The sequence below is a fragment of the Pseudomonas danubii genome (assembly GCF_042980055.1).
Lineage (GTDB): Bacteria > Pseudomonadota > Gammaproteobacteria > Pseudomonadales > Pseudomonadaceae > Aquipseudomonas > Aquipseudomonas danubii.
In genome coordinates this window covers 377082-434752 of the sequence record NZ_CP116502.1, presented here as the reverse complement: position 1 = coordinate 434752, position 57671 = coordinate 377082, and the positions used below count along the sequence as shown (strand labels likewise).

Sequence of the window (57671 nt, the reverse complement as noted above, 5' to 3'; positions counted from 1 at the left end):
TCCGGCGGTCCGTTGATCAAACTTATCGATCTTTATCTCCGATAATTCAGCCTAAGCGTGCAGTGGAGGCTGCTGTTACAATGCCGCCTCTGCGAATCTCCAGTCCTCATACAGATCAGGAGCACAACAGTGCCCGTCGTTTTTGTTGCCGCCTCCAAGCTGCCTACACCTTTTGCGCAATTCACCATGCATGGTTTTCTCGATGAAGCCACCGGTCGCGAGCACGTCGTGCTCAGCCTGGGGGACATCGCCGATGGCGCGCCGGTTCTCGGTCGCCTGCACTCCGAATGCCTGACCGGCGACGCCCTGTTCAGCCAGCGTTGCGATTGCGGCTCGCAGCTGGAAGCCGCCCTGCGGGCCATCGCCCGGGAAGGGCGTGGCGTATTGCTGTACCTGCGTCAGGAAGGTCGCGGTATTGGCCTGCTGAACAAGATCCGTGCCTATGAGCTGCAAGATGGTGGCGCCGATACCGTGGAAGCCAACGAGCGCCTGGGGTTCGCCGCGGATCAGCGTGACTACGGCATGTGCCTGCCGATGCTCGAGCATCTGGGGGTCAAGTCCCTACGCCTGATGACCAACAACCCGCGCAAGGTCAAGGCACTGACCGAGATGGGCATCCAGGTTGCCGAGCGGGTGCCGCTGCACACCGGGCACAACCCCCACAACAAGCTGTACCTGGCGACCAAGGCCAGCAAGCTCGACCACATGATGGGCAACGAGCACCAGGGCGAGGTCGACCGCGCGTGACTCGGGGTCAAGTCAAACGGCGTCTGACCGTAAGCTGGTGGCAATACCTGGCTCTGGCCTTGCTGCCGCTGTTTGTGATCAACCTGGTGTTTGGTCAGGGCGAGGCGTTGATGCCCGTGCTGGCGATGCCATTCTTTATCGCCGGTACGGCTTCGATGTTCGTCAGCCTGCGTTTTTTCAACGGCTACAAGCATGCCTTGATCGCCGCCGGCAAAGCCCTCGATACCCCTGAGGAGCCTGCCGCCTGGATCACCCTGGCGGCCCGTCGTCGCGCCGCCTTCCTGGCGGCATCCTTGCCCGCCTGGATCGGTGCCCTGGCAGTGTTTGTCGGCCTGGAAGCGGTGCCGCTGATGCTCCTGGCGCTGTCCACCGCGGTGCTGTTCTACCTCTACCGTATTCCTCGTCAGCTGGGCTGATGTGGCGCTGGCTGGCGGTCCTGTGCCTGCTGGCCAGCGTTCCGACGCTGGCTGCGCCGCGAGTGGTCAGCCTGGCGCCGTCGCTCACGGAAATCGTCGTGGAGCTGGGCGCTGCCGAGTTGCTGGTGGGAGTGCTGGACGCCGGTGAGCGGCCAGCGTCGCTCAAACACCTGCCTTCGGTGGGGCGTTACGGCCAGCTGGATATCGAGCGCCTACTGAGCCTCAAACCTGACCTGCTGTTGCTTTGGCCGGGCAGTGTTGGCCCGGCCCAGCGCGACCAACTGGCGCGCCTGGGCATTCCCACCTATGTTGCCGAACCCCATGATTTCCTGCAGTTGCTGGCGCAGATCGCCGAGATCGGCGAGCGCCTGGGCCGCCCGGCCGCCGGGCGAAAACTGGCAGACGAGTTGAATGGTCAGTTGGCCAGCTTGCGTGCACGCTATCATCGCGAGCCCGCCGTGCCGGTGTTCTATCAGGTCTGGGATCAGCCGTTATACACCGTGGGCGGTGGGCAGATCATCAGTGAAGCCTTGAGCGTCTGCGGGGCGCGCAATGTATTTGCCGACCAGCACCTGCCGGCGCCCCAGGTCAGTATCGAATCGGTATTGCAGCGTAATCCGCAGGCGATCCTGGCCACCGCCCAGGGGCAGCTGGATGCCTGGAAGGCCTGGCCGCAGATCGCGGCGGTGCGGCAGGGGCGGTTGTTGCTGGTGAGGGACAAGGGCCTGGAACGGCCCAGTGGGCAGATGATCGCGGCCACTGCCAAGCTCTGCGCCTTGATTGCGCCCGAGCGCTGAGCCCCTTCGACGGATCTTACAGCTCGGGCGTCCAGGTCACGCCGAGCATCCAGGTGCGGCCTTCTTCGCGGTAGCCGTAATCGTTACCGTTGTATTCATAAAGCTCGCGGGTATAGGACTTGTCGAAAACATTGTCGAGTTTCAGGTCCAGCTTTAGCTCCCGATTGAGTGCCCAACTGCTGCGCAGGCCAAACAGGCCGTAGCCGCCCACAGGTACCTGCTTTTTCACGTTCAGGTCTTCATAACTCTTGCTTACCAGTTGCCAGCTGGCACCGAACGCCAATGGGTCGAATTGTCGGTCCAGGTCCAGGCTCAAGGTGCGCCGGGCACGGCGCGGCAGTTGATGGCCATCCTTGCGGTTGCGTGGATCGATGATTGCGGTGCCGATGCTGGTCTGCCAGCCGAGCAGCTCCTGTTTCAGGGCCGCCTCGAAACCATTGATCCTTGCTGCGCCAACGTTTTCCGGGCGCTGCGCAACACGGTCATAAATAATCGCCTCTTTGATATCGGTCCGGTAGATCGAAGCTTCCAGACGGCTGCTTTGCGTCAGCTGGCTACGCCATTGCAGTTCATAGCTCTTGGAGTGCTCCGGCTTGAGATCTTGATTGCTGAAACCGGGGTAATACAGATCGCTGAAATTGGGCGCCCGGAAGCCTTCGCTATAGGACAGCAGCAGGTCATTGTCCGGGTTCAGCGGCAGGGTGAAGGTGCCGCTCCAAGTGTTCTGGCTGCCATATTGCTGGTTCTGATCGCGGCGCAAACCCAGTTCGGTGGAGAAGCTTTCACCGTGAAAACGATGCTGGATGAAGGCTGCCCGGTTCCAGCGGCTGTCTTCGGCAAATGATGCTGGGCTGGTATTGAGCCGGTCTTCGTACCAGTCTGCGCCGAGGATCAGGCTGTTGTCCTCGTCCAGGCGCATATCGTTCTGCCAGTTCAGCGAGTCCCGGTAGGTATTGAACACGCTACGTTCGTCGCTGAGCTTGTCGCGTTTGAGGTCGCGGTTTTCGCTATGTCCGAGCTCCAGCCGCGATTTCCAGTAGTCATTGAGGTTCGCGTCGAGATAGCCGCTGACGCTGCTGACACTGAAGTCGGTGTAAGGGTCCTGGGCGAAGACGTTGTAGCTTGAATCGTAGCGTCCGAAAGGGTTGTCGTAGCGAGCGCGGCCACGGTTATCCAGCAGGTTGAAGCCCACCTCTAAATCATCGTTCAGTGCGTGGCTGAGGGTGAAGCTCAACGACTGGTTGCGGTAGCCATCATGGTCGGTATCGCTGGGGAACGACTCATGGGTCCAGTCGATCCCCGCCGTTTCATCCAGGCTGGCGCCAAGGCTGAAGCGCGTCTGCTGATCGCTACCGGATAGTCCCAGGCTGCGTTCCCAAGTCTGGTTGCTGCCCACCCCCAGATGCATGCGTGCTTGCAGGCCTTGCTGGGCGCCACGCCGGGTGAAAATCTGGATCACCCCGCCAATGGCGTCGCTGCCGTAGATCACCGAGCGCGAGCCGCGCAGCACTTCCACTCGCTCGATCTGCTCGATGCTGATGAATTGCAGGTTGCTGTCGCCGGAGGATGAACTGCTGATGCGCTGGCCATCCACCAGCACCAGGCTCTGGGCCGAGTTGGTGCCGCGAATGAAGATGCCTGGCAGGCTGCCGCGGCCGCCGCTGCGGGCGACCTGCACACCAGGCACCCGTTGCAGCAGATCGGTCAGGCTGCTGGGTTGCAGGCGGTCGATGTCTTCCCGGGTGAACACGGTGTTGGCCGCGCTGCTGTCGTTGCGAGCTTCCACCTGACGGTTGGCGCTGATCAGCATCTCGGGCAGTTTCAGCGCCTGATCGCGCTCGGAGGTGTCGGCCAGCAGATCGGCGCAGGGCAGGAGACATAGCGGCAGGGCCAGGCGAGAGAGTTTCATGGCTATTCCGTTAGCGCGGCTCGGCCTTCGCCGCAGTGTGTGAAGCCGGATAAGGAAGGGAGCAAAAGCGACGCCCGCATGGCGGGCGTGCAGCAGCGGCTACAGGTAGCCGCTGTGGATCAAGCCAGGCCCAGCAGTTCCAGACGCTGGCGTACCGAAGCTTCGATGCCGGCTTCGTCGAGGCCGCATTCGGCAAGCATCTGCGCCGGTTTGGCGTGCTCGACGTAGGCATCCGGCAGCCCTAGGTGCAGGATCGGCTTGAGGATGTTCTCGCGGGCCAGGAATTCGCTGACCGCGCCTCCGGCGCCGCCCATGATGGCGTTTTCCTCGATGGTCACCAGCAGTTCGTGGCTACCGGCGATCTCGCGGACCAGGGCTTCATCCAGGGGTTTGACGAAACGCATGTCGACCACGGTGGCGTCGAGCTTTTCGGCCACTTGCAGGGCTTGGGCCAGTTGCACGCCGAATACCAGCAGGGCCACTTGCTTGCCTAGGCGGCGGATCACGCCCTTGCCGATCTCGATCGGTTCCAGGTCCTTGTCGATCGGCGCGTTGGGGCCAGTACCGCGCGGGTAGCGCACGGCGGCGGGGCCGTTGTACAGGTGCCCGGTGCTGAGCATCTTGCGCAACTCGTTCTCGTCGCTCGGGGTCATCACCAGCATGCCGGGGATGCAGCGCAGGTAGGACAGGTCGAAGCTGCCGGCGTGGGTCGGGCCGTCTTCGCCCACCAGGCCGGCACGGTCGATGGCGAACAGCACATCGAGGTTCTGTACCGCCACGTCGTGGATCAGTTGGTCATAGCCGCGCTGCAGGAAGGTGGAGTAGATCGCCACCACCGGTTTGGCGCCTTCGCAGGCCATGCCGGCTGCCAGGGTCACTGCGTGCTGCTCGGCAATCGCCACGTCGAAGTAGCGCAGCGGGAAACGCTCGCTAAAGGCCACCAGGTCCGAGCCTTCCTTCATCGCCGGGGTGATGCCCACCAGGCGCGGATCGGCGGCGGCCATGTCGCACAGCCACTCGCCAAAGACGCCGGAATACTTCGGACCGCCGGCCTTTTTCGGTGCGGCCGCCGGAGCATCCAGGGGTTCCAGTTTGGTGATGGCGTGGTAGCCGATCGGGTCGACTTCCGCCGGGGCGAAGCCCTTGCCCTTCTTGGTCACCACATGCAGGAACTGCGGGCCCTTGAGGTCACGCATGTTGCGCAGGGTGGCGATCAGGGTCGGCAGGTCGTGGCCATCGATGGGGCCGATGTAGTTCCAGCCCAGTTCTTCGAACAGGGTGCCGGGGACCAGCATGCCCTTGGCGTATTCTTCGGTGCGGCGAGCGATTTCCCAGGCACCGGGCAGGCGCGACAGCACTTTCTTGCTGCCTTCGCGCATGCTGGCGTAGGTGCGGCTGGAGAGGATCTTGGCCAGGTAGTTGGACAGCCCGCCGACATTGCGCGAGATCGACATGTCGTTGTCGTTGAGGATCACCAGCATGTTGGCGTCCACTTCCGGCGCGTGGTTCAGCGCCTCGAAGGCCATACCCGCGGTCAGGGCGCCGTCGCCGATCACCGCGATGGCCTTGCGCTCGCTGTGCTGCAGGCGGGCGGCGATGGCCATGCCCAGGGCGGCGCTGATGGAGGTGCTGGAGTGGCCGACGCCAAAGGTGTCGTACTCGCTCTCGGAGCGCCGCGGGAAGGCCGCGAGGCCATCTTTCTGGCGCAGGCTGGCCATCTGTTCGCGACGACCGGTGAGGATCTTGTGCGGATACGCCTGGTGACCCACGTCCCACACCAGCCGGTCGTCCGGGGTGTCGAACACGTAATGCAACGCAATGGTCAGCTCGATGACCCCGAGGCCGGCACCGAAATGCCCGCCGGTCTGGCCGACCGTGTAGAGCAATTCCAGGCGCAACTCATCGGCCAGGGTTTCCAGCTCGGCTTCACCTAACCGACGCAGGCCGTCCGGCGTCTGGGCACGGTCGAGCAGCGGCGTGGTAGGGCGTTTGCGGGGAATCTCATGAAACGTCGTGGGCATCAGGCGAATCGTTATAGGTATAGAAAGAGGCGGCAGTTTACCTTATGCATCGCAAGCTGCCCACGCGGAGCGCCGAACTTGGCCGATATGCGGTCCTGCTATCGGGAGTTGATCAGCTGCGGCGCTCGACGATATACCGCGCCAGTTCGCGCAAGGGCTCGGCCGCTGCGTCAAACGGACGCAGCGCATGCAGCGCCTGGTCCCGCAATTCCAGGGCGTATTCCTTGGCTGCGGCCAGGCCCAGCAGCGCCGGGTAGGTCGGTTTGTCCCGAGCGATGTCGGCACCCTGGCGCTTGCCCAGGGTTGCGGTATCGCTTTCGACGTCGAGGATGTCGTCCTGCACCTGGAATGCCAGGCCGACTGCCTGAGCGTAGGTCTGCAGGGCCTTGAGCTCGTCTTTCTCGGCCCGGCCGCTGGCCAGGGCCCCGAGAATCACGCTGGCTTCAATCAGCGCGCCGGTCTTGTGCCGGTGCATGTACTCCAGGGCTTTCTGATCGAGCTTGAGCCCCACCGAGCCCAGGTCGATGGCCTGGCCGCCCACCATGCCCGCCGGGCCTGCGGCCTGGGCCAGGGTGGTGACCATGCGCAGGCGGATCTCGGCGCTGGCGTCGCTCAGGCCCGGGTCCAGCAGGGCGCTGAAGGCCAGGCTCTGCAGGCCGTCGCCGGCGAGGATGGCGCAGGCTTCGTCGAACGCCTTGTGGGTGGTGGGCTGGCCGCGACGCAAGTCGTCATCGTCCATGGCCGGCAGGTCGTCGTGGACCAGGGAGTAAGCATGAATCAGTTCTACCGCGCAGGCCGCGCCGTTGGCTTGCTCGGGCCTGCCGCCCAGCGCCTCGCAGGCGGCGTAGGCCAGCAGCGGGCGCACGCGCTTGCCGCCATTCATCACGCTGTAGCGCATGGCTTCATAAAGGCGGGCAAGTTCGGGGCTTGGAGCGGTGAACAGGGTGTGCATTGCAGCGTCGACGCGGGCCTGGCTGGTGGCCTGATAAGCGGCAATCATTCTGGCTGTTCCGCGTCGAAAGGTTGTTCGGCCAGTTCGCCATCGCGCTCCAGCAGGATCTGCACCTTCTGCTCGGCCTGGGCCAGGGCGGCCTGGCAATCACGGGTCAGGCCGATGCCTTGTTCAAAGGCGGTCAACGAGTCTTCCAGCGACAGCTCGCCGTTCTCCAGACGCTCGACCAGGGTTTGCAGGTCGGCGAGGGATTGTTCGAAATCTAAGGCAGCTTTTTTGCGGGCCATGGCGGCTATCCCGGTTGACGTTAAACCGGCGCGACACTAGCAGACACCGGGGTTTCGGGCAAATGAGAAGCGCTTGCTGGCCCGGGTTTCAGTGGCCTTGGCTTGCGCTTTTCACGGGGTTTTTCCTGGGGCTCCAAGACGCTCCGGCAGGTTCGCTGCATAGCGGGTGCTGCGGCCACCACCGGGCAAGCGGATGATGCAGCCTTTGGCCAGCAGGTCGGCCAGGTGGCGGGTTGCGGTGGCCTTGGAGACCTTGGCCAGCGCCTGGTATTGGCTGGCGCTGATGCCATGGGCAAAGCTGTCCTGATCCCCGTCGAACAGGCGATTGAGCACTTTGATCTGTTGCGCAGACAGCGCCTGCTGGCGGTGCTGCTGCCAGAAGCGAGTCTTGTCCAGTACCCGGTCGATGCGTGACATCGCCTGCTGCAGGCTGCTGAGCAGGGTTTGCAGGAACCACTCCAGCCAGGCACTGATATCCGTCCCGCCGCGCTGGCTGTTTTCCAGTATCCGGTAGTAGCCCGCGCGGTCCTTGAGGATGCTGGAGGACATGGCATAGAAGCGAATAGCCTGGTGTTCGGCCTGGGCCAGAGCCAGGTCAGTGATGGCCCGGGCCAAACGGCCGTTGCCGTCATCGAAGGGGTGCAGGGTGACGAACCAGAAATGCGCGACCCCGGCCCGCAGCAGCGGGTCGAGCCCGGGCAGATGACGGCTGGACTCGAACCATTCCAGGAAGCTCTGCAACTGTTGCTCAAGGCCGGCTCTGGGCGGCGCCTCGAAGTGTACGGTGGGACGATCGAGGCGACCTGACACCACTTGCATCGGTGCCTCCCCGCGCAGTTCGCCGACCCGGATCGGCAGGCTCATCAGGTGCTGCTCTTGCGTGGGAAACAGCCACTGATGCCAACGCATCAGTCGTGCAGGGCTCAGGGGTTGGGCAAAGTGCTGGGTGGCATTCAGGGTCAGCTCCGCCAGGCCTTCGCTGCGTGGGCTGGTGCGGCTTTCCAGAGGGAGCTCCAGGCCCAGTCGCCGCGCCAGGGATGAGCGCACCGAGCCGACATTCAGATGTTCACCTTCGATGGCAGATGAAGTGAGGATGTTCTGCAGCAACGCGTCCAGTTCACTTTGGACGCTCAGTTCCTGGTCCACCACGCCCGACATGCCCAACAAACGGCCTTGAGCCTGAGCGCATTCGCGCAACAGCGGCGCAAGACGCTCGGCCTGCCAGTCGAAGCTGTGCCAGGTAGGGTGTTGCCAGATCCAGCGTGGGTGGTCCATGGACGGGCTCTCTGGGGATGAGCCGAATACATGCTCTATTCAGCTCTTACGGTGAGCCGAATAGAGCATGTATTCGGCTCAGCGTCCAATTAAACCCTGCCTGAATCAGGCGGATGCAGCGTCGGTCTTGAGCGTGCTGTGCCCTGGTTCACCGGGCGGCGACGCCTGGATCAGCCACTCCCCGGGCACAGCCTCGATGCGTGGATCAAGGGTCGAGGCCTGCACGCTTGGCGGATGCTCGGGCATGGCCACGTGCTGCAACGGCGCGTCGTCGACCCGGAACTCCCCGCTGACCTTGCTCGGTTGTACCCGCCAGGCCAGCAGCAGGGCGAACAGCGAAAACACCATGTATAAGGCGTTGTGGCCATAGAGGTTCATCAGCGCGCCGCTGAGCAGCGGCCCCAGACAGGCGCCGACGCCGTGGGTGGCCAGGAGCATGGCGCTCAGGGCCACGCGTTGGGGTTGCTCAATGTGGTCGTTGGCCAGGGCGACCGCCAGTGGGTAGAGGCTGAACAGCAGCAGGCCGCTGAGGCAGGCGAACAGCAGCAAGAAGGTAAACGACAGGCCGACCAGCCCCCACAAAGGCACAGTCACCAGGCACAGCAGCAGCGCGCAGGCGCGGATCAGTCGTGCGCGGTCGAGGCGATCCGAAAGCCAGCCGAGCGGCCACTGGCCGCACAGCCCGGCCAGGATCGCCACGGCGACGAAAGTGCCGGCCTGGGCTGTGTCCAGGCCGCTCAAGGTGATGAACACCGGTGCCAGGGCATAGAACGAACCGACCAGCAGTCCGGTGATGAACACCGTGCTCAGGGCTTGCGGCACCCGGCGCCAGAAAAAGCCGATCTGCAGGGGGGCTGCCACCAGCTTGGCCGGGTGCAGGCGTCGGGTCAGGGCGACGGGTATCAGGCAGGCGGCGAAACACAGGGCGACGATCAGCAGAGGCTTGAAGTCCAGCTCGGGACGCCAGATCAGCACGCTCTGACCCAGCATCAGGCCCAGGGAGACCGCCACCATGTAGCCGGCGAACACTGCGCCGCGCTGCTGGTTGCCCGCCTGCTCGTTGAGCCAGCTTTCGATCACCATGTACTGGTTCATCATCACCAGGCCGGTGATGAAGCGCAGCACCAGCCACAACCACAGATCTTCGAACAGCAGGTGCAGGAGCACGATCATGGTCGCGGCACCCGCGCAGGCGACGTAGGAGCGGATATGGCCCACGGCGGCAATCATCCGATGGCCGAACTTGGCGCCGCAGACCATGCCGGCGTAATAGGCGGCGGTCAGGCCACCGATCCACAGTTCGCCGACCCCGTCGCTGGTCAGGCGCAGGCCGATAAAGCTGAAGAACAGCCCGTTGCCGGCAAGCATCAGGAGGGTGGCGCAGTAGAGCGCGGGGAATGTCAGCAGGTTCAGGTTCATGAGTCGTCAGGTCGGGGCGGTCAAGGACCGGTGTCGTGGGCAAGGTGGGTGTGTTCCAGCAGCCATTGGCGAAAGCGGCGTACGGCGGATGGCGGATTGCGGTGGTGCGGTTGCATCAGGTTCAGGCGCCCGCGGCTGGGCATGCGCTGCGGCAGTGCGCGTTGCAGGCGTCCGGCGGCGAGTTCGTCCTGCAGCAGGCTTTCCCAGCCCAGGGCTACCCCCTGGCCCATCACTGCCGACTGCATCAGCAACTGGTAGCTGTTGGTGCGCAGGGCATGTTGCGGGGAGTGATAGGTCGCGCCCACGGCACTGAACCAGTCGGACCAGGTCAGCCAGTCGTGATAGTGGTCTTCGACAATCAGCAGCCGGTGTTCCTGCAGCAGGTGTTGCGGATCACGAATCGGCCCCTTGCGGCTCAGGTAGTCCGGGCTGCAGACGCAGATCACCTGCTCCCCGGCAAAGACCGGGGTCAGCTCCAGGCCCAGGGGCGCCGGCAACTCGTCCAGGTGATAGAACAGTCCCAGGTCGTACTCGCTGACATCCAGGTGCTGGGGGCTTTCACTGCAGAGGATGCGGATGTCCAGCTCCGGATACAGGCTCTGGAACGCTGGCAGCAGGCGCGCCAGCCAGATCGAGCTGATGGTCGGGGTGCTGGCCAGGGTCAGCTGGCGCTCGGCGCCGCGCCGGCGCAGTTCCGCCGACTCGCGGTCCAGCTCGCGCAGCAGGCGCTGGATGGTGCGAAAGTAGCGCTCGCCCGCCGGGGTCAGGCTGATGCCCAGGTTGTGGCGGTGGAACAGCGGCCGGGCGAGGTTTGCCTCCAGACGCTTGATCTGGCGGCTCACCGCGCTCTGGGTCAGGTTCAGCTCCTGGGCGGCCCGGGTAAAGCTCAAATGACGGGCCACGGCCTCGAAAGGCTGCAGGCAGTTGAGAGGGGGCAGATCGACGTTTCGATGCGACATGCGGGTACCAGTCTACAGGGGCGGGCGCTGTGTCCTGCGTCCCGCCGAGTCTCGGAGATTGGGCATCCTGCCACGCTTTACAGCGTGGATCGGGCGATCCGTTTGTGCCACTGGCGTTGATGAATCTGCCGGCCATCGAGTCGCGCAACCTGGGTGGCGCGCAGGTAGAACCATTGCGCGTCGGCGTGCAGGCCCAGGGTGCTGTCCACTTCCACCGACCAGGTGCCGCGACCGGCCCGGTAATGCCATTGGATATCGGCCCGGGTCGACAGCGGGTCCCAGGGCAGGGTGCGGTACTGCTCGGTGCAGCGCTGGTCGACCCACAGGCCGTGATCGAGCAAGCGCATGGCGCCCAGGTCGTCGTCGATACGCACGCAGACTTCGCCGCTGGCCACGTCTTCGCTGAGGCTGCGCTTGGGGGCGGCGGCGCGGATGATTTCCAGGTTGGCCGGCGGGGCGCTTTGCGGGGCTTCGAACGGACACGCCACGGGTTCGCCGATGAACACCGGCAACTGCACGCTCTGCACCTCGGGCAGCAGGGTCAGGGTGGTCAGCTCCCGGGCCGGCCACAGCAACGGGAAGCTGGCGGTGCTCAACGCCAGGCGCAGGCGATAACCGGCCGGCAGGCGATAACCGACATGGTCGAGGTTGAAGCGAACCTGCAGGGGCGCGCCGGGCTCGGGTGGGCTGGCCACGGCGAAGTCGTCGCGCAGCGACAGGTTCAGGGTGCCGTAGGTGATCTGCGCCACCTGACCGTCCGGGGCCACGGCATTGAGCCGGGCGACGATCTGCCCGCAAGGCCGGTCCGAGGTCAGGCGCAGGTCCAGGCGCACATCACCCAGCAAGGCCAGGGGCTCGCTCAAGGGCTGGCTGTCGAAGCACAGTGAATGGGCATCGTCCCGGCGCTGGTCGGTGGGGCCGTCCGGTCCGAACCAGATGGCGCAGTACTCGCCCTGATGCAGGCCGGTGGTCAGGGGCGAGCAGATGCTGCGACTTGCGCTCAGCGCTTGCGCTCCCGCGCTGAGCCCGCTGTCGCTAAGGCTGAAGGTCTGCCACTGGATCTGTGGATCGGGCCAGCCGGCGGTCTGCACCCACACGCCCGGGCGTTCGGCGTAGCTGGCCTTGGGCGGCACGGCGTCCTGCAGGTAGAAGGTGCAGGCGGGCTCGTCCATCACCCCGTTGTCGATGCCCTTGAGCCAGTGGTCCCACCAGCGCTTGGCCTCCTGGAGAAAACCAATGGCCGGGTTGGGCACGGCAAAGTGCGGGTACTTGTGAATCCAGGGGCCGAGCAGGGCTTTCTTCGGGCCATTCAGGTGCTGCATCAGGCGCGGCACGCTGTTCTTGTAGGCATCGCCCCAACCGCCGATGCAGTACACCGCGGCCTTGATCGCCGCGTAGTCCTCGCACACCGAGCCCTGGCGCCAGTAGTCGTCACGGGTCTGATGCTGCAGCCAGGTTTCGGCCAGCATCGGCATGGCGTCCAGGCGTTGCTGCCATTGCGCCTGCCAGTCCGGCACCAGCAGCGGGTCCGGTACGGCGGCGCTGAAGTTGAGCATGGTGGCGGCCCAGCCCTGGTTTTCCATCAACAGGTTGCCACCCTTGTAATGAATGTCGTCGGCGTAGCGGTCGTCGGTGGAGCACAGGGTAATGATGGCTTTCAGCGCTGCGGGTTGATGGGCCGCCACTTGCAGGCCGTTGAAGCCGCCCCAGGAGATGCCCATCATCCCCAGGTTGCCGTCGCACCAGGGTTGGGCGCAGAGCCAGTCGAGCACTTCCAGGGCGTCCTGTTGTTCCTGAGGCAGGTACTCGTCGGCCATCAAGCCCTGGGACTCGCCGTTACCGCGCATGTCCACGCGCACGCAGGCGTAACCCTGGCCCGCCATCCAGGGATGGGTCAGGGCATCGCGCACTGCGGTGCCATCGCGCTTGCGATAGGGCAGGTATTCGAGAATTGCCGGGTAACGCCGGGTGCCGGCATCGGCCGGCAGCCAGATACGCGCGGCCAGTTGGGTGCCGTCACGCAGAGGGATCAGGCAGTGCTCGATCTCGCGGATCGGATGGGGAAAGTCGCGGATGACGTCCATGGGCTACTCCAGTCGAAAAAGGGGCCGGCACCGGGCCGAGCGCGGTGGATCACAGCAGGCTGAAGGGGTACTCGGTGACCAGGCGGATGTGGTCGACATCGCCGTTCGAGGTTCCGTTAATGCGGTAGGTGCCCTGGCGCAGGCTCAGGGACAGGTCCTTGGCGACGCCGCTCTGCACCCGGTAGCTCAGGTCGATGTCCCGCTCCCATTGGCGCTCCTTGTCGGCGTAGTAGCGGTAGGGGCTGTCTTTGGGGATCCGCCGGCCGTCGACATGGCTGCCACGGATGTAGCGGGTGCCGAAGGACAGGCCGGGCAGGCCCAGGTGCTCCAGGTCGAGTCGGTAGCCCAGGCTCCAGGAGCGTTCGCCGGGGCCGTTGAAGTCGGCGATCAGCGAGGCGTTGGCCAGGTAGATCGAGCCGTGGAAGCCGCCGCCGCTCAGGGCCAGATAGTCGAAGGGCTGCTGGCCATGGATGCGTTGGTGGGCCAGGGTCACGGTGTGCGGGCCCTGGTTCAGGGCCAGCGCCGCCGACCAGGCCGTTACGGCGATGTCCCCGGCCAGGGCCTTGCCGTCGTCCAGGGAGCGGTAGAGTCGCAGGTCCAGGTTCAGGCTGCGCCGCTCCTCGGCGTCCAGGGGCTGGTCGAGGTTGAGGTTGACGTAGTGCTGGCGCCACAGGTCCTGGTAGCGCGAGCTGTAGAGCCCCAGCTCGACCTGCGGATGCAACTGGTAGGTGCCGCCCAGATAGCTGGCGTCGCCGCCCTCGACCCTGGCGTAGCCGGCGTGGAAGCCGCCCCGATGACCGGTCTGGTTGAAGTCCCGGGAGGCGGTGAAGTGCCCGCCCTCCAGCAACAGGCCTTCCACCTCGCGGCTGCTGAAGGCCAGGCCGGTGGCGGTGGCCGGCATTAGCCGGTTGTCGGCCAGGGCCAGCACCGGGGTCTGTGGCCGCAGGTCGCCGTACTTGAGCTCGGTATTGGACAGGCGCATTTTCAGCGCCGCCCCGGCAGTGGCCGATTCCCGGCGGCTGCTGCCGTCGCTGTCGCTGACCAGCATCATGGTGCGCGCCCGGCCACCGCCGCTGTCGAGTCGGGTGGCGAAATAGGCATGGGCATCCAGGCCCCAGCCCAGGGTGCCCTGGGTGTAGCCGGAGGCGTAGTCCAGCTGCAGGCCCTGGCCCCACTCGCGGGCATCCAGGTCCAACTGACGATGGTCGTTGTTGCGGTAGTTGTTGCGCACCAGGCCGTTGATTCGGCTGTCTTCGACAAAGCCCCGGGATTGCGCCTGACTGGCGTGGGCCAGCGCGGGGCAGAGCAGCGTCAGGCCCAGGCCGCCAAGGATCAGGAGACGGACGTTCATGGGGTAGGCCCTCGTGGCGAGTGGCTTTCCCCGAGCTCGTCCGCTGGCAGCGGCGGTGTCAGCAAGGACGGGTTTTTCATCCAGATGATCAGTGCGCTGCTGGAGAGCAGGACAATCAGCATGCCCGGCAGGCCGCCCAGGTTGGAGAGCATCTTGACCCCGTCGATGCCGACGTAGGCCACCATCACCCAGGACACGCAGCCGATGATCGCGCCCCAGATCACCTTGAGCAGCGGGTTGCCGTCCAGATCGGAGTCGGCGGTGACCCCGCGACTGCACAGATTGCCGATGACATCGGTGCTGGAGTCGGCAGCAGTAACGAAGGAGATGAAGGCAATGAACAGCAGGAAGGCAATGATCAGGCCGCTCGCCGGCAGCTGCTGGAACACCTGGTACAGCACATGCTCAACCCCTTGCTCGTTGAGCACGCGGTTGAGTACTCCATCACCCTGGGCGTCGAAGTACAGGCTGCTGCCGGAGAAGATGCAGATCCACAGGGCGGTGAACAGCGCCGGGTAGAGCATGGAGATGTGGATGAATTCGCGCACGGTATAGCCACGGCCGATCTTGCCCAGGAACATGGCGCTCACCGGGGCCCAGGCGAACCACACCGACCAGTAGAACACCGTCCAGCTCTGGGGCCAGTTATCGCCACTGGCCGCGCCGGTGAACAGGCTGCGGCCGAAGAAAGTCTGCAGGTAGGTGCCGAAGGACTCGATGCCGAGGCTGAAGATGTACAGGGTCGGCCCGCAGACCAGGACGAACAGCCCCAGGGCCAGCATGATCCAGGTGTTGAAGGTGGAGAACTTGACGATGCCCTTCTGCAAGCCGCTGGCGGCGGAGAACACGAAGGTGGCGACGATCACCGCGATGATCAGTCCCAGGCGCAGCGGCGTGGTGTCACCGCCGATGTACTGGCTCAGGCCACCGGACAGGGTCAGGGCGCCGGTGCCCAGGGAAGAGGCCATGCCCGCCACCAGGGCGAACATCGCCAGGGTGTCGATCAGTCCGGCATGGCGCTTGACCCATGCTGCGCCAAGCAGGGGTTGCAGCATGGCGCCGATGGAGAAGTGGCCGCGCAGGTTGTAGAAAACCAGGGCGAACACCAGTGAGGGCACCAGATAGATGGCGTAGGGCGTCAGGGTCCAGTGCAGGAACATGCTGGACATGGCGAAGTGCTTGGCTTCGCTGCTGCCGGCTTCGATGTTCAGGCTCGAGGGCGGGCCATACAGGTGATAGAGCGGCTCGGCGGTGGTCCAGAACAGCACGCCGACCGCCAGGGTGGTGCACAGGGCCACCATGAACCAGCGCGGCTTGCTCAGCAGGGGCTTGGCGTCTTCGCCACCGATGCGCACCCGCCCCAGGGGCGAAAAGTAGACGATGGCGGTCAGTACCAGGAGGAAGAAGCTGCCGGCACTGAACAGCCAGGAAAAGTTGTCGAGGATGATCCGGTTGAGCTGCCTGCTCACCGCCAGGAAACCCTGCAGATCAAGGTAACTGGCGATCACCGCCGCCAGCAGAATCAGAAAGGTGGGCCAGAAGACCCAGGCTCTTAACGGATACTTCATCAGTGAGGCACTCCCGTTGCTTATCTTTTTTATGGCCAGGCGAGGCCGCAATCACAGGGCGCCGCGGTGCAACGCTGCGGCGTTCTTAGATAAGCGTTGAGTGGTGCGCTGTAGCAATCGACTAATGGGTATGGGGTCATTCCCTGAGGGAATGCGCGATGGCCCCTGGCTGCCATGGGCGATGGCCGGGCCGATTGGTGCAACAGGCATTCCAGAGCGCTTGCCGCAGGGTCGATCGGCAGCCGTCGATGCTTGGCGGTCGGACGCTTGCGAGTGCTGGAGAGAGGGGGCCTCTGGGGCAGATTCGTACTTGAACTAAGGGTTTTTGTTGTCGGCTGATGAGGTGCGCAATTAATGGCGTATGGCCACCTTTCTCGGCGCGGATAATGTCGCCGTAGTGGCACCTGCGGGGCGGACTTCAGCAGGGTGTCGATTGCCTTGCAAAATCCCTTTTCGCCAATTGTGCAACAGGCGCCAAGTCGCTAATCTGCGGCCTTTCCAGCGCCCTTTGTCGCCGGGCACTCTTTCTGAATATTTGCAGCCGCGCCGAGGATCTGGCGCCAGGGTTTTCCCATGCATGGCAGGACGCATTACATGCGCGTTTTATCCTCCCTCCTGCTGACCTTGCTGGTGGCCGGGGCGGTGTTCGCCGAACCTTCCGCCGAACTTCAGGAACCCCTGGCCGGCTGGCGCTATTCCGGACTGCTGGACCGCACCGAGCAGGACCGGGTGGCCTATCCGACGCCCCCCATCGACCGCGGCATTCAACGCAACCGCACCCTGATCGAGGGCCAGCTCAAGGCGATCGGTCACTTGCGCCAGCCCCATAGCCTGTCGGTCAACGGCAATCCGCTGAACCTCTACACCGACGAACAGGGCCGCTTCGCTCGCCCTTATGCGTTTGGCGCCGGCTCCAACAGCGTCGAAGTGCGCAGCTCCGAGGGCAAGTCCCTCAAGCGCGTGCAATTCTACGAAGCCAATCAGAACAAGACGCCCCCACGCATTCGCGTGGTGCTGGGCTGGGATGATCCCAAGGCCGAGCTGGACATGCACATCATCACCCCCGACGGTCAACACGCGTTCTTCGGTCATCCCGGTTTGACCAACGGCGGCGGCCTGGACCCGGACGGCGTCGACGGGCCGGGCCCTGAAATGTTCACCATGACCGCGCCGCTGCGGGGCACCTATCTGATCTACGTCAACTACTGGGGCAACTTCGGCGGTGGCGGGTACAACTTCGACGAAGGCAGCAATCAGAACGAGGTGATCACCTCGCAGATCAACCTGATCCTTAACGAAAACACCGTCGATGAGAAACGCGAGACCTTTATCGTGCCCATGCGGGCCATCGGCGACCTGTTGCTGGTCAAGTCTTTCAACTATTGAACATCCCGCACCACGGATGAATTGGGCTTTGTGAATCATGAGCGAAAACACAGCATCCCCGGCGGCCGGCGTTCCCGGCCCTGTTCAACCCGGTAGCAAACGGCGCTGGCCAGCACTGGTCGCGGGCCTGTGTCTGGTCGCCGCCGCAGTCGCGGGTGTGGGCTGCAAGCCCAAGACCCCGGTGGCCGAACTGGCCGGCGACAAGCTGGGCCTGAGTCGCCCCGACGGACTACTGGAAACCCACTCCCTGACGCAACTGCCCAAGGACCTGCTGGCGGTGCCTTTCCTGAAGGAAACCCTGACCGAAGACTTCGTCTTCTATTACCAGGCCCACGCCGACCGCCTGGGCCTGATCGGCAGCCTGCGGCGGATCATCTACGAGCATGACCTGAAATTGCAGGACAACCTGATCGAGCAACTGTTCGACCAGCCGGCGGATGTGGCGCTGTGGCGCGGTGTCGATGGGCGCCTCAAGGATTTCCTGCTGGTGATGGATCGTGGCGGGCTGGCCAAGCTGCTGGAGCCCCTGGCCAAGGTTGCCCTGGACGACACGCAACTGAGCAAGCTGGCTGAGCTGAAGGTCGGCGGCGATGCGGTGACCCTCTACCAGTTGAACTACAACGCCGGTAAATCCCTGGCGTTCGCTTCCCACGGCGACAAACTGGTGGTGCTGTCCAACCCGGCCAAGCTGTATGACCTGAGCAGCGGTGCCGACGATGAGCACGGCGCCGTCTCCACCGCTGCCCTGGAAGCCCTGCTCAACGGTGACAAACTGTTCCCCGAAGCCTTTGGCCTGGAGGCGCGCAAGCCTGAAGTGCAGCAGCGGTTGGCGGTCAATTCCAGTGTCCTGGCCATGGGTTACCAGCGTTTCATCCCCAACTTCGCCGGCCTGCGCTTCGATATGGACGCCCAGGGCTGGCACAGCTACCTGGCCATGCAAGAGCAGGACAACCAGCCGGCCTTCGACTTCAAGCCGATCTGGCAGGCCATGCCCATGGGCGCCAGTGCCTGCGTGGCGTTGCCCCTGGCAGCGGAGCAGCAGAAACCGCTGCTGGTCAAGCTCGGTGCCGAAGAGGCGGTGGCCAGCAGCCTGACTGAACACATGGCCGGCACCGCCGGCCTGTGCTGGTACGCCGACTCGCGGCTGTACACGCCGCTGCTGGTGGCCAGCCTCAAGGACAAGGACAACACCCAGCTCGATGGGGAACTGGGCAAACTGTTCGGTTCCATGGTCGGGGCTCGGGAAAGCAAGGTGCCGGAGCGCATCTTCCCCGTGGTCGAGCAGCAGAACGGCGAGGTACACCAGTGGCAGCGCCAGGTCAGTTCCAACTTCGGCCAGTACCCGGCCAAGGAAGCCAAGGACCCGCAAGCCATCACCGGCCGCGCCTTCATGCAGGTCAGCCTGGCTCGCCATGGTTCGACCCTGGTGTTCTCCCTGGACGACAAGCTGGTGAGCAAGGCCCTGGATACTTTGGATAAACGCTTCCCGCCCCTGGCCGATGTGGTACCCAAGGATGCACTGATGCCGGTGTACCTGGGCCCGCAATCCCTGGCGCAGTTGATCCAGCAGGAAACCTTCGACAGCTTGCCCCAGGACATGGAACCGGTGTTCAACAACGCCGCGCAAACCTACCTGGTGCCCAAGCTGCGCACCCTTGGCGGTTACGGCAAGTACGCCCTGACCCTGCCCGAAGGCAGTGAGCCCAACGGTCACTGGCAATGGCTGCCCCTGCAATGGCGCGCACTGTGAGTGCATGGCGCAAAAGCCTGGGCAGCCTCGGCCTGCTGGCCCTGTTGCTGAGCAATGCCGTGGGCGCGACCCAGGTTCCGCCACTGGACGTGCAGCAGTCCCAGGTGTTTCGCGCCTGGTTCGTGCGCATCGCCCAGGAGCAACTGAGTCAAGGGCCGAGCCCGCGCTGGTACCAGCAGGACTGCGCCGGCCTGGTGCGCTTTGCCGCCAACGAAGCGCTCAAGGCCCACGACAGCAAATGGCTGCGGGCCAACGGCATGTCCAATCGCTACCTGCCGCCGGAGCTGCAACTGAGCGAAGGCCAGCGTGGCCTGGCCCAGCAGTGGCAGCAGGGCGGCGGCCAGACCGGGCCCTACGTCAACGCCATCAAGCTGATCCAGTTCAACAGCCATCTGGTCAGCCGTGACCTGGGCCAGGCGCGCCCCGGCGACCTGCTGTTCTTCGACCAGGGCGACGACCAGCACCTGATGATCTGGATGGGCCGCAACATCGCCTATCACACCGGCACCACCACCCCCACCGACAACGGCATGCGCTCGGCCAGCGTGCAGCAACTGATGACATGGAAGGACACTCGATGGATACCCGACCCCGCCAACCCCAACTTCATCGGCATCTATCGACTGAACTTCCTCACCCAATGAGCGAATCGCGTATGTGGCGTTTTCTGTTTCGACTGACTGTTGTTCTGACCCTCGCGGCCCCCGCGAGCCTGGTCAATGCCGAAGACTCGGTGCCGTCCAGCGATTACGCGGCGGTCTCCGGCGAAAGTTTCTTCCTCCTGGCCGACAGCAGCTTTGCCAGCGACGAGCAGGCCATGGTGCGCCTTGAGGCCCCGGGCCGGGATTACCGGCGCTTTCGCATGGAGCCCTACGGCGGCGCGGACATCCGGGTGTACCGGATCAACCAGCCGCTGGACTTCCTCAAGCGCCAGAAGAACCTGCACCGGGTGGTCAGTGACGGCCAGTTCAAGGGCGAGGGCCTGTCCAACACCCTGGCCTACCTGTGGGACAACTGGTATCGCAAATCCCGCCGGGTGATGCAGCGCGCCTTCTCCTACGAGTCACGCAAGCAGGTGACCGAGGAGGTGCCGGAATTGAAGGTCGGCAACTCCATGCTGGCGCCCACGCCCTATGACGCCCAGCCGCAATTCGCCCTGATTCCGGGGCTGCCGCTGGTGACCCAGTTCCGTTATCCGCTGTGGCAGGCCAAGCCGATCCAGCCGCCGGCCGGGGTTGACCTGTCCGGTTCCTCCAGCCAGTTCATCAACGTCGCGCCGGGCAACGTCTACATCCCGCTGGGGCAACTCAAACCGGGCCTGTACCTGGTGGAAGCCCTGGTGGGCAAGTACCGCGCGACCACCATGGTCTTTGTCTCCAACACCGTGGCGGTGAGCAAGATTGCCGGTGACGAACTGCTGGTCTGGGCCGCGGGCAAGCATGAAGGCAACTCCGTGCCCAAGGTCAACGTGCTATGGACCGACGGCCTGGGCGTGATGAACAGCGGCGCCACTGACGAACAGGGCCTGGTGCGCCTGAAACACGTCAGCCCCGAGCGCTCCTACGTGATCGGCGAGGACCAGGAAGGCGGGGTATTCGTCTCCGAGAACTTCTATTACGACAGCGAAATCTACGACACCAAACTCTATGCGTTCACCGACCGGCCGCTGTATCGCCCGGGGGATTGGGTATCGCTGAAAATCGTCGGCCGCGAGTTCAAGAACGCCCGGGATTCGGTGCAGCCGGGTGCCGGCACGGTGAATGTCAGCGTGCTGGATGCCGCCGGCACCGCGCTGCAGAACCTGACCCTGAATCTGGATTCCAAGTCTGGCACCCAAGGCCGTTTCCAACTGCCGGAAAATGCCGTGGCCGGTGGTTATGAGTTGCGTTTTGCCTACAAGGACCAGGTCTACAGCAGCGCCTTCCGCGTGGCCGAATACATCAAGCCGCACTTCGAGATTGCCCTGAGCCTGGCCAAGCCGGACTTCAAGACCGGCGAGCCGGTGAAGGGCAACCTGGTGCTGCTCTATCCGGACGGCAAGCCGGTGGCCAATGCGCGCCTGCAACTGAGCCTGCGGGCCCAGCAGCTGTCCATGGTGGACAACGAACTGCAGTACATGGGCCAGTTCCCGGTGGAACTGACCAGTGCCGAGCTGACCACTGACGCCAAGGGCAGTGCCACCCTCGATCTGCCGGCGGCCAGCAAGCCGAGCCGCTACATGCTCACCGTGTTCGCCAGTGACGGCGCGGCCTATCGGGTCAAGACCACCAAGGAAATCCTCATCGAGCGGGGCGCGGCGAGCTTCAGCCTGAGTGCACCGCAGCGTTTCAGCGCTGCTGGCGACAAGGTGCAGTTCAGCTACGTCAACCAGAACACCGGTGAGCAGAGCCAGAAGGTTTCCCCCAGCCGCTACAGTTGGGTGCGCCTGGAAGACCAGTCCACCGGTGAGGGCAAGCTGGGCGAGGCCGACAAGGGCTTTGCCCTGGCCTTCGAGCGTCCCGGCACCTACAACCTGACCCTGAAGGACGAGCACGACCGAGTACTGGGCGGCACCAGCCACTCGGTCACCGGCGAAGGCGTTAAAGCGGTGCCGGGCACCGTGGAAATTGTTCTCGACAAGGCCGAATACAAGACCGGTGACGAAGCCCTGGCGCTGATTACCTTCCCCGAGCCGATCAACGATGCGCTGCTGTCGCTGGAGCGCGACAAGGTCGAAGCCACGGCGCTGCTGTCCAAGGGCGGCGACTGGCTGAAGGTGGAAAAACTCAGCCCTACCCAGTACCGCGCCCGGGTGCCGGTGAAGGACAACTTCGCACCGAACCTGACGTTCTCTGTGCTCTACACCAAGGGCGGCGAGTACAGCTTCCAGAATGCCGGGATCAAGGTGCTGACACCGCAGATCGATGTGGCCATCCACACCGACAAGGACAAGTACCAGCCGGGTGACCTGGTCACCGTGGACCTGTCCACCCAGTTCGCCGGCAAGCCGGTGCCGGCGCACCTGACCGTCAGCGTGGTGGACGAGATGGTCTACGCGTTGCAGCCGGAAGTAGCGCCGAGCATCGACCAGTTCTTCTACCACCCTCGGCGCAACAACGTGCGCACCAGCGCCAGCCTGTCGTTCATCAGCTACGACGTGGCCCTGCCGGGCAGCCCGACGGCCCCGGGCAAGGCCAATCGCAGCGAGCGTGGGGTCAAGGTGCTGGAGCGGCCACGTCGTGAAGACGTCGACACCGCCGCCTGGCAGCCGGAGCTGGTGACCGATGGCAGCGGCAAGGCGCGTTTCACCTTCCGCATGCCGGATTCCCTGACCCGCTGGCGCATTACCGCTCGGGCCATCGCCGATGATGGCCAAGTGGGGCAGAAGAAACAGTTCGTTCGTTCCGACAAGGCTCTGTACCTGAAGTGGAGCGGCCCGACCCGCTTGCGCAGCGGCGACAAGCCGGACCTGGGGGTGTTTGCCTTCAGCCAGTCCGAACAACCGGTCAAGGCCGAGCTGGTGATTCATTACGCCGGGGAATCCCAGCGCCTGCCGCTGACCTTGAACAGCGGCATCAACTATGTGGCGCTGCCGGCCATTGCCCCGGGCAATGGCGAGTGGAGCGCCGAGCTGGTGCAGGGCGGCAAGACTGTGGACGCCCTGGCTGTGCGTCTGGTGAGCAGCGCGGCCGGCTGGCAGACGGTGCAAACCCAGAGCCTGGACGTGGTCAGCACCACGACGCCGTTGGGCCTGCCGGCCGATGCCGCAGAGATTCGCCTGCGTCTGGACGACAGCCCGCAAGCGCTGTTCCGTTCGGCCCTGGATGGGTTGCTGGAATACCCCTATGGCGGCGTCGAGCAGACCGCCAGCCAGTTGCTGCCGTTGAGCGTTGCCTACCCGGCGCTGGCCAGTAACCCGCAGATCCGTGATCGGTTGCGCCTGATCATGCAGAACAGCCGCCTGCGCCTGGTGCATATGGCCGGGCCGCAAGCAGCCTTCACCTGGTGGGGCGAAGACGCCGAACCGGATGCGTTCCTCACCGCCTATGCCTATTACGCTGACTGGAATGCCAGCAAGGTCATGGACCTGAACCTGCCGCCGGAACACTGGCAGCGGGTGCTGGAGGTCTATGCCAAGCAGGCCGGCAGCACACCATTACTGCAACGGGCGCTGATCCTGTCCTTCGCCCGTGAGATGAACCTGCCGATCAATACCCTGGTCAGGGGACTGATGGATGACCTGGCCAAGGTGGGGGCCGGTCCGGCTGCCAGCATGGATGACGACAGCAGCGACAGCCTGGTGATGGTGGACCCGGATTCGGCCCTCGGCCTGGCCAGCGCCCGGGTGCTGACAGCCGCCCTGGCGCGGGACGCCAAGGTCACTCCGCCACCTGCCTTCGTGGCGCAGTTGGAGGCGGCACAGCAGCAGGTCGACATCAGTTCGCTGCCGTTCGCTCAGGCAATCAATCTGTCCTTGAAGCCTTTCGATCAAGCGACGGCGCGCGCATTGCTGCAACGTCTGCTGCCATCGCAACCGACCCTGGACCGTGCTCTGGCCCTGACCTGGCTGCAGCGTAGCGTGGCCCAGTCGGCACCGGCCGAGGCCCTGAATCCGGGGCAGGGCTGGCAACAGCAGCAGGGCGCCAGCGGCGAACGCTACTGGCAGTGGCAAGGGCCGCAGGTGCCGGCCGTGCTGACCCTGGACAAGGTGCCGGAGCGTCCGCTGCAGGCCTCGGTCAGCTACCTGAGCAAGCTGGACATGGGCACGCCGTCGCCGGTGAACATTACCCGTCGCCTGTTGCGCCTGGTGCCCGGGGATGAAGCCTTCACCTTCAAGCTGGAGCCGGTGGGCAACAAGCCGATCGCCAGTGACGGCCTGTATCTGGACGAAGTGATCATTGCCAACGAGGGCAACCGGCCGCTGCTGTACGGCATGCTGGAAGTGCCGTTGCCGCCGGGCGCCGATGTCGAACGCACCACCTGGGGTATCAAGCTGGCCGGTCCTGCGGGCACTGAAGCGGCGTCTCTGGAAAAAGCGCGTTTCGAACCCGGGCAGATGAGTTACGCGGTGCCGCTGGATGCGTTGAACGACAACAGCGAAGTGCGTCTGCGGCATCTGATCCGCTTCTCCCAGAAGGGCCAGTTCAACCTGCCTGCGGCACGTTACTACCAGGTGTATGCGCCAGAGCATCAGGCCCAGGAACGTACGCCGGCACTGGGTCAGGTCACGGTCAAATAACATGACGCGGTGTTGGGCCTGGTTGTGCCTGTGTCTACTCCCTGGGCTGGTGACAGCCCAGGACGAGCCTCTGCGCCTGGCCTGGAAAACCGCCCCGGACAGCGAGCTGGTGAGCCTGAGCAAGACTCAGGTGCTGGCTCGTGAGCCGTTGCCGCAGGACCTGCAAGCTCCCTTGGGCAGCATCTGGAAACTCTTCGTCTACGCCTGGCTGGTGGATACCGGCGCACAAGAACCGGCCTATGCCTGCCAGGGCAAGTCCAAGGACGAGGTCTATTGCTGCACGGCAGGCGGCAGCATTGCCCGGGATCAGGCCCTGGTTCGCTCCTGTGGTCTGTACTTCGAGCCTCAGCGCTTGCAGCTGTCCAGTGCTGACTGGCGCGCCTACTGGCAAGCGCGCAATGCTCCGGGTTGGCTGCAGGACCTGGACCAGTTGCAACCCCAGACCCGGGTTCCGGTGGCGCAGCTGTTGCAGGTGCTGGCGCTGCTGCCGGCACGGGATACGGCGCGGCGTGTGCTGCTGGATGTGGTGCTCAATGCCGGTGACGGTGCCGTAGCGGGCGAGGTGGGCGGGCGCCTGCGGGTCAAGACCTGGAGCTGGCTGGCGGATCAGGACCCGCAGTCGCGCCAGGGCGGCTTTGCCGGTTGGCTGGTGGATGGTACGCCGCTGTGGGTGGGCGGGCGCGGTACTAGCCAGCGGGTGCTGAAGGACTACGCCCAGGCCCTGAACCAAGTGCTGCCGGACAATCCGCCTGTGGATAAAGGCCGTTGTGTGGAAGTCAGCCTGTTTTCCCGCTACCCGCTCAAAAGCGTCAGCCAGAAGGGTCAGCCAGCCAGGCCGGGCGCTCTGCAAGGGGATTATCGGGTGGAATTTGCCAACGGCAACCGGCTGGATATCCACAGCGCCGGCGAGTTGTTCCTGCAGCAAGACCCTGCGGCCCAGCGACTGGTGGCGCGCCTGGACCGTGAAGAATATGTGGCCCGTGTGCTGCAACGCGAAGCCAGCAGTGAACCGGCGGAGGCCGCCAAGGCCCTGGCCGTGGCGATCCGCACCTACCTGCTGCAGAACGCCGGACGCAGCGGCGAATGCCTGAGCATCGACGACAGCAGCAATCGCCAGCGGGTCGCGCCGCGCCCGGCGACCGCCCAGGCCAGGGCCATTGCCGCCTGGACCAGCGATCTGGTGCTGGCCGGCACGCAAGTCACCTACCACTCGGACCTGAGTGCGCCGGACAAACTGTCCTGGCAGCAGGCCGTTGAACAGGCGCGCGCTGGCCAGCGTTACGACGCCATCCTGCTGCATGCCTACCCTCGGGCCAGCCTCAGCCGCTGGGACAACCCGGTGGCGTCTTGCGAACCCTTGCCCGCAGCTCAGGAGTGGCTGTTGAAACAGCGTCGGCGCTGGCGCCAGCCGCTGGAGCAAGAGATCGGCTACAACGAAATCAGCCAGTTCGCCGTGTGCCGCCTGAGCTTCGGTCGGCCCTACGTCGACCGCGAACGACAACGCATCTACGTGCGTGGCGTGCTCTCGCTGCAAGACCGCCTCGACCTGACTCACGAATACCTGCACCTGGCCTTTGAAGCTCATCCCAACGGCCAGGATGAAACCTACATCGAAGGGCTCGCCCGTCATCTTTTATTGGAATAGGCCATGAAACTTCCTGCTCCCCCGGTCCTCCTGTTCCTTTGCGGAATGTTCAGCCTGCCCATGGCCCTGGCCGACAGCGGCATCCAGCTCGACACCCCCAAAGGCGGCTGGCGTACCCGCGCTGTCGATGGCGAGCAATACATTCAGGAGGTCAACTACCCGGCCTCTTCGGTGAACACGCCCCAGGGCCAGGCCAATACCGCGCGTATCAGCGGGCAGATCAAAGGCGCGCCCAAAGCGAGCAAGGAGCCGGGCCAACTGATCGTCAATGGCGTCAGCATGCCGCTCAAGTTCAATGAACAAGGTGGTTTCGACCGGCCGTATTCCTTCCCCAATGGCAGCAACAGCGTTGAAGTGCGCAGCCCGGACGGCCAGCAGCGCAAGCGCGTGCAGTTCCTCAATACCGGCGGTGGCGTGACTCCGCCCAAGTTGCGGGTGCTGCTGTCCTGGGACAGCGACAACACCGACCTCGACCTGCACCTGGTGACCCCAGACGGCGCGCACATCTGGTATGGCGAGCGCGTGGCCCCCAACGGCGCGGCCCTGGATGTGGACGTGACCACCGGCTACGGCCCGGAGATCTTCTCCATGCCGGCGCCGCTCAAGGGCCAGTACCTGGTGTATGTGAACTACTACGGTGGCGGCTATCGCAGTGACGATGAAGACGGCGGCCAGGAAAACGCCGTGCAGCCCCTGACCACGGCCCAGGTCACGGTGATTACCGAGGAAGGCACGCCGGATGAGAAGAGCGAATCATTCATCGTGCCGATGCGCGCCCCCGGAGAGCTGACCCTGGTACGCAGTTTCAGCTATCCATGATCGGGCTCAATCTATCCGCCTGCCCGAGCATTGGTTCATTGCCCTGAGACAATACGATTGCCCGGTGTTTGCCTTGCAATGAATCACCATTCATTGGCAGGGAAATGCGCAACATGGGTAGGTTTCAATCGTGGTTGAAGTGTTGTGTGGTGGTTGGCAGCTGCGCCTGCGGCGTGGTGTTGGCCGCAGGGGCCGACGGGCTGCAGAGGGTCAAGGTTGACCTGGTGGCGCCGCCCCAGGTGCACGCCCATGAACAAGTGGTCAGCGGGCCGCCGAAGGTCGTGCAGTTTCGCATGACTGTGGAAGAGAAAAAGATGCAGGTGGATGACCAGGGCACCACCTTGCAGGCCATGACCTTCAACGGCTCCATGCCCGGCCCGACGCTGGTGGTGCATGAGGGCGACTACGTCGAGCTGACCCTCAGCAACCCGGCCAGCAACAGCATGCCCCACAACATCGATTTTCATGCGGCCACCGGCGCCTTGGGCGGCGCGGCCCTGAATCAGGTACTGCCGGGACAGGAGGTGGTGCTGCGCTTCAAGGCCGATCGCAGCGGCACCTTTGTCTACCATTGTGCGCCGCCGGGCATGGTGCCCTGGCACGTGGTGTCGGGCATGAGCGGGACCTTGATGGTGTTGCCTCGCGAGGGCTTGAAAGACCCCGCCGGCAAACCCTTGCGCTATGACCGGGCCTACACCATCGGTGAGTTTGACCTGTATATCCCCAAGGATAAGGACGGGCACTACAAGGACTACCCGGACCTGGCCTCCAGCTACCAGGACACCCGTGAAGTGATGCGCACGCTGACGCCGAGTCATGTGGTGTTCAACGGTCGGGTTGGTGCTCTGACCGGGGCCAACGCCCTGACTGCCAAGGTCGGCGAAAGCGTGCTGTTCATCCATTCCCAGGCCAACCGCGATAGCCGTCCGCACCTGATCGGCGGTCATGGCGATTGGGTCTGGACTACCGGCAAGTTCGCCAACGCTCCGCAACGTAACCTGGAGACCTGGTTCATTCCTGGCGGTTCGGCGCTGGCGGCGCTCTACACCTTCAAGCAGCCGGGCACCTACGTGTACCTCAACCACAACCTGATCGAGGCCATGGAGCTGGGGGCGCTGGCGCAGGTCAAGGTCGAGGGGCAGTGGGATGACGACCTGATGACTCTGGTAAAAGCCCCCGGGCCCATCACTTCGGGCAAGTGATAGCAGCCGGGGCTCAAGCCCCGGCACCTGGCATCAGAGGTTCAGGGCGAACTTCAGGTAGCCCGGATACGCCTGGCGCCAGTCGTCCTGGAAGGTGTGGCCTTCGGCATGTTCATGGCTCTGGACCTGGTTGCCGGGCTCCAGGGCCTGTTGCGTGGTGGCGGTGAGCTTCTGGTTGCTCTCGTGCTCCTGGGCGCCATGGACAATGACGATGCGCTTGTCCCGGGCCCGGGTTTCGCCGAACGGAATCCGGTAGCCGCCGGGGGACAGCAGCAACGCGCCGCTGTACTGCTGCGGGTATTCGGCGATCAGGTGCGAGGCGTGCTCGGCGCCTTGGGAGAAGCCCATCAGGGCAATGCGCGAGCGGTCGATGCGAGTCTGTTTTTCCAGCTTCTTCAGGGCGGCGTTGACCGCCTCCTGGGTGGTGTCCACCGAATGCTGCTGCCACATGAACTGGTGCTCGTCGCGCTTGAGGGTGCCGTTGATGCCCACCAGCACGGCCTGCTCGCCCACAAGGTCGGTGCGCATATCGACGCCGTCGCTGCCCTCGGTGCCGAATCCCGATAGCCAGACCACCACCGGCCAGCCTGCGGCCGGGGCCTTGCCCTGGGGAACACTGAAGGCCGCAAGGCCGGCATCCTTGGCCTTGGCCGGGTAGTTCTGTTCCGCGGCTCGCAGCAGCTTCTGGTAGGCCGGGGTCTGCTGCAGGGATTGCAGTTCGTCGTCTTCCTTGAGAATCACCAACTGCCAGAAGCCTCGCTCGCGGGCCTGATCGAGGAATTCGGCGGCGCGCTTGTTCTTGTCCATGGCGGCCAGGCTGCCAGCCGCCTGGTAAGAGGCGTAGGCATTCTTCGGGTCGAGGCGGGCGGCGGTCAGGTAGTAGGCGAGAGCGCCAGCGTAATTGTCATGCTGGCTTTTTTCGTTGTCCCCGGCCTCAATGAAATCCGCCGGCGTGGCCTCGTCCAGGTACAGGTTGGCCATACCGGCCAGGCCTTGCCAACGGCCCTTGGCGACGTCCTGTTGCGCATCGGCGTGGGCCCAGGAACCGCTGAGGCTCAGAGCCCCGAACAACGAGAGGAATGACAGGGGCAGGCGTACTGCGGCCGGCAACGACATGACTGAGCGTCCTTTTTCAGTGAAGGAAGTCCCGGGCCGTTGCCCGAAACGGCGCGCAGCTTAGCATGGTGGATCGCCCTGGCGGACGACCCGTGCACTGGCTGGATTCAACGCCCAAACGCCAGAATCAGTCGCTCTGATCGGCGGTGGAAAGTACCTCGTCGATCTTCCAGCAGCCCTTGTCCTTGATCATCCGCACATCGACGATCTGGGTGGTATCCGGGGTGCTGCCCAGCGTCACCTGCTCCTTGGCGCTGGAGCCCTGGATCTGCGGTTCACTGACCTTGATCTGAGTCAGCCACTCGTCCATGTAGTCCTGGGCCTTGAGGAAGTAGTCCTCTTCCAGGCCATCGGGGCTGGCCATCTGTTTCTTGATCTTGGCGATCAGTGAGTCAGAGACGTATTTCTTCATCTCGGGGACGTTGTCGGTCAGAGGGTCCTTGTCTTCGCTGAAGGTTTGCAGGTACCAGCTGTAGAAGGCCTGAGTGGCGGGTTTTGGCGAGCTGGCGCAGTCGGCCAGGGCGACCGACTGATGCATGGCGACCGCTGCCAACAGCGAGCAGAACAGCATTCTCATGGGGAACCCCTTACGGATGGCGATAGATTTTGTAGGCAGGCTTTTGCACCCGATAGGAGTGACCCGGGTAAAAACCGTGCAGTTGCTTGAAGTCTGACACCCAGATGGTGCCGTTGAACATCGCCATGTGGCCGTGGGGGTGCCCGGGAATGGGCTGGATTATGACCACGTCGCCTGCTGCGGGCGTCTGGCCGGCCGGTTGCTCGATAAAACCGGCAGAGGTCAATGAAGAGCCGAAATCCTTGGCCGAGTGCTTCCTGTGCAAAATCACCCCACCGCCACCGGCTTCGATCGCTTTGCGGGTATAGGCCGCGCAGCGCCCGGTACTGCCGGCGTGAGCGTGCGCGTTCAAGTGACTGATAGCGGCTTGTTTATTCCACATTCCTTGTTATCCGAGAGTCCTGAAGAGCGGCGATTCTATGCTTGCGCAGGGGGGGCGGAAATACTGGCTAAGTGCCTTTTCTTCGGGCTTTGGGGGGCGTATCACAGTTATCGTTCAGGCCGCTAAAACCGCGTTGAGTCCACTTCGGCAAAGGTTGCCCTGACCATTCAACCTGGCTGTAGCTCAAGGACGTTGCGCGCCGCCGTTTGCACCCGGTTGCGCCCCCGGTCCTTGGCGCCATACAGCGCTTCATCGGCCAGGGAAAGCAGGCGCGGCAGATCGTAGCCTTGGGTTTCACTGGTTACTACGCCAATGCTGACACTGAGCAGCCCTGGCTCCAAAAGAGGCAACCGGGCAAATGCCTGGCGAATCCGTTCGGCGACCCGCACGGCGGACTGCTCGTTGGTCGATTCCAGCAGGCAAGCGAACTCTTCACCGCCGATGCGGGCAAACACGTCTTTGTCGCGCAGGTTTTCCGAGAGCACCCGACTGAAGGCGATCAGCGCCTGGTCACCGGTCTGATGGCCAAAGGTGTCGTTCAGGCGCTTGAAATGGTCCAGGTCGCACAGCAGCAAGGCCAACGGCGCACCTCTGCGCTGGCATTCGATCAGCATTTGTTCGCCATGGACCATGAATGCCCGGCGGTTGCCGATTCCCGTCAGGGCGTCGCAGAAGGCCGCGGCCTTGAGGCGCAGTTCGACCCGTTCCTTGACCATGCACAGGGTCACGTAGGCGATGCCGATCACATACAGCATCGATTCGAACAACATGAGCGAGAACAGCGGCACTCCGGCGCCGTAGCCTTTGAACACCTGATCCATGGCCAGGCCCTGGTCAATCACCGCGCGCACGCTGTAGAACACGGTGTGCAGCAGAGTCAGGGCCAGTGCAGGCATATAGGCAACTTCCAACTGCCGACGGCTGCGCCAGAACTCCAGCATGATCAGCAGGCCATAGCCGGCCACCAGCAGCGAATACACCGAGACCCGAACCGTCATCGACTGGTAGAACGCTGGAACCATGCACAGGGCCAGCCAGATGCCGGCCCCGGCGAGCATGCCCGGGGCATGGGGCGAACGCCCCGCGAACACCCGCATGGCCGTCCAGTTTAAGGCTGCGCTGAGTAAAAGGGTCACGTTGCCTAGGACCTTGGGCACGAGATCGGCCTCAAGGTCGCGCAAGCTGACAAGCAACATTCCGGCAGCCGCCAGCAACATCGTGCCGCCTAGGTAGGCCAATGCACGCTCACGGGTTTCCCGCAGCCAGGCATGGAAGGTTAGCAGTCCCATTAAGAAGAAAATGAAGACTGACACCACGAGCAGTGTGGGGATGTGAAGTTCCGTACTCAGGGATATGGCCAAGCATCCTATCAGGGCTGAGTTGCGAGTATTGGTGCAATTGCAAATGGTGCTGGAAACTTACAGTTGGAGCTCTTATTGGTCGTTTTTTTGTTTCGTTCTGAACGTAAGTTGTAGGGGATGAGTTGATATTATGTAAATGGTGTCGGGGTTGTCAGTGGGTTTTAAAGTTTGGTGGTTCAGGTGGTTTTTTTTGGTGAATGGTGTTGGTTGGAAAGTGATTGTTCAAAAAAAAATGGTGTTTTGGTGTGTCACTTTAAATCTTATTGGATTTTGTGTGAGTGTGTTTTTGGAAGTTGAACAGGAAAGTGTTTAAAAGGTGAGCTGGCCAAACAAGAGCTGGTCTGTGTTTGGCACATAAGTGCTCTGTTGTTTTTTGAGCTTACCCGTGCTCGGCAATAAAACTATTCGCAGTTTTACATACGAAAAGAATATCTTCCTTAGTATGAAAGAAAGAGATGGGCAAGCTTAATGTGGTTTTGTGTATTTGCTCGGATATGGGGAAGCTACCGCTAATAATTCCCTTCATAGCAACCTGGTCAATAGGGGGGATCGGGTAGTGAATTTCGGTCCCTACGCCATGCTCTAAGAGATAGTTTTTCAGCTTGTCGCGATGGGGGTGTCTTATATTGAAGATATGGAATACATCTCCAAAGTCTTCATTGCGAAGAGGCTTGATGAATGCCTTGTCAAGATGGGTGAAGTATATTTCAGCTAGAGCCTGTTTGTGTTTGTTTATTTTCTCTAGCGACTTGAGTTTTATGTTCAGGAACGCAGCTTGTAATTCATCAAGTCTGGAGTTGTAGCCCACTAATTCATTATGGTATTTTTTTACAGATCCATAGTTTCTTAGTTTTTTTATGACGCTATCTAGAGCCTCATTGGCACTTATAACAGCTCCAGCATCACCCAGCGCTCCCAGGTTTTTAGTAGGGTAGAAGCTGAAACAACCGAAGTCTCCAAAGGTGCCTGTTATCTTGCCCTTATAGGTCGAACCGTGAGACTGAGCGCAATCTTCAATAAGGCGTAGTTCATGCTTTTTGCAGATATCTAGAATTGGGTCCATATCGCAGGATTTGCCATATAAGTGTACAACCAAAATGGCTCGAGTTCGTTGTGTAATATGGGCTTCGATTTTACCAGGGTCTATATTGTAAGAGTAAAGGCAGGGCTCAACCAATATAGGCTTCAATCCAAGGCGCACAATCGCGATAATGGTTGCAATATAGGTATTTGCTGGAACGATGACTTCATCTCCGGCTTGGAGGTCTAGTGCTTGCAGTGCAAGAACTAATGCATCAAGGCCGTTGGCGACACCAGTACAGTAATCCGCACTCAAATATTCAGCAAAAGCTGACTCGAATTGAGCGACATTCTTTCCTAGTACGTACCATCCACTTTCGAGCACTTGTTTGAAGGCGCTTTCATACTCCATGAAGAAAGGAGCGTTCAGACGACCTAGATTTTCATATTCGATCATGGATATTTCTCATCAATATAGTCAGATGAATCATAAAGCTCAGAAGCTAGGACCAGTAAAGTCGCTGATGTGGTGAAATCTTGCATTGTATGCCAGTCTTTTGCATCCAAAAGCAAACATTGATCAGGACTATCTAAAGTGTAGGTCCTTTTATCAGTTCCATCATCTACAAAAATTTTACAACTACCACCCAGGCAGATCAGCGCTTGTTTAGTAGTTTTATGACGGTGTCCGCCACGCTGACCTACAACATTGTAAATGTAATAAATTCGCTTTACTAAGAATGGTATCTGTTTTTCTATTACTGATAGAGATCCTCGTGCATCAGTAAATGTTGGGATAACTATCAGTTTGGCCATTATCTATAAAACCAGTTGATTAAATGAATATTATAACACCCGGTTATTTTTTGTCGCAACTTTCGTGCAAGGCTCCTCCAGTCATTGGGAGCGGGCCTGGTGATGGATAGGCTGCCAGTGGCTGACGTCTTGGTTTGAATTGACTGCTCAATTTGCATGAGATGCTTTACGTATGGCTGGTATACCATTTTTTTGGTTTTTTCGGAGAGTCTATACCCCCCAAGATCAACCTTCTGATCTGGTAGGATTTTAAATCCATGAAAGTGGAAAAAGACCAAGTCGAATGCTTGCTGCGTAGTCAACTCAGTGCCTGTTACCTGTTGATCAGTAAGAGTAAAGGCATATTGTTGTACATTCCAAGGGGCCACACCACCACCTAAATGGTAGAGCACATGAACCTCCTCGAAGCGTTCCGTCCAGTCGTCCAGATACTTCTGATCGCCGAAGCGCCCATCTTCGAACCTATCGAAACACCACTCTAGGCATGCTTCTGCCCACCAGCGAAGGGCTTTCATCCCTGCTTTTGTGGATTTGAAGGTCATGAATTGAACGCAGTATTTTCCACTGGTAGTCTCTTGATTGTATATCTCTGTGTAGCGGTGTTCCGTGATCAGGACGGAGTTGCTCTGCATCTCATCAATGAGAACGACTGGATTTGAAAAGAAATATAGATCTGCATCCAGATAGGTGCAGTTTTCTAAATTATAATGCTCTAGTGCATGCAGGATAGTAAAGGGAGTGCATGTCCAACAGTATTCACCTGGGCTACGCTCTTTCTTAACTGAGAGCAGCGCCTCGGTTTCAAACTCCTCTAGGGATATTATCGTTACGTTAGGAAGATTTTCGTTTGAAAGGTATTCGTAGGATAGTTTGTCAAATGCGAATATGAATAAATGAAAGGTCTGGCAGTTGACGCTCAAGGATTCATACATGGCAAGTCCTCGAGACATGTATCGAGAGTCAAATAATGTGCAAAAGTTATACATGTTGCTATCCCTGAGGCTTTGGTTTTTCTTGGGTGTTTACGTTTGGGTGCAAGTTGATGGCTGAAAGTTAAGCGAGTTTTTCAGCAAAGATCCCCATGTACTCACCGCCTTTGATGTCACCGTCAATATGTGTAGGGAAACATTCTAGGATTTTATAATTGTGGCTTTTCAAATGGCTGATTATCTTGTCAAGGTCGAGTATGCGACAGGGGTAGCTCGCTGAGTATATAGATGGATGTACCCGTTGTACTTTGATTATGTCTCGACCATTTTTTCCCATGGGGGTTCGATCAATCAAAACGAAGGGGGGGGCAACCGAGAGTAACCGTTCAAGCCACTCGTACGGCTCAGGTAGATAGTGCAGGACACTTGAGAGTAAAATTACATTTGGTTGATGCGCGCTGATACTTTCTTCAATGGTTTTATGGAAGCAAAGACTCTGGTCTTCAAGGTGTTCTGAGCCGAAGCTTGTAAAATGTTCCTGCTCAACAATTGACCAGTGTGTCTTCAGTCCAGAGATAAACAGTCGATTGTTGAAATAGCTACTGCCCAGGCTTCCCCCGAAGTCCAGTACATTCAGTTCGCCGGAGGAGCGAGCGGCAACGTGCATTAGACAGGCCAGCGACTCCCAGGAGTATTGGGGGGACTCGAAAAGTACAGAGTCACGTTCACAAAAATACTCTCCACTCTTCACTTTAAGTGCGGCCTGTTTGACGCTCTCAAAGATGGGGCCTGCGGCGTAGCCGTCCTTGCATTCGTCTTCAGCTTCTTGCCAGGATGGGTAGTCTCCCATAAAGCCGAAACGTGAGCTTTTAATCGCTCTGTATGCGCTGAGAATTATTGGCGGTAGAAACTGCTTTATAATTTTCTTCATCGTATTCTCCGCATAATTGCACGAATGGCTCGGCGAAAAAAACTCGGTCTGGTTGAGTAGAAGTATTCCGTTATTCGAGCCCGGGCGACTGTATTTTCTTTTGTACTATTTAATGACAATGGGGGGTAGTGTTTCAAAATGTCGGCATCAAAATGATTAGTTGTTTCAGAATGAGTGCCTGAGCCATCATTGCCAATATTATGGACGAATGATTGTGATGGATAAAGTGTAACCATTCCTCTTAGGAATGCAGATGCATACCAGCGTATAGCCCAGGAGTTATTTTTACCCTCCACTTGATCTTGAAGCATTTTTGTATATTTGTAGCCTCCTGAGAAGTCAAAGTCTGCTTTGTCAGGGGCGTTATTAATTTGCTCTAGTAACAAGTTTCCATCAGCTTCAAAGTGTTGCCAGGCACGGTCCCAGGTTGCCCAGCCCCAGCAGTCTGCTCCCTTTATGAAAAAATAATTAGGCAGGTTTTTATTGTTTATCGGATAAATGTAGCCATGAATACTCGCGACCTCAGAGTGCTCTTGGTACATCTCAAGAGCGTCATTCATGTAGTTTAGAAAGTATGGGCTTGTAACTAAATCATCTTCTAGGACAATGATCCGTTTACTGGTTTTCAAGATTTCGCTGACACCGCTTATAATAGATTTGGCGAGTCCGAAATTCTGTGCTCTGTGGATGATGGTAACCGACTGAAAGCCCGTTATTGACGTGAGATAGTCTCGAACCTTTGAGACGCCTTCTTCATTTTTTTTCGATTTTGCCGAGTCCGAATAGATAAAGATATCCGTTTTAGGCGCCAGTTTATTTAGCTGTAACGAGTTTATGGTTGACCGTAGATGTTCAAGTCGGTCATATGCAAATATTACAACTGGCGCGTACAAAATAATCTCTCCAAATTTCAGGTTGCCACAAGGTGTGCTTGTAACACCCAAGCAGGCTTCTATGGGCATCCATCATCTGACTGTAAGTTTTTTGGTGGCTTGGGTCTTAAAGCCCCAAGCAATTTCCTGATTTGTAAAATATGGAAGTTTCCGAAATATAAGTCACGATGGGGGCTAGCCCCCTGAATTCAAGTTTCCGATATCCATTGCTAATTAAGAAATCAATACCTTCTTGGTACTCTTCTCTGTCTGAGTTGTCGAGTAATATAACGCCATCCTCAGCAATTTTGCGGATGCTTTGCTTAAGACAATTAACTCGATCTCGTCCGTCTACTACAATGATGTTCCAGTTTTCACCGCATTCCAATGCGCGGCAGTATTCACCATCGTACGACAATTCGACATATTGAAGGGTGGCATTTTTAGGCATTTCAGATTTAACTTTTTCATACCAGTTGAAGTCGTGCTCAACCGAGCTCACCACTGCAGCGCGTTTTGCCCACCACAAGGTACTGTTACCACTGCCGTACTCAAAAACCTTCATATTTTGGTTGATGCGTCGCGATAAAAAATCTATAGCAGGATACGTGATCCAAGGTATTGGATTGGAGTCTGCATCGATAGAAGCGTACGAGGTTGCACTTAGCTCCCAGCCATAATTTTTAATGGCGTTTCTTTTTAGTCTGAATATATAGAGAAGCCCAGTCTTTTTTAATATGAGCTCGAAAGCTGGGCGTAGGTATTTCTTTATATTCACGTGTGTGCCTCTTTTAAGAATAGAATGCCTTTGATTTGCAGGATAAAGGACTCTTTTGCAAAAAACCAATTTATCCCTACTGCAGATACAAATTGCGCAATTATGGCTACGATTGCCGCTCCTTTAAGGCCGTAGATTGGGATTAGGAGTGAGTTTAAGATAATGCAGGAGGCGGCACCTAGCAGAGTTCCATATAATCTAACCATTCCTTTTTTTTCATTGACCAGCCACAAGCTATGCGCAACGCCGAGCCAGGTAAAGCAATTTGAGAATATATATATTCTAAGAATGCCGGCGGATTCGCTAAAGTCTGCTCCGAATAAAAGTGAGACAATAAATTCGGAAAGCGCTGCGGTGCACAAGGCTATAAATAATGCGGCATAGAAGTTGGCTCTGAATATTTTGATTAAAAGTGATCTATATCTTTCTTTGTTTTCACCATGCAGTCTACTGATGGTTGGCATCAAAACGACCGATATAATGACAGGGACAAAATTTGGAGCCATGGCGATAGGGAGAATTGCAGAATATATGCCCAAGGCTTTTGCTCCTAACATCTCTTTAATCATGAGTTGGTCAATTCTCATGTAGATGATGACTGCCAAGCCGCTTAAGATAAATGGCCAGCACTCTTTTAAAAGCGCTATTGCTGTACTTCTTACTGTGTGCCATCTTTCATTGCAGGGGAAACGTCTGTAAGCAAAAAATAGCCCGGCTGCTGAAATTATTATGTCTAGAGATATAGCCATTGCAAAGGCAATTAGGGGGGCATTTGAAAGTATCATTAGTACTTTCAGGATACTCGAGATTATGTAAGCTACTAGTTTTGCGATAACGGTGCGTCGATTCTGGCCTTGGCTCTGAAACCATAGATCAATTGTATCTGCAGCCTGGAAAATTAGTGTGCCGCCAGCAAGTGCTGCTATTAATACAGTGGAGCTTTTCCAGTCATGTATAATTGCCATGCTACATACGGCAACTAACCAACAAATAACCCCTGCCAGAAGACGTAGACTAAAACTGGTGCCTAGTATGTAGCTGGCGGCATCTTTGTTTCGTGATATCTCGCGAATGATGATTCCGTCCAGTCCCAAGGTTGCAACCGCTTGGAAAAACGCAATATAAGCAACAATGTATGCAAGCTCTCCGTACTCAGTTGGCCCTAGGTATCGCGCTACCCAGGCGCCAACAAGTAGCCCAAGAAACATTCGGACGAACTTGTCAAGTAGTAACCATCCGCTGTTGTGGATGATCGAAAAGATATTCACTCGTCCGCTTAGTCGCTCACGTAGGGGGGGCGGTAGAAAACGTAACCAAACGGGGTTTTTAAAGTTGCTCATATTTACAATGTATGAAGATGTTGTGCATTGCACCATCTCTAAAGTTTTTGGGGGGTGCGTTCAATTAATGGCTTCTGGATTATTTAATTTTGGAGTTGGCTTTTTATATAAAGTTATTGATTATCGGCCAATTGAGTAATAGGCAATGTTTTTGTTTTTCATTCTTTCTGTTTCAAACAAGTTTCTACCATCAAAAATAACCGGCTGACTAAGTTTCGCTGAAATCAGCCCGAAATCGGGAGCTTTAAACGCCTGCCACTCGGTAATGATCACCAAGGCATCCGCTCCCTCCAGTGCCGCCTCTTTGCTTAGGCATAGGCGAAGGTCGGCCCTGTCTTGATAAATCCGCTGCGCCTCACTCATTGCTTCTGGGTCGAACGCTTGAACAATAGCTCCGGCTCCCCATAGCGCTTCCATCAATACTCTGCTTGGAGCTTCGCGCATGTCGTCGGTATTGGGCTTGAAGCTCAGACCCCAAAGCGCAAAGACCTTACCTTTTAGCTCACCCTTAAAGTGGTTGAGTATTTTTTGGTATAAGACGCGCTTTTGTTCGTTATTACGATGCTCGACAGCTTTGAGAACCCTTGCGTCGAAATCTATGGATTCAGCGGTTCGAACCAGGGCTTGGACATCTTTGGGGAAGCAGGAGCCGCCATAACCTGCACCTGGATATATAAATTGATAGCCGATGCGCGGGTCGGAACCGATGCCTTGGCGAACCATTTCAATATCAGCGCCCAGTCTTTCCGCCAAGTTGGCCATTTCGTTCATGAAGCTGATTTTTGTTGCAAGCATGCAGTTGGCTGCGTATTTCGTCAGCTCCGCGCTGCGAACGTCCATGATAATGATTTTTTCATGGTTGCGGTTGAAGGGCGCATAGAGTTCGCGCATAGCATCTTCAGCGCGTTTGCTCGCCGTTCCAATCACAATACGATCAGGACGCATGCAGTCTGCTACCGCAGAACCTTCTTTCAGAAACTCTGGGTTTGAAACAACATCGAAACCAAGATCAGCTCTGTTGCGTTTGGAGAGGGCTGTGGCAACACACGCCCCCACTTTGTCAGCTGTACCTACAGGTACGGTCGACTTGTTGATGATGATTTTCGAGTTTTGCATGTTTGTCGCGATGGTTTCAGCTACCGTCAGGACGTATTTGAGGTCGGCTGAGCCATCCTCGTCGGGAGGTGTACCTACCGCGATGAACTGGATATCACCATGCATCACACCTTCGGCTGCATCAGTCGTGAATTGTAGGCGACCAGCCGCGTAGTTATTTGTTACTAGGGTCTCTAGACCCGGTTCATAGATCGGAATCTTTCCTTTTTTCAGGTTTTCGATTCTATTTCGATCAACATCAACGCACACCACATGATGTCCCACTTCAGCCAACACAGCTCCTTGGACAAGCCCAACATAGCCCGTGCCGAAAACGGTGACATTCATAAATAATCCTTTCTTAGAAAAACTGCAGATATGACCTGTAGCAGGGGGGCTAGGCGGTGCTCGGTGTTTTTTGCCCCGTACCTTGTTGGTTCCAGACCTTTTTGTGCATAGGCTATCAGGGAGATTTTAGAATTGGGTAGGATTATTTCGGTGTAATTAAAAAGCCGGCTTGTGGCCGGCTTCTCGGGGACTGGCTTGGTTCATTTTTGGTAAACCGCACCAGCCTTCAAAACGTACACCCAGCTCTTGCGGCTGGCTGTGGGACTGGGCAGGAAAGTCATCCGCTTCGTCGGGCGATCTGACCGCAGGGAGGGTCGATGCGCAAATGTGGGGCGCAGCATACGCATATTCGCCGGCAATTCCCAGTGCGAAGCGCTATCCAGAGGCCCTGGGGACGAAAATAGTGCGTGGGAATTTGTTGCCGGATGCGTGTTTGGTGCGGCCTTGTTGGCTGGCAAGACGGCTGCGATGGGGGAACAGGTACGAAAAAGCCCCGATCACTCGGGGCTTTCTCTTGAAGCTTGTCGCTCGAAGCTTAACGCTGCTTCTCAGCCTTTATAGGCGGCAACCGACTTCAGGATCTCGGCGCGGGCTGCATCGGCATTGCCCCAACCGTCGATCTTCACCCACTTGCCTTTTTCGAGGTCTTTGTAGTTCTCGAAGAAGTGCTTGATCTGTTCCAGCAGCAGGGCTGGCAGGTCGGTGTATTCCTTCACGTCGACATACAGCTGGGACAGCTTGTCGTGAGGAACCGCGATCACTTTGGCATCGCCGCCGCCGTCGTCGGTCATGTTCAGGATGCCCACTGGGCGAGCACGGATCACCGAGCCTGGCGCTACTGGGTACGGGGTCACGACCAGCACGTCGAGGGGGTCGCCGTCGTCAGCCAGGGTGTTGGGGATAAAGCCGTAGTTGGCCGGGTAGAACATGGGGGTGGCCATGAAACGGTCAACGAACAGGCAGTCGCTGTCTTTGTCGATTTCGTACTTGATCGGCGCGTGGTTGGCCGGGATTTCGATAGCGACGTAGATGTCGTTCGGCAGGTCTTTGCCCGCCGGAATCTTGCTGTAGCTCATTGGGCGTTGCCCCCGTTAGTTGACCAAATGACTTGGCCGGATTGACCAAAAAGTGGCGGCGATTATAGACACACTCCGCAACCGATGCTACGTGCCAAGGGTCGTAGAACCTTGGTTGTACTGTCTCGCAGACATGTTCGGGTGGGCCGTGCGACCGGCGGTTTTGCCATCGGTCGGCAGGCTTGGCAGTGGTCTTTCAACTGGCCTTCAGATGAACAACGTATCAGCGCGACAGGACATTAGTGATGCGTTTGATAGACCGGATCTTCAGCTTGAAGTTGCTGCAGTCGGGCCAATGGATTCTGCCGATAAAACAGCTGCAACTGTTCATAGACTTTCGGATAGGCCGCCACGAGCAAGTCCGGGGCACTGAAGAAGTACTCGCTGGTGACGGCGAAGAACTCCGCCGGGTTTTCCGCCGCGTAGGGATCGATGGCGGTTTCCGCCTCCGGATCATGGTCGAGCTGGCGGTTGAGATCGTCGTAGGCACTTTGCATCACCTGCGCCCAGTCGCTGACCCGCATGTCGCTGTGCAGCGGCGGCAGGCCATTGGCGTCGCCGTTGAGCATGTCCAGCTTGTGGGCCAGTTCGTGGATCACCAGGTTGTAGGCTTCCCAACCGCCACTGGCCAGCACCCCAGGCCAGGCGAGGATGATCGGGCCCTGCTGCCAGGCTTCACCGCTGTGCTCGCCGTCCCATTCATGCTCGATACCGCTGGCATCGCGGTGGCGCTGGGGGCTGAGGAAGTCGTCGGGATAAAGAATGATTTCATGGAAGCCCTGGTACCAGTTCAGGTCGCCCAGGTGCAGCAATGGCAGTTGCGCCTGGGCTGCCAGCAGCAGGCGTTGCTCCTGATGCAGCTCCACGCCGGGCAGGGCGGTGAGGTGCTTGTCATCGAGAAACAGCACGCTGGCTTCCCTGAGCCACTGGTCCTCGGCAACGCTGAGGCCGTCGAGGAAGGGCAGGTGCTGGCGCACCCGCTGCCAGGTTTCATCGCTGACCGGGTGCTTGGCCAGCCGGCGCTTGCGGCGCCAGGCACTGAGGGACCACATGGTGTTTAGCGGGTTTCGGCTTTTTCAGCGCTGCGGCCGAAGCGGCTGCGCAGCACGCCAATGATCATCGGCACCAGGGACAGCAGGATGATGACCACCACCAGCAACGACAGGTTTTTCTTGATGAACGGTACGTTGCCGAAGAAGTAGCCCAGGGTCACCAGGCCGCCGACCCAGAGGATGGTGCCGATCACGCTGAAAGCGAAGAATCGTGGGTAGGGCATGCGGGCCACGCCAGCGACGAACGGTGCGAAGGTGCGGATGATCGGCAGGAAGCGCGCCAGGGTTACGGTCTTGCCACCGTGTTTTTCATAAAAATCATGGGTTTTCTGCAGGTAGTCGCGACGGAAGATCTTCGAATTGGGGTTGCTGAACAGTCGTTCGCCCGCGGTTCGCCCGATCACGTAATTGGTGCTGTCACCGAGGATCGCCGCCAGCATCAGCAGGCCCCCCAGCAGCACCGGGTCCATGCCGCCGCCCGCAGCGACTGCGCCGGCGATGAACAGCAAGGAGTCCCCGGGCAGGAACGGCGTCACCACCAGACCGGTTTCACAGAAAATCACCAGAAACAGGATGGCGTAGATCCAGGGCCCGTAGTTGGTCACCAACATGTCGAGGTAAACGTCGAGATGAAGGAGTAGGTCGATCGGGTTGAAATCCATGGGGGCACCTGTGGTGACAGCCTGGCTCGGCAGGCCTGTGCGATGACTCGGAGAAAGGGACTACAAGGATGTGTAGATTTTCTTACGCGCCGAAAAGGGCGGCCATTATAAAGGCAGAGAGGTGAAATGCGTGTTCAGATTGTAGCGGGGCGTTTCGGCGCGCAAAGCGCGGCAGGCCACCTGGGATCACCCCGGCCTGAGGGACTAAAGCGGCCCGCAGGCCGCTGTCGGTGAGATCAGCTATCGCTCAGAGGCAGGACGTAGTTCTTGAACTCGCTGTCTTCGCGAAAGCCCATGGACTCGTAGGTTTTCTGCGCCACGGCGTTGTTGCTGCTGGTGGACACACGCAGGCGGACGGCGTTGGTTTCCTTGGCCATCTTCTTTGCGGTGCGCATCAGGTTGTCGGCCACCAGCTGGCGCCGGGCATCTTCAGCGACGTAGATGTCGTTGAGAATCCATACGCGCTTGAGCGACAGGGAGGAAAAGCTTGGGTACAGCTGGCAAAAACCCAGCAATTTATTGCTGTCATCATCGGCCAGGGCCAGGTAGATCACCGATTCCTTGCGTCGTAGGCGCTTTTCCAGAAAAGCCCGGGACGAATCCGGATAGGGCAGGGCGCCATAGAACTCGCGGTATTTGACGAATAACGGGGTCAACAGATCCAGGTGCTCGAGGGTTGCTTGAGTAATCCGCATGGTGGCTCTCAACTTCAAGTGGATGTGACGGCACAGGTTGGATGACTCGGGCAGCCGTGTTCCGATGCTGCCCAAAGCGGGAAAAAAGCGCAATCGTCTTGCAAAATCACGCTTGGGGCGGCCCTAGAAGGAAGTTGCCCTTCATGTCTGCCGTTGAGTCGCTGTCCAGAGTCTGCACTTGTGCTTCGTCTTTGAGGTTTACTCCCGACAATTGCCGGCGGCAGGCTTCACGCATCAAGTACAGCAGGCGATGGGCGGCCATGCCATAGCTCAGGCCTTCCAGGCGCACATTGGAGATGCAGTTGCGATAGGCATCGGTGAGCCCGACTTTCGGCTGGTAGGTGAAGTACAACCCCAGGCTATCGGGAGAACTGAGCCCGGGACGCTCACCGATCAGGATCACAGTCATCTTCGCCCCCAGCAGTTCGCCAATCTCGTCGGCCACCGCTACCCGACCCTGTTCCACCAGGATCACCGGCGACAGCGACCAGCCTTCGGCGGCGGTCTGTTCCTCCATGCGCGCCAGAAAGGGCAGGGTGTGGCGATGCACCGCCAGGGCCGACAGACCATCGGCCACCACCACCGCCAGGTCGACCCCACCGGGATGGGCGCTGGCGTAGTCGCGCAGGCTCTGGGCCGATTCATCACTGAGCCGGCGCCCCAGGTCGGGGCGTTGCAGGTAGCTGTGGCGATCGGTAGCGGCGCTATGGAGCAGCAGGCTGTCACGGCCGCGCTCGGCCAGTTGGGCGCTCAGGCCGGCGTGGTCGAAGGGCAGGTGCACGGCATCCCGGGCCTGGGCGTGGGCGAATTGGAAGTCCAGTTGGGCGCCGGTCGGCAAGCTGGTGCCGGTGCGGCCCAGGGCGATGCGCGCGGGGGTCAGGCGGCGCAGTTCCAGCCAGGGATTTTGCGAGTCGGTCGGATGTTTTTGCATGTGCCTGTTCCTTATCCCAGCTGGGCCAGTGCCTGGCGGAAAGCCGGTGGCAGGTTGTTGCCGAAATGCACCTTGCCGTCGGCCTGGGTGAAGATACCGGTCCTGGCTAGCCATTGTTCGAACTCAGGGGCAGGTTTCAGGCCCAGGGTCTGGCGAGCATAGAGTGCGTCGTGGAAGGACGTGGTCTGGTAGTTGAGCATGATGTCGTCGGAGCCGGGGATGCCCATGATGAAGTTGATCCCGGCCACGCCCAGCAGGGTCAGCAGGTTGTCCATGTCATCCTGATCGGCTTCGGCGTGGTTGGTGTAGCAGATGTCGCAACCCATGGGCACGCCCAGCAACTTGCCGCAGAAGTGGTCCTCAAGGCCGGCGCGGATGATCTGCTTGCCGTTGTAGAGGTATTCCGGGCCGATGAAACCGACCACGGTGTTGACCAGGAACGGCTTGAAATGCCGGGCCACGGCATAGGCGCGGGTTTCACAGGTTTGCTGGTCGATGCCGAAGTGGGCGTTGGCCGAGAGGGCGCTGCCCTGACCGGTCTCGAAGTACATCAGGTTCTGCCCGAGGGTGCCGCGGTTCAGGCTCAGGCCTGCTTCATAGCCTTCCTGGAGCACGTTGAGGTTGATGCCGAAGCTGGCGTTGGCGGCTTCGGTGCCGGCAATCGACTGGAACACCAGATCCAGGGGGACACCGCGATTGATCGCCTCGATGGAGGTGGTGACGTGGGTCAGCACGCAAGCCTGGGTCGGGATCTCGTAGCGCTGGATGATGGCGTCGAGCATTTCCAGCATGGCGCAGATCGAGGCGATGCTGTCGGTGGCCGGGTTGATGCCGATCATCGCATCGCCGTTGCCGTACAGCAGGCCGTCGAGAATGCTCGCGGCAATGCCCGCCGGCTCGTCGGTGGGGTGGTTGGGTTGCAGGCGGGTGGACAGGCGCCCGCGCAGGCCCAGGGTGCCGCGAAACTTTGTCACCACGCGAATCTTCTGCGCCACCAGGATCAGGTCCTGGACGCGCATGATCTTCGACACTGCGGCGGCCATTTCCGGGGTCAGGCCCGGCGCCAGGGCCCGCAGGCTCTGCTCGTCGGCGGCGTCACTGAGCAGCCAATCGCGAAAACCGCCAACGGTGAGGTGGCTGACGGTGGCGAAGGCCTGCTTGTCATGGCTGTCGATAATCAGCCGGGTGACTTCGTCGGACTCATAGGGAATCAGCACTTCTTCGAGAAAGTGCTTGAGGGGGATATCCGCCAGGGTCATCTGGGCAGCGACCCGTTCGCCGTCGTTGAGGGCGGCGACACCGGCCAGAAAATCTCCGGAACGGGCCGGGCTGGCCTTGGCCATGACTTCCTTGAGGCTGTCGAAGCGATAGGTCTGAGAACCTACGCTGTGGGAAAATTGGGCCATCTCAGTCTCCGTTTCAACGATGTAGGGGCGTTGCCGAGTGCTGGCGGATCATCAGGATGCCACCTTCTTCAGCAGGTTTTCCAGACGGTTTCCGGCAGCCCGATGGTGGAGGATGGCAAAGGCCTTTTCCGCCACCAGGCTGCCGCCTTCCAGCGGTGGCAGGCCACCGCTGTAGATGTTCGAAATCACGGTGTATTCGTAGCGAATGTCCGGGTTGCCGCTGAACTGGGCGGCGGCGCGGCGGGCCTGGTCGTCCGGCAGGCGGTAGCCCAGGTAGGCGGACATGCTGCGCGAGGCCAGGGCATCGCCGCCGGGACGCTCGCCGATCAGTACGATGATCAGTTGCGGTTGCAGGGCTTCGCCCACCGACTCCGCCAGCTTGACCCGGCCATAGGGCGCGAGGATCGGCTGGCCGATGCGCAGCTCGCGACTCTGCAGACCGTCCATCAGCACCGGCAGCAGCTCGGGAATGTTGTGGTGGATGGCTTCGGCGCTGAGGCCGTCGGAAATCACGATCTGCACGTCGTTGTATTCCGGTTGCAGGCGCCGCAGCACCTCCTCGGTCAGCCGCGCGCCCAACTCCGGGTCTTGCAGGTGGGCCAGCTTGTCCGGGGCAGCGGTACGCAGCTCGCGCAGGGGAATGGCGCCGATTTCGGCAGGGCGCAGGTCGACGTAGATCGCCTCTCGGGCCACCGCGAGGTTGGCGCGCACGGTCCGCGACACCGCGTTGGCCGGGCGTGGGCCGGCGTTGTCAAAGCCGTAGGTGGCCGGGGTGGATTCGAGCAGGCGCTGGAAGTCGATGTCCGACTCACAGAAGATTCGCGGGTTGCCCCAGTTCGGTCCGCGTTCCACGTTGCCGTGGGCGTCCTCCTGGAAAATCCCCTTGCCCAGGGCCCAGCGCAGGTATTCCGGGGCCGGCGCCAGGTCGTGGACTTCGCGCAGGGTCTGGTTGTCGTGGGCGCTGGTGTCGAAGTAGGCGAGCATGCGGTCGGTGCTCAGGTACACGTCCATGAAGAAGTTGGCGCCGGCGGCGGTCAGCAATTCGGTGGCCATTTGCTGGCCTTCCAGGGTCACCTGGGAGTGCAGGGTGTAGCAGGGCGCCATGCCCATGGGCAGCCCCAGTAGCTTGCCCATGAACTGGTCCTGCAGGCAGGAATAGGTCATCTCGAAGTTGTCGAGGTGGGTTTCCGGGCCGATGAAACCGGTGACGTTGTTCACCATGTACGGCCGATAGCGCCGGGCCAGTCCATAGCACAGGGCTTCGCAGGTGGTCATGTCGATGCCTTCGTGCTTGCCGTAGGTCAGTTCGCTGCCCTGGCCGGTCTCGAAGTACATGAAGTTTTCTGCAACATCGCGCAGCGGGCCGCGCTCGGTCATGGTCTGCCAGGCTTGATCCAGCAACTGCACGGTGACATCGAACTCGTCGGTCAGGGTGCGTTCGGTGCCGGCCAGGCTCTGGAACATGATTTCCACTGGCGCGCCCTGGTCGAGGCAGGCCAGTTGGGTCTTGATGTGGGAGAGCACGCAGATCTGCGTCGGTGCTCCGGTTTCCCTACGCAATTTATCCAGGTGACGCAGGGTGGCGCTGATGTTGTCCACGGTGTCGATGGCCGGGTTAAGGCCGATCAGCGCGTCCCCCGAGCCCATGCTCAGGCCGGTGTAGACCAGCAGCGTGATGCCGCTGAGGTTGTCGGTGGGATGGTTGGGCTGTAGCCGCGACGACAGAGTACCGGGCAGGCCCACCAGGGTCCGGGCCTTGGCCGCCGCGCCGCTCTTGAGCTTTTTCGACAGCAGGATCAGTTCATGCACGTCCAGCAGCTTGGCCAGGGCCGCCACCATGACCCCGGTCAGGGCCGTGCCGATACGGCGTATTTCAGTGCCATGGCTGCGCAGCAGGCGATCTTTCAGGGCGCCCAGGGTCAGGTCGGCGATCTCGCCAAAGACGCTGTGGTCGATGTCGTAGTTGACCTGCATGACGCTGTCGATGCGGCCGTGGCGATCTGTCAGCGGATGCTGGAAGTAGTGATCCAGGGTCAGCTCTGAGAGCACTTTGCGCGCCGCCTCGCGGGTGATTTCATCAGCCGCCGCGAGCCCTGCCACCCGGTCCCCGGCCTTGCTGATGTCGGCGGCGCCGAGCACCGCCTTGAGGCTGGCGAAGCCTATCTCGCGGTCCAGCACCCGGGTGCTGTAGGCCCGTTCGGCAAGCGCTTCGGGAAGGCGGATGTGCTGCAGTGCGGTGAGTGACATGGCAAGACGCTCCTTGGCCGGCATCGGCTCAGTGCACGCCGTAGAAGGCGACGGGCACGATGTGCTGGTGGGGTTTTCCCAGGTTGATGAAGTGTGCCGAACGCTCGCGTACTTCATCGATGACGATCAGGTTGCAAGAACTGCGCCCCCAATCCGTGGCGTAGTTGCCCAGGACCTTGCCGACGTTGCTTTCCAACAGCAGCACCAGCGGCCAGTGCGGGGCGGGTCGTGCTTGCTCCAGGGCGCGGGCCAGGCGTGCGCCCAGCTGTCGGATGTCTTCCAGTCGTGGCGCCTGGCCGTTGTCGAGCAATTGCAGGCAAGCGCCGTCGCAGCTGCTCAGTGCCAGGGCCAGGGCGTCGTCCAGTTGCTGCTCGGTGGCATCCATAGGCAGCCGGGCGACGATGGGCAGGTCCTTGAGCGGCAGCACCTCGGGCTGGGGCAGAAACAGGGTGCTGCCGGAAATCTCGGTGTTGTGCAGGGTCAGGCCGTAGACCGTGGCCCGACCGCGGTTTTCCGGCACCAGTCGGGAGGCCGCCCGCACCAGTCGCGGGTGGCGGGCAATGGCCAGGGCCAGATCGATGCCCAGATCGCCGTAATAGGTGATGCCGGGCATGGGTTCGCCTTGCAGGTGGCGATAGAGCAGCTCGCCCACACCACCGGAAAAAGTCAGGGCCGGGTCGGCATTGCGTGCAGGGAGGATCAGCGGCAGTTGCTCGGTCAGTTGGCCCAACGGGCTGGTAAAGAAGTGGCGATCACCTTCGGCAATGGCGACCAGGGCATCGATGTACCAATTGACCACCGCGTCCAGCTCGGAACGCTCCAGGACCTGTCCGGGATGCTTGCGGATTGCCAGGTGATCGAGCAGTGCCTGACCGAACTCCGATACGCCGCTGAGACGATAACTGCCCGGCTCGAACTGCAAGTGCCGAGCCCCGATGAAATGGCAGCCGCTGGCCAGGACGTTGCCATCCAGGCCCCAGGCGGCGTTGGTGGTGCCCCCGCCGATATCCAGGTTGAGTATCGGTTGCCGAGCGTGGAAGCGGCTCAGCGCCGAACAACTGCCCATGAAGGCCAGCCAGGACTCCAGCCCGCCGTCGTCGGCGCGCGTGATCAGGGCGTTGCCGATCAATTGGCCGACCAGTTGCGCCAGGGCCTGGGCGTTGTGCCGCCGCGCCGCCAGACCGGTGATGATCACACCACCGGAAAACAGCTGTTGCGGGCTTACGCCGGCCTGTTCGAGCCAGGTTTCGATCAGGGCCCGGATCGCGGCTTCATCGATGACCTGGTCCTTGAACGGGGTGAACACCGGCTCGCCACGAAACAGCACCCGTGGCTCGTTGAGGGCCATGCGTCCGGTGATGCAGTGGCTGCTCAGGCTGGCCTGGGCGATCAGCGCGCTGCTGGTGGTGGACCCGAAGTCCAGCCCCAGCAGCAGTACCGATGCGCCGCCCGTGATGGCTTGCATGCAGGCGTTCCTCGCCGCGCCGCAGTCAGGCGGTGGCCTTCTGGCCGGCAGGTTCCGGCGTGTCCAGCGCGGTGCCGCCCAGGTACTCGCCCGGGGCGATGATGCCCGCTGCCCGATCCTGGGCTTCCAGTTGCAGCGCCTTGGGCACCGACAGCCAGTAGGCCAGGCCGACGGCGACGAAGCCGGCGCAGATCTTGCCGATCAGTACCGGCAGGATGATGGTGGGCTGGAAGTTGGCGGTGAAGGACAGGTGGTCCCCCAGCAGGAAGGCGGCGCAGACGCCGAAGGCGATATTCACCACCTTGTCCTTGGGCGGCATGAGGCGCACCAGGCGGAACATGGCGAGGATGTTGGCGATGGTCGCCAGCATGCCGGCGCTGCCCACCGCGCTCAAGCCGATCTTGCCGCCGAGGTTCTCCAGGGGTTTGCCCAGGTACTTGCGCAGCAGGTAGACCATGGGGAAGGCGCCGGCCAGCATGATGCCGATGTAGCCGGCGGTTTCCAGGGCGCGGGTCTGGTCCTGGGCGTCGGCGATGATCGGGTGGAAGCCCCAGCCGCCAAATACCGCGGAGAAGACCCCGGTGAAGTATTCGACGATGGAGAACACCAGCACCAGCTTGATGGCCGCGTCCATGGCGCGGCCGAAGATGATGAAACCCTTGATCATCATGTCCGGCAAAAAGCGCAGGCCCAGGGCCAGGGCCACGACGAAGATCAGGATCGGCAGCAGGTTGGCGAAGATGCTGCCCAGGCCCAGGGCCAGTTGGTAGCTGGCTTCACCGTTGGTGCTCACCAGTTCGCGTACCACCGGGTTGCTGAAGGCCAGGATCAGGCTGGCGATCATCACCCCGACGGGGATGGTGAGGATGCCGGACATGATCCCCAGGGCCATGTACTTGTGGTCGCGCTTGTCGAGCATCGCCAGGCCCATGGGGATCGAGAAGACGATGGTGGCGCCGCCCATGAAGCCGGTGATCAAGGCCATCACCAGGGCTTCCTTGCTGGCGGCCAGGGCCGAGGCCAGCTGATAGCCACCCATGTCCGAGGCGATGATCATGGTCGCCGCCAGGGCCGGATCGGCGCCCAGGGAGTTGAAGAACGGACCGAAGACGGTCTCGATGACCACCGTCAGGTAGGGAATGGAAGCCATGATCCCTGCGGCCGGCACAAAGATGTAGCCGGTGGCATGGATGCCTTCCATGAATTCTTTGCCCAAGCCTCGCTCGCTGTCATAGATGGCGGCGAAGGCACCGATTACGGCGCAGAGCATGATGAGGTAGAGCACGTAGTTGCCGATCTGATCCATTGCGTTTGTCCCTTGTTATTGTTTTTCAAGCAGGGTCTGTGCACGACTGGTTTGGCGCAGAACTTCCGACAGCAGTGTCCCGTCCGGCAAGCCTTCGGCACCGGATCAGAGCAGGTGAACAAGTGCGGCAAGGCCGCCAAAAGGCCTCCCGGCGACCTGGGTCGCCGGGAGGGTCGATCAGAAGAAGCCCAGCGGGTTGATGTCGTAGCTCACCAGCAGGTTCTTGGTCTGCTGGTAGTGGTCGAGCATCATCTTGTGGGTTTCACGGCCAACGCCGGACTTCTTGTAGCCACCGAACGCGGCGTGGGCCGGGTACAGGTGGTAGCAGTTGGTCCAGACGCGGCCGGCCTTGATCCCGCGGCCCATGCGATAGGCGCGGTTGATGTCGCGGGTCCAGACCCCGGCACCCAGGCCGAACTCGGTGTCGTTGGCAATCGCCAGGGCTTCGGCTTCGTCCTTGAAGGTGGTGACGCTGACCACCGGGCCAAAGATTTCTTCCTGGAACACGCGCATTTTGTTGGTGCCCTTGAGCAGGGTCGGCTGGATGTAGTAGCCGCTGGACAGGTCACCGTCGAGTTTCTCCACTTTGCCGCCGGTGAGCAGCTGCGCGCCTTCGTTCTTGGCGATGTCGAGGTAGGAGAGGATCTTGTCGAACTGCTGCTCGGAGGCCTGGGCGCCGACCATGGTGTCGGTGTCCAGCGGATCGCCACGCTTGATCTGTTCGATCTTTTTCATCACCACTTGCATGAATTCGTCGTAGATCGATTCCTGTACCAGGGCACGGGATGGGCAGGTGCAGACTTCACCCTGGTTGAAGAACGCCAGCACCAGGCCTTCGGCAGCCTTTTCGATGAACTTCGGTTCGGCCTGCATGATGTCTTCGAAGAAGATGTTCGGCGACTTGCCGCCCAGTTCCACGGTGGACGGAATGATGTTCTCGGCGGCGCATTTCATGATGTGCGAGCCCACCGGAGTCGAGCCGGTGAAGGCGATCTTGGCGATGCGCTTGCTGGTGGCCAGGGCCTCGCCGGCTTCACGGCCGAAACCTTGCACCACGTTGAGCACGCCCGGTGGCAGCAGGTCGCCGATCACTTCCATCAGTACGGTGATGCCCAGTGGGGTCTGCTCGGCGGGTTTGAGTACCACGCAGTTGCCGGCAGCCAGGGCTGGGGCGAGTTTCCAGGCGGCCATCAGGATCGGGAAGTTCCACGGGATGATCTGCCCGACCACGCCCAGGGGTTCATGGATGTGGTAGGCCACGGTGTTGCCGTCGATTTCCGCGGCGCTGCCTTCCTGGGCCCGCAGGCAACCGGCGAAGTAGCGGAAGTGGTCGGCGGCCAGGGGAATGTCGGCGTTCAGGGTCTCGCGTACCGCCTTGCCGTTGTCCCAGGTTTCGGTGATGGCCAGCAGTTCCAGGTTCTGTTCGATGCGGTCGGCGATCTTCAGCAGGATCAGCGAGCGGGCCTGTACCGAGGTGGCGCCCCAGGCGTCGGCGGCGGCATGGGCGGCGTCCAGCGCCTTGTCGATGTCTTCGGCGGTGGAGCGGGGGAATTCGGCAATCGGCTGGCCATTGACCGGCGAGGTGTTGGTGAAGTACTGGCCTTTGACTGGCGCAACGAATTCGCCGCCGATGTAGTTACCGTACTTGCTCTTGAACGAAACAATAGCGCCTTCAGTACCGGGGTGTGCGTAACGCATGGTGGGTATCTCCTGGCTTTTATGCTTATGGGGGAGGACGCGCTATAGCGCATACCAAGCGTAGAGCAAAGGTCGGGCCAGTGGGGTGCAGGCCATATGAATCAAGGGTTTGCGGATGTTTCGAAGCGGTGCCAACGGCAGCGTGTGACGAATCTGGTACGGCACCGAGTGACAGTTTGTAACCTGGATGGCACAAGCTGTGACTCATGGGTCAAGCCGGCATTGCAATGAAACAGCGGCTGGAGGATGCTGGTTCGCGTGTCGAATCTTGTCGGATAGATCTGATGGTCTGTCCTTCTTTATAGGGCCGATTGCGGCCGGCAGCGGCGCCAGTGTTCCGTCTGAGCGTGACAGCGCATCAGGAGAATAATAAGAAATGCACAGTAGTAATCATCTGAGTCGACATGCCCAGCAGGTGCTGACGGTGGCCCAGGGTAAAGCCCATTTGCAGGGCCCCGGCAGCGATCCTTCCATTGCTCGCTCCTGGCTGCGCTGCCTTGAGGACTATCACCTTGATCCGGCCCAGGCCATGGCCCCCACAGTGCTGGAGCATGGTCGCCTGCTGGAAAGTCGCGAACGCCTGCAGGATGTGCTGCAAATAGCCGGCACCGAGATGGCCAACCTGCACCAGCAGTTGTCCGGCGCGGGCCATGCCGTGCTGCTGACCGATGCCCGGGGGGTGATCCTCAACTGCATCACCGCCCCTAGCGAGCGCAAGATTTTCGAGCATGCCGGTCTCTGGCTGGGCGCCGACTGGAGCGAGGCCCGGGAAGGCACCAACGGCATTGGCACCTGCCTGGTGGAGCGCCAGTCGCTGACCATTCACCAGGGCGAGCACTTCCGTGGCCGGCACACTGGCCTGACCTGCTCGGCGAGCCCGGTGTTCGATCCCCATGGCGAATTGCTGGCGGTGCTGGATGTGTCCTCGGCGCGTCAGGACGTTTCCCGGCAGAGCCAGTTCCACACCATGGCCTTGGTCAATCTCTCGGCGAAAATGATCGAGAGCTGCTATTTCCTGCGTTATTTCGAGAACCAGTGGCTGCTGCGCTTTCATCTACAGGCGGAGTCTGTGGGGCTGTTCAGTGAGGGCTTGCTGGCGTTTGACGGCGAAGGGCGAATCTGTGCGGTGAACCAGAGCGCCCTGAATCTGCTGGGACATATTCGCGGTGGCTTGCTGGGTAAACCGGTGGACAGCTTTTTCGACTGTTCCCTGGATGAATTGCTCAGTCGCGCCAGCATCAATGCCAGCGCCAGTTGGCCCTTGCGTACTCGGGATGGGCGGCGTCTGTTTGCCTTGTTGCGCGGTCAGCCGCACCCGGTATCGCAACCTGCGCCGCGGGTGCCGGCTGGTGTTACGCCGCCGCGCACTTCAAGCATCTGCCTTGGGGATGAAGGGCTGCAGAATGATTTTCGCCGGGCCTCGCGGGTGTTCGAGCGTGATGTGCCGCTGTTGATCAATGGTGAAACCGGCTCCGGCAAGGAGGCTTTTGCCAAGGCCGTGCACCAGGGCAGTGCCCGTTCGGATAAAACCTTTGTCGCCCTCAATTGCGCGGCGATTCCGGAGAGCCTGATCGAGAGCGAACTCTTCGGTTATCGCGGCGGCAGCTTTACCGGGGCGCGCAAGGAGGGCATGCGCGGCAAGTTGCAGCAGGCCGATGGCGGCACCTTGTTCCTCGATGAAATCGGCGATATGCCCCTGGCCCTGCAGACGCGTTTGCTGCGGGTGTTGGAAGATCGCCTGGTGGTGCCGATTGGCGGTGAGCCGCAATCGGTCAACGTGCGGATCATCAGCGCCACCCACCGGGATCTGCTGGAGCGGGTACGCGACGGCAGTTTCCGTGAGGATCTGTATTACCGGCTCAATGGTCTTGAGATCGCGCTGCCGGCCCTGCGTGAGCGCAGCGACAAATCCCAGTTGCTGGACTTTCTCCTGGCCGAAGAAGCGGGCGGGCAACCGGTGGTGCTGGACGAAGCGGCGCGTCAGAGCCTGTTGAGTTATTCCTGGCCGGGAAACGTGCGGCAATTGCGCAACGTCCTGCGAACCCTGGCGGCCTTGTGTGAAAACGGCCGCATTGGTCTGGAAGACCTGCCGCCGCTGATCCGCAACAGCCGCCCGGCGCCAGTTGCCGAGCCGGTTGCTGAAGCGCAGGAGCGCCCCCTGGAGGACGCCGAGCGGGTTGCACTACTGGCAGCCCTGGAGCAACAGCGCTGGCACATGACCCATACCGCCGAACAGCTGGGGGTCAGCCGCAACACCCTCTATAGAAAGCTGCGCAAACACGGTATTGCGCGTTAAACCGCACCTGTGACTGCCGGTACAGGGCCGCTTGCCTTGTGCCAGCGGCGGCAAACGCAACAGCCTCCCGGTCAGCTAATGGGTGCGATTTGCAGCCCTCTAGGCTAACCTGCGCCGATGTTTTATGAGGTCGACTATGCACATCCATATTCTCGGTATCTGCGGCACTTTCATGGGCTCGATGGCGGTTCTGGCTAAAGAACTGGGCCATCACGTCACCGGCTCCGACGCTAACGTCTATCCCCCCATGAGCACCCAGCTGCAAGCCCAGGGCATCGAGCTGACTCAAGGCTATGACCCGGCCCAGCTGGACCCGGCTCCGGATCTGGTGGTGATCGGCAATGCCATGTCCCGGGGCAACCCGGCCGTGGAATATGTGCTGAACAAAGGCCTGCCCTATGTTTCCGGCCCGCAGTGGTTGGCGGACCATGTCCTGCAAGGGCGCTGGGTCCTGGCTGTTGCCGGCACCCACGGCAAGACCACCACCAGCAGCATGCTGGCCTGGGTACTGGAGCATGCCGGCATGAGCCCGGGCTTCCTGATTGGTGGGGTGCCGCAGAATTTCGCCGTTTCGGCCCGCCTGGGCGGCACACCGTTCTTCGTGATCGAGGCCGATGAGTACGACAGCGCGTTCTTCGACAAGCGCTCGAAGTTTGTCCACTACCGCCCGCGCACGGCGATCCTCAATAACCTTGAGTTCGACCATGCGGACATCTTCCCTGACCTGGCAGCCATCGAGCGGCAGTTCCACCATCTGGTGCGGACCATCCCCAGCGAAGGCCTGGTGATTCATCCCACCACCGAACCGGCCTTGCAGCGGGTCATCGAGATGGGCTGCTGGACGCCGGTGCAGACCACCGGTGCCGGTGGTCAGTGGCAGGTCAAGTTGCTCAGTGCCGACGGTTCGGCCTTTGAAGTGATGTTCGAGGGTGTGAGCCAGGGCGTGGTGGAGTGGGAACTGACCGGGCAGCACAACGTGGCCAATGCCCTGGCGACGCTGGCCGCTGCTCGTCATGTTGGCGTGGTGCCGTCGATGGGCATTGCTGGCCTGAGTGCGTTCAAGAGCGTGAAGCGCCGCATGGAGAAGGTCGCTGAAGTGCATGGCGTGACCATCTACGATGACTTCGCCCACCACCCGACGGCCATTGCCACCACCCTGGACGGCCTGCGCAAGCGGGTCGGCGACGCACCGGTGATTGCCATCATCGAGCCGCGCTCCAACTCCATGAAGCTTGGCGCCCACCGTGATGGGCTGCCGGAAAGCGTCAACCAGGCCGATCAGGTGATCTGGTACGCACCGGCCAACCTGGGCTGGGACCTGGCGGCAACGGCGGCCCTGTGTTCGGTGCCATCGATTGTCAGCGACTCTCTGGAAGGCATCATCGAACGGGTGAAAAGCCAGGCCAAGCCGGGCACCCAGGTGGTGATCATGAGTAACGGCGGCTTCGGCGGCCTGCACGGCAAACTGGCCGAGGCACTGCAATGAGCAACGGCCCGGAACGCATCACCCTGGCCATGACCGGTGCCTCGGGCGCCCAGTACGGTTTGCGCCTGCTGGATTGCCTGGTGCGTGAGGATCGGGAAGTGCACTTCCTGATCTCAAAGGCTGCGCAGTTGGTCATGGCCACGGAAACCGATGTGACCCTGCCGCCCAAGCCGCAGATGATGCAGGCCTTTCTCACCGAGTACACCGGTGCGGCGGCGGGGCAGATCCGGGTGTACGGCAAGGAAGACTGGATGTCGCCGGTAGCCTCGGGTTCCGGCTCGCCGGCGGCGATGGTGGTGGTGCCTTGCTCCACCGGCACCTTGTCGGCGATTGCTACCGGGGCTTGCAACAACCTGATCGAACGGGCTGCGGACGTGACCCTCAAGGAGCGCCGGCAGTTGATTCTGGTGCCTCGCGAGGCTCCCTACTCCAGCATTCATCTGGAGCACATGCTCAAGTTGTCGAACATGGGCGTGACTATCCTGCCGGCCTCGCCGGGTTTCTATCATCAGCCGCAGACCATCGATGACCTGGTGGACTTCGTCGTGGCGCGGATTCTCAATCTGCTGAACATTCCCCAGGACATGTTGCCGCGCTGGGGCGAACATCATTTGAGCAGCGATGAATAAATCCCTGCTGATGCTGCTGGCTGCCCTGCAGCTGGGGGGCTGTGCCACGGTCCGCACCTTGAACGCCGCACAACCTGGGGCACCGGTGGTGTATTCGGGGACGCGCCTGGATCTTTATGCCATGCAGGGTGGTTGCTGTGCCATGGACCGCTTTGGCGCCGAGGCACCGAGCTATCCGGGAGTAGACCTGCCGGCCAGTGCCTTGCTCGATACGCTGTTGCTGCCGTTGTCGGTGCTGACAGTGTTGGGGGTGGGGTTTCAGGCAACGGGTGGGTTGTAGTGTTCGTCGGCAAGCCGGCTCCTGCAGCTATGTGCAGGAACCGGCTTGCCGGCGAGGGCTTCATTTACCTAGCTTGCGCAACTCATCGGATTCGACGACCCGAGTGCCGCTTTGCTCTTCCAGGGCCAACCGCCACATGGCGCGTGCCAATTGGCAGGCTTCGATGCCGTGGTACTTGCCCGGGATCAGTCGCGACAACGGGCCGGCCAGTTGTTCGGTCAGGCGCGGTTCGATCCGGTCTCCCAGCAGCAGTGACGGCCGGCAAATGGTCAGCTGTGGCCAGCCCTGCTGTTTAAGGGCCTCTTCCATTTCACCTTTGACCCGGTTGTAGAAAATCGATGACTTGGGGTCGGCGCCCAGGGCGCTGACCACTATCAGGTGCCGCGCGCCCATTTCCAGGGCGCGTTTGCCGAAGGCCACCACCATGTCCAGGTCCACGGCGCGAAAGGCCGCTTCGGAACCCGCCTGCTTGATGGTGGTGCCCAGGCAGCAGAAGGCGATCTCCACCTTGCCGCTTAGTTGCGGCAGAAACACCGCCGGATCGCCGACGGGGTTCTCCAGGCGTGGGTGCTTGCTTAGCGGGCGTCTGCTGGGTGCCAGAACACGAATGATGGTGGGCTCGTTGAGCAGGCGATCGAGTAGATGCTCTCCGGTTAGTCCGGAGGCGCCGGCGAGCAGGATATGCTGAGGCGTCAAGTACATAGTCATTCCCCCTTGATACTGTTTCAGCTTAGTTGCTCTGTGCTTCCTTGCTGCCTATAGAGACACTTTGCAGCGCTTTTCGTGCCTGCTGTTTGCGCAATTGTTGCCAATGCGCGATGACGCCTTTGGGGGCCCAGATCTGTGGTTCTGACGCTTCGAAACCATCGGCCTGTTCACGTTCGGCCACTGTGGCCCGGGCCAGCTTGAAGGCGTGCTCCAGGTCATCGGTCTGGTTCAGTGCCTGGGCGAATAAAGCATCGCCGAAGTAGGTGAAGTCGGCTTCTTCGGAACAGCCGAAAGACACCCGGTCGGCCTGGGAGGCGGTCATGATCAGGGTTCGTTCGTCCTTGAGCGCAGGGATGAAACCGCC

49 protein-coding genes (2 of these 49 cut by a window edge) are annotated in these 57671 nt (G+C 60.7%); 15 read left to right on the top strand and 34 right to left on the bottom strand.

What is annotated here, in order from left to right; all coding sequences use genetic code 11:
- The 4 genes from PFZ56_RS02065 to PFZ56_RS02050 form a co-directional block, all read left to right on the top strand.
- Nucleotides 1–16: the final stretch of an ABC transporter substrate-binding protein gene (locus PFZ56_RS02065; protein ID WP_102882375.1), read on the top strand. The gene continues 743 nt to the left of window position 1, outside the view; 16 of the gene's 759 nt are visible here — the last part of the coding sequence; the start codon falls outside the window, past its left edge; its stop codon occupies nucleotides 14–16.
- 113 nt (nucleotides 17–129) lie between these two features.
- Entirely contained in the window at nucleotides 130–747 is a 618-nt protein-coding gene (ribA, locus tag PFZ56_RS02060) for a GTP cyclohydrolase II (RefSeq protein ID WP_102865295.1), read from the top strand.
- A complete protein-coding gene (locus PFZ56_RS02055) occupies nucleotides 744–1163 on the top strand; it encodes an MFS transporter (RefSeq protein WP_102865296.1) in 420 nt (139 codons plus the stop codon). Before ribA ends, PFZ56_RS02055 begins: the two co-directional genes overlap by 4 nt.
- On the top strand, nucleotides 1163–1960 hold the full coding sequence (locus PFZ56_RS02050) for a cobalamin-binding protein (protein ID WP_110596267.1): 798 nt from the start codon (nucleotides 1163–1165) through the stop codon (nucleotides 1958–1960). Before PFZ56_RS02055 ends, PFZ56_RS02050 begins: the two co-directional genes overlap by 1 nt.
- A 16-nt stretch (nucleotides 1961–1976) precedes the next feature.
- Here the strand turns inward: PFZ56_RS02050 and PFZ56_RS02045 are convergent, their stop codons facing one another.
- The 10 genes from PFZ56_RS02045 to PFZ56_RS02000 form a co-directional block, all read right to left on the bottom strand.
- Nucleotides 1977–3869, bottom strand: a complete 1893-nt coding sequence (locus PFZ56_RS02045; RefSeq protein WP_170002158.1) for a TonB-dependent siderophore receptor — start codon at nucleotides 3867–3869, stop codon at nucleotides 1977–1979.
- 119 nt (nucleotides 3870–3988) lie between these two features.
- Nucleotides 3989–5890, bottom strand: a complete 1902-nt coding sequence (dxs, locus tag PFZ56_RS02040; RefSeq protein ID WP_170002156.1) for a 1-deoxy-D-xylulose-5-phosphate synthase — start codon at nucleotides 5888–5890, stop codon at nucleotides 3989–3991.
- Nucleotides 5891–6002: 112 nt separating this feature from the next.
- Nucleotides 6003–6890, bottom strand: coding sequence for a polyprenyl synthetase family protein (locus tag PFZ56_RS02035; RefSeq protein WP_102882371.1), 888 nt, complete (start codon nucleotides 6888–6890; stop codon nucleotides 6003–6005).
- Nucleotides 6887–7129 (bottom strand): exodeoxyribonuclease VII small subunit, encoded by a 243-nt coding sequence (locus PFZ56_RS02030; protein WP_011063724.1) that lies wholly within the window; start codon nucleotides 7127–7129, stop codon nucleotides 6887–6889. Before PFZ56_RS02030 ends, PFZ56_RS02035 begins: the two co-directional genes overlap by 4 nt.
- Before the next feature lie 111 nt (nucleotides 7130–7240).
- Nucleotides 7241–8404 carry a Fic family protein gene (locus tag PFZ56_RS02025; protein ID WP_394304584.1) on the bottom strand — a complete coding sequence of 388 codons (1164 nt, stop codon included), beginning with the start codon at nucleotides 8402–8404 and terminating at the stop codon, nucleotides 7241–7243.
- A gap of 105 nt (nucleotides 8405–8509) precedes the next feature.
- Nucleotides 8510–9823 carry an MFS transporter gene (locus tag PFZ56_RS02020; RefSeq protein ID WP_170002152.1) on the bottom strand — a complete coding sequence of 438 codons (1314 nt, stop codon included), beginning with the start codon at nucleotides 9821–9823 and terminating at the stop codon, nucleotides 8510–8512.
- Between the two features lie 20 nt (nucleotides 9824–9843).
- On the bottom strand, nucleotides 9844–10782 hold the full coding sequence (locus tag PFZ56_RS02015; RefSeq protein WP_102882368.1) for a LysR substrate-binding domain-containing protein: 939 nt from the start codon (nucleotides 10780–10782) through the stop codon (nucleotides 9844–9846).
- A gap of 77 nt (nucleotides 10783–10859) precedes the next feature.
- Entirely contained in the window at nucleotides 10860–12866 is a 2007-nt protein-coding gene (locus tag PFZ56_RS02010; RefSeq protein WP_170002150.1) for a CocE/NonD family hydrolase, read from the bottom strand.
- A gap of 49 nt (nucleotides 12867–12915) precedes the next feature.
- Entirely contained in the window at nucleotides 12916–14217 is a 1302-nt protein-coding gene (locus tag PFZ56_RS02005) for an OprD family outer membrane porin (protein ID WP_170002148.1), read from the bottom strand.
- On the bottom strand, nucleotides 14214–15785 hold the full coding sequence (locus tag PFZ56_RS02000) for a BCCT family transporter (RefSeq protein WP_170002146.1): 1572 nt from the start codon (nucleotides 15783–15785) through the stop codon (nucleotides 14214–14216). Before PFZ56_RS02000 ends, PFZ56_RS02005 begins: the two co-directional genes overlap by 4 nt.
- 594 nt (nucleotides 15786–16379) lie before the next feature.
- Here PFZ56_RS02000 and PFZ56_RS01995 point away from each other — a divergent pair.
- The 7 genes from PFZ56_RS01995 (at nucleotide 16380) to nirK (ending at nucleotide 27805) form a co-directional block, all read left to right on the top strand.
- Nucleotides 16380–17171: a YfaP family protein gene (locus PFZ56_RS01995; RefSeq protein WP_102882364.1), complete on the top strand. Its 792-nt coding sequence runs from the start codon at nucleotides 16380–16382 to the stop codon at nucleotides 17169–17171.
- A gap of 37 nt (nucleotides 17172–17208) precedes the next feature.
- On the top strand, nucleotides 17209–18921 hold the full coding sequence (locus tag PFZ56_RS01990) for a DUF2138 domain-containing protein (protein ID WP_102882363.1): 1713 nt from the start codon (nucleotides 17209–17211) through the stop codon (nucleotides 18919–18921).
- Entirely contained in the window at nucleotides 18906–19565 is a 660-nt protein-coding gene (locus tag PFZ56_RS01985) for a DUF1175 domain-containing protein (protein ID WP_170002144.1), read from the top strand. Before PFZ56_RS01990 ends, PFZ56_RS01985 begins: the two co-directional genes overlap by 16 nt.
- Entirely contained in the window at nucleotides 19562–24139 is a 4578-nt protein-coding gene (locus PFZ56_RS01980; protein WP_170002142.1) for an alpha-2-macroglobulin, read from the top strand. Before PFZ56_RS01985 ends, PFZ56_RS01980 begins: the two co-directional genes overlap by 4 nt.
- Before the next feature lies 1 nt (nucleotide 24140).
- Entirely contained in the window at nucleotides 24141–25784 is a 1644-nt protein-coding gene (locus tag PFZ56_RS01975) for a DUF2300 domain-containing protein (RefSeq protein ID WP_170002140.1), read from the top strand.
- 3 nt (nucleotides 25785–25787) lie between these two features.
- A complete protein-coding gene (locus tag PFZ56_RS01970) occupies nucleotides 25788–26603 on the top strand; it encodes a YfaP family protein (RefSeq protein WP_102882359.1) in 816 nt (271 codons plus the stop codon).
- 113 nt (nucleotides 26604–26716) lie between these two features.
- A complete protein-coding gene (nirK, locus tag PFZ56_RS01965) occupies nucleotides 26717–27805 on the top strand; it encodes a copper-containing nitrite reductase (protein ID WP_170002138.1) in 1089 nt (362 codons plus the stop codon).
- Nucleotides 27806–27838: 33 nt separating this feature from the next.
- On the opposite strand, the gene PFZ56_RS01960 is transcribed toward nirK, so the two are convergent.
- The 22 genes from PFZ56_RS01960 to PFZ56_RS01855 form a co-directional block, all read right to left on the bottom strand.
- Entirely contained in the window at nucleotides 27839–28921 is a 1083-nt protein-coding gene (locus PFZ56_RS01960) for a dienelactone hydrolase family protein (protein ID WP_110596257.1), read from the bottom strand.
- A 127-nt stretch (nucleotides 28922–29048) separates the two neighbouring features.
- A complete protein-coding gene (locus PFZ56_RS01955) occupies nucleotides 29049–29498 on the bottom strand; it encodes a DUF3828 domain-containing protein (protein ID WP_102882357.1) in 450 nt (149 codons plus the stop codon).
- 10 nt (nucleotides 29499–29508) lie between these two features.
- Entirely contained in the window at nucleotides 29509–29880 is a 372-nt protein-coding gene (locus tag PFZ56_RS01950; RefSeq protein ID WP_102882356.1) for a cytoplasmic protein, read from the bottom strand.
- Between the two features lie 167 nt (nucleotides 29881–30047).
- Nucleotides 30048–31169, bottom strand: a complete 1122-nt coding sequence (locus PFZ56_RS01945) for a diguanylate cyclase (protein ID WP_170002136.1) — start codon at nucleotides 31167–31169, stop codon at nucleotides 30048–30050.
- A gap of 451 nt (nucleotides 31170–31620) precedes the next feature.
- Complete coding sequence (locus PFZ56_RS01940; RefSeq protein WP_102882354.1) at nucleotides 31621–32718, bottom strand: DegT/DnrJ/EryC1/StrS aminotransferase family protein; 1098 nt, start codon at nucleotides 32716–32718, stop codon at nucleotides 31621–31623.
- Nucleotides 32715–33077, bottom strand: a complete 363-nt coding sequence (locus PFZ56_RS01935; protein ID WP_170002134.1) for an FdtA/QdtA family cupin domain-containing protein — start codon at nucleotides 33075–33077, stop codon at nucleotides 32715–32717. The genes PFZ56_RS01940 and PFZ56_RS01935 overlap by 4 nt, the downstream gene beginning before the upstream one ends.
- The gene (locus PFZ56_RS01930) at nucleotides 33077–34009 is read right to left on the bottom strand and encodes a glycosyl transferase (RefSeq protein ID WP_170002132.1); all 933 of its coding nucleotides are present in this window, start codon (nucleotides 34007–34009) and stop codon (nucleotides 33077–33079) included. The genes PFZ56_RS01935 and PFZ56_RS01930 overlap by 1 nt, the downstream gene beginning before the upstream one ends.
- Nucleotides 34010–34130: 121 nt before the next feature.
- Nucleotides 34131–34937: a methyltransferase, TIGR04325 family gene (locus tag PFZ56_RS01925; protein ID WP_102882352.1), complete on the bottom strand. Its 807-nt coding sequence runs from the start codon at nucleotides 34935–34937 to the stop codon at nucleotides 34131–34133.
- Nucleotides 34934–35899 (bottom strand): glycosyltransferase, encoded by a 966-nt coding sequence (locus PFZ56_RS01920; protein ID WP_102882351.1) that lies wholly within the window; start codon nucleotides 35897–35899, stop codon nucleotides 34934–34936. The genes PFZ56_RS01925 and PFZ56_RS01920 overlap by 4 nt, the downstream gene beginning before the upstream one ends.
- 37 nt (nucleotides 35900–35936) lie before the next feature.
- On the bottom strand, nucleotides 35937–36587 hold the full coding sequence (locus tag PFZ56_RS01915) for an FkbM family methyltransferase (RefSeq protein WP_102882350.1): 651 nt from the start codon (nucleotides 36585–36587) through the stop codon (nucleotides 35937–35939).
- Nucleotides 36584–37927, bottom strand: coding sequence for a flippase (locus PFZ56_RS01910; RefSeq protein WP_170002130.1), 1344 nt, complete (start codon nucleotides 37925–37927; stop codon nucleotides 36584–36586). Before PFZ56_RS01910 ends, PFZ56_RS01915 begins: the two co-directional genes overlap by 4 nt.
- A gap of 120 nt (nucleotides 37928–38047) precedes the next feature.
- Nucleotides 38048–39370, bottom strand: coding sequence for a UDP-glucose/GDP-mannose dehydrogenase family protein (locus PFZ56_RS01905; RefSeq protein ID WP_170002128.1), 1323 nt, complete (start codon nucleotides 39368–39370; stop codon nucleotides 38048–38050).
- A gap of 548 nt (nucleotides 39371–39918) precedes the next feature.
- On the bottom strand, nucleotides 39919–40446 hold the full coding sequence (gene ppa, locus PFZ56_RS01900; protein ID WP_011063696.1) for an inorganic diphosphatase: 528 nt from the start codon (nucleotides 40444–40446) through the stop codon (nucleotides 39919–39921).
- Between the two features lie 239 nt (nucleotides 40447–40685).
- Nucleotides 40686–41498: a zinc-dependent peptidase gene (locus tag PFZ56_RS01895; RefSeq protein WP_170002126.1), complete on the bottom strand. Its 813-nt coding sequence runs from the start codon at nucleotides 41496–41498 to the stop codon at nucleotides 40686–40688.
- A 5-nt stretch (nucleotides 41499–41503) separates the two neighbouring features.
- A complete protein-coding gene (locus tag PFZ56_RS01890) occupies nucleotides 41504–42160 on the bottom strand; it encodes a DedA family protein (RefSeq protein ID WP_102882346.1) in 657 nt (218 codons plus the stop codon).
- A gap of 236 nt (nucleotides 42161–42396) precedes the next feature.
- Complete coding sequence (locus PFZ56_RS01885) at nucleotides 42397–42855, bottom strand: N-acetyltransferase (RefSeq protein ID WP_102865325.1); 459 nt, start codon at nucleotides 42853–42855, stop codon at nucleotides 42397–42399.
- A gap of 106 nt (nucleotides 42856–42961) precedes the next feature.
- Nucleotides 42962–43786: an ethanolamine ammonia-lyase subunit EutC gene (eutC, locus tag PFZ56_RS01880; protein WP_102865326.1), complete on the bottom strand. Its 825-nt coding sequence runs from the start codon at nucleotides 43784–43786 to the stop codon at nucleotides 42962–42964.
- A gap of 11 nt (nucleotides 43787–43797) precedes the next feature.
- Nucleotides 43798–45192, bottom strand: a complete 1395-nt coding sequence (locus PFZ56_RS01875) for an ethanolamine ammonia-lyase subunit EutB (RefSeq protein ID WP_102882345.1) — start codon at nucleotides 45190–45192, stop codon at nucleotides 43798–43800.
- 51 nt (nucleotides 45193–45243) lie between these two features.
- Nucleotides 45244–47439: an ethanolamine ammonia-lyase gene (locus PFZ56_RS01870; protein WP_123390328.1), complete on the bottom strand. Its 2196-nt coding sequence runs from the start codon at nucleotides 47437–47439 to the stop codon at nucleotides 45244–45246.
- 28 nt (nucleotides 47440–47467) lie between these two features.
- The gene (locus PFZ56_RS01865) at nucleotides 47468–48904 is read right to left on the bottom strand and encodes an ethanolamine ammonia-lyase reactivating factor EutA (RefSeq protein WP_110596253.1); all 1437 of its coding nucleotides are present in this window, start codon (nucleotides 48902–48904) and stop codon (nucleotides 47468–47470) included.
- 25 nt (nucleotides 48905–48929) lie between these two features.
- Entirely contained in the window at nucleotides 48930–50210 is a 1281-nt protein-coding gene (gene eutH / locus PFZ56_RS01860; protein WP_102882342.1) for an ethanolamine utilization protein EutH, read from the bottom strand.
- Nucleotides 50211–50387: 177 nt separating this feature from the next.
- Nucleotides 50388–51908 carry an aldehyde dehydrogenase family protein gene (locus PFZ56_RS01855; protein ID WP_170002124.1) on the bottom strand — a complete coding sequence of 507 codons (1521 nt, stop codon included), beginning with the start codon at nucleotides 51906–51908 and terminating at the stop codon, nucleotides 50388–50390.
- Between the two features lie 376 nt (nucleotides 51909–52284).
- Between PFZ56_RS01855 and PFZ56_RS01850 the strand changes: the two genes are divergently transcribed.
- The 4 genes from PFZ56_RS01850 to PFZ56_RS01835 all read left to right on the top strand — a co-directional run bounded on the left by PFZ56_RS01850 (nucleotide 52285) and on the right by PFZ56_RS01835 (nucleotide 56599).
- On the top strand, nucleotides 52285–54204 hold the full coding sequence (locus PFZ56_RS01850) for a sigma-54-dependent Fis family transcriptional regulator (RefSeq protein WP_102882341.1): 1920 nt from the start codon (nucleotides 52285–52287) through the stop codon (nucleotides 54202–54204).
- Nucleotides 54205–54340: 136 nt separating this feature from the next.
- Entirely contained in the window at nucleotides 54341–55690 is a 1350-nt protein-coding gene (gene mpl, locus PFZ56_RS01845; RefSeq protein WP_102882340.1) for a UDP-N-acetylmuramate:L-alanyl-gamma-D-glutamyl-meso-diaminopimelate ligase, read from the top strand.
- A complete protein-coding gene (gene ubiX, locus PFZ56_RS01840) occupies nucleotides 55687–56319 on the top strand; it encodes a flavin prenyltransferase UbiX (protein ID WP_102865334.1) in 633 nt (210 codons plus the stop codon). The genes mpl and ubiX overlap by 4 nt, the downstream gene beginning before the upstream one ends.
- The gene (locus PFZ56_RS01835; RefSeq protein WP_102865335.1) at nucleotides 56312–56599 is read left to right on the top strand and encodes a YceK/YidQ family lipoprotein; all 288 of its coding nucleotides are present in this window, start codon (nucleotides 56312–56314) and stop codon (nucleotides 56597–56599) included. Before ubiX ends, PFZ56_RS01835 begins: the two co-directional genes overlap by 8 nt.
- 60 nt (nucleotides 56600–56659) lie before the next feature.
- Here the strand turns inward: PFZ56_RS01835 and PFZ56_RS01830 are convergent, their stop codons facing one another.
- Both PFZ56_RS01830 and PFZ56_RS01825 read right to left on the bottom strand, forming a co-directional pair.
- Nucleotides 56660–57301, bottom strand: a complete 642-nt coding sequence (locus PFZ56_RS01830; RefSeq protein WP_102865336.1) for an oxidoreductase — start codon at nucleotides 57299–57301, stop codon at nucleotides 56660–56662.
- A 28-nt stretch (nucleotides 57302–57329) separates the two neighbouring features.
- Nucleotides 57330–57671: the 3' portion of a C13 family peptidase gene (locus PFZ56_RS01825; RefSeq protein ID WP_170002122.1), read on the bottom strand. The gene runs 1377 nt beyond the window's last position; 342 of the gene's 1719 nt are visible here — the last part of the coding sequence; its start codon lies off the right edge, out of view — the gene reads right to left on this strand; its stop codon occupies nucleotides 57330–57332.

Bases quoted from the DNA above. Each gene is read 5' to 3' on its own strand.
- PFZ56_RS01855 (WP_170002124.1), bottom strand. From the start codon at position 51,908: ATGCGTTACGCACACCCCGGTACTGAAGGCGCTATTGTTTCGTTCAAG.
- PFZ56_RS01985 (WP_170002144.1), top strand. From the start codon at position 18,906: ATGGCGCGCACTGTGAGTGCATGGCGCAAAAGCCTGGGCAGCCTCGGC.
- PFZ56_RS01960 (WP_110596257.1), bottom strand. From the start codon at position 28,921: ATGTCGTTGCCGGCCGCAGTACGCCTGCCCCTGTCATTCCTCTCGTTG.
- PFZ56_RS02035 (WP_102882371.1), bottom strand. From the start codon at position 6,890: ATGATTGCCGCTTATCAGGCCACCAGCCAGGCCCGCGTCGACGCTGCA.
- dxs (WP_170002156.1), bottom strand. From the start codon at position 5,890: ATGCCCACGACGTTTCATGAGATTCCCCGCAAACGCCCTACCACGCCG.
- PFZ56_RS01890 (WP_102882346.1), bottom strand. From the start codon at position 42,160: ATGGATTTCAACCCGATCGACCTACTCCTTCATCTCGACGTTTACCTC.
- PFZ56_RS01995 (WP_102882364.1), top strand. From the start codon at position 16,380: ATGCGCGTTTTATCCTCCCTCCTGCTGACCTTGCTGGTGGCCGGGGCG.
- PFZ56_RS02020 (WP_170002152.1), bottom strand. From the start codon at position 9,823: ATGAACCTGAACCTGCTGACATTCCCCGCGCTCTACTGCGCCACCCTC.
- ubiX (WP_102865334.1), top strand. From the start codon at position 55,687: ATGAGCAACGGCCCGGAACGCATCACCCTGGCCATGACCGGTGCCTCG.
- PFZ56_RS02045 (WP_170002158.1), bottom strand. From the start codon at position 3,869: ATGAAACTCTCTCGCCTGGCCCTGCCGCTATGTCTCCTGCCCTGCGCC.
- ppa (WP_011063696.1), bottom strand. From the start codon at position 40,446: ATGAGCTACAGCAAGATTCCGGCGGGCAAAGACCTGCCGAACGACATC.
- PFZ56_RS01925 (WP_102882352.1), bottom strand. From the start codon at position 34,937: ATGAAGAAAATTATAAAGCAGTTTCTACCGCCAATAATTCTCAGCGCA.
- PFZ56_RS01990 (WP_102882363.1), top strand. From the start codon at position 17,209: ATGAGCGAAAACACAGCATCCCCGGCGGCCGGCGTTCCCGGCCCTGTT.
- PFZ56_RS01950 (WP_102882356.1), bottom strand. From the start codon at position 29,880: ATGTGGAATAAACAAGCCGCTATCAGTCACTTGAACGCGCACGCTCAC.
- PFZ56_RS01935 (WP_170002134.1), bottom strand. From the start codon at position 33,077: ATGGCCAAACTGATAGTTATCCCAACATTTACTGATGCACGAGGATCT.
- PFZ56_RS01850 (WP_102882341.1), top strand. From the start codon at position 52,285: ATGCACAGTAGTAATCATCTGAGTCGACATGCCCAGCAGGTGCTGACG.
- PFZ56_RS01895 (WP_170002126.1), bottom strand. From the start codon at position 41,498: ATGTGGTCCCTCAGTGCCTGGCGCCGCAAGCGCCGGCTGGCCAAGCAC.
- PFZ56_RS01830 (WP_102865336.1), bottom strand. From the start codon at position 57,301: ATGTACTTGACGCCTCAGCATATCCTGCTCGCCGGCGCCTCCGGACTA.
- PFZ56_RS02000 (WP_170002146.1), bottom strand. From the start codon at position 15,785: ATGAAGTATCCGTTAAGAGCCTGGGTCTTCTGGCCCACCTTTCTGATT.
- PFZ56_RS01835 (WP_102865335.1), top strand. From the start codon at position 56,312: ATGAATAAATCCCTGCTGATGCTGCTGGCTGCCCTGCAGCTGGGGGGC.
- eutC (WP_102865326.1), bottom strand. From the start codon at position 43,786: ATGCAAAAACATCCGACCGACTCGCAAAATCCCTGGCTGGAACTGCGC.
- eutH (WP_102882342.1), bottom strand. From the start codon at position 50,210: ATGGATCAGATCGGCAACTACGTGCTCTACCTCATCATGCTCTGCGCC.
- PFZ56_RS01940 (WP_102882354.1), bottom strand. From the start codon at position 32,718: ATGATCGAATATGAAAATCTAGGTCGTCTGAACGCTCCTTTCTTCATG.
- PFZ56_RS01875 (WP_102882345.1), bottom strand. From the start codon at position 45,192: ATGGCCCAATTTTCCCACAGCGTAGGTTCTCAGACCTATCGCTTCGAC.
- nirK (WP_170002138.1), top strand. From the start codon at position 26,717: ATGGGTAGGTTTCAATCGTGGTTGAAGTGTTGTGTGGTGGTTGGCAGC.
- mpl (WP_102882340.1), top strand. From the start codon at position 54,341: ATGCACATCCATATTCTCGGTATCTGCGGCACTTTCATGGGCTCGATG.
- PFZ56_RS01930 (WP_170002132.1), bottom strand. From the start codon at position 34,009: ATGTATGAATCCTTGAGCGTCAACTGCCAGACCTTTCATTTATTCATA.
- PFZ56_RS02015 (WP_102882368.1), bottom strand. From the start codon at position 10,782: ATGTCGCATCGAAACGTCGATCTGCCCCCTCTCAACTGCCTGCAGCCT.
- PFZ56_RS01980 (WP_170002142.1), top strand. From the start codon at position 19,562: ATGAGCGAATCGCGTATGTGGCGTTTTCTGTTTCGACTGACTGTTGTT.
- PFZ56_RS01970 (WP_102882359.1), top strand. From the start codon at position 25,788: ATGAAACTTCCTGCTCCCCCGGTCCTCCTGTTCCTTTGCGGAATGTTC.
- PFZ56_RS01945 (WP_170002136.1), bottom strand. From the start codon at position 31,169: ATGGGACTGCTAACCTTCCATGCCTGGCTGCGGGAAACCCGTGAGCGT.
- PFZ56_RS01955 (WP_102882357.1), bottom strand. From the start codon at position 29,498: ATGAGAATGCTGTTCTGCTCGCTGTTGGCAGCGGTCGCCATGCATCAG.
- PFZ56_RS01865 (WP_110596253.1), bottom strand. From the start codon at position 48,904: ATGCAAGCCATCACGGGCGGCGCATCGGTACTGCTGCTGGGGCTGGAC.
- PFZ56_RS01885 (WP_102865325.1), bottom strand. From the start codon at position 42,855: ATGCGGATTACTCAAGCAACCCTCGAGCACCTGGATCTGTTGACCCCG.
- PFZ56_RS01975 (WP_170002140.1), top strand. From the start codon at position 24,141: ATGACGCGGTGTTGGGCCTGGTTGTGCCTGTGTCTACTCCCTGGGCTG.
- PFZ56_RS01870 (WP_123390328.1), bottom strand. From the start codon at position 47,439: ATGTCACTCACCGCACTGCAGCACATCCGCCTTCCCGAAGCGCTTGCC.
- PFZ56_RS02005 (WP_170002148.1), bottom strand. From the start codon at position 14,217: ATGAACGTCCGTCTCCTGATCCTTGGCGGCCTGGGCCTGACGCTGCTC.
- PFZ56_RS02010 (WP_170002150.1), bottom strand. From the start codon at position 12,866: ATGGACGTCATCCGCGACTTTCCCCATCCGATCCGCGAGATCGAGCAC.
- PFZ56_RS01905 (WP_170002128.1), bottom strand. From the start codon at position 39,370: ATGAATGTCACCGTTTTCGGCACGGGCTATGTTGGGCTTGTCCAAGGA.
- PFZ56_RS01920 (WP_102882351.1), bottom strand. From the start codon at position 35,899: ATGCCCATAGAAGCCTGCTTGGGTGTTACAAGCACACCTTGTGGCAAC.
- PFZ56_RS01910 (WP_170002130.1), bottom strand. From the start codon at position 37,927: ATGAGCAACTTTAAAAACCCCGTTTGGTTACGTTTTCTACCGCCCCCC.
- PFZ56_RS02050 (WP_110596267.1), top strand. From the start codon at position 1,163: ATGTGGCGCTGGCTGGCGGTCCTGTGCCTGCTGGCCAGCGTTCCGACG.
- PFZ56_RS02030 (WP_011063724.1), bottom strand. From the start codon at position 7,129: ATGGCCCGCAAAAAAGCTGCCTTAGATTTCGAACAATCCCTCGCCGAC.
- PFZ56_RS02025 (WP_394304584.1), bottom strand. From the start codon at position 8,404: ATGGACCACCCACGCTGGATCTGGCAACACCCTACCTGGCACAGCTTC.